Annotated in this window: 41 protein-coding genes and 1 riboswitch; of the genes, 32 read left to right on the top strand and 9 right to left on the bottom strand. The window is 60.6% G+C overall.

Annotation, left to right across the window (positions count from 1 at the left end):
- The 17 genes from B7L09_RS31995 to B7L09_RS14865 all read left to right on the top strand — a co-directional run.
- On the top strand, positions 1-285 hold a 285-nt coding region (locus B7L09_RS31995), incomplete at its 5' end, for a hypothetical protein (protein WP_176457709.1).
- Positions 282-3,221 carry a bifunctional [glutamate--ammonia ligase]-adenylyl-L-tyrosine phosphorylase/[glutamate--ammonia-ligase] adenylyltransferase gene (glnE, locus tag B7L09_RS14940; RefSeq protein ID WP_094469465.1) on the top strand — a complete coding sequence of 980 codons (2,940 nt, stop codon included), beginning with the start codon at positions 282-284 and terminating at the stop codon, positions 3,219-3,221. The genes B7L09_RS31995 and glnE, both read left to right, overlap by 4 nt.
- 307 nt (positions 3,222-3,528) lie before the next feature.
- Positions 3,529-4,563: a lipopolysaccharide heptosyltransferase II gene (waaF, locus tag B7L09_RS14935; protein WP_094469464.1), complete on the top strand. Its 1,035-nt coding sequence runs from the start codon at positions 3,529-3,531 to the stop codon at positions 4,561-4,563.
- Position 4,564: 1 nt separating this feature from the next.
- Positions 4,565-5,626, top strand: coding sequence for a lipopolysaccharide heptosyltransferase I (gene waaC, locus B7L09_RS14930; protein WP_094469463.1), 1,062 nt, complete (start codon positions 4,565-4,567; stop codon positions 5,624-5,626).
- Positions 5,626-6,747, top strand: coding sequence for a glycosyltransferase family 4 protein (locus B7L09_RS14925; RefSeq protein WP_094469462.1), 1,122 nt, complete (start codon positions 5,626-5,628; stop codon positions 6,745-6,747). Before waaC ends, B7L09_RS14925 begins: the two co-directional genes overlap by 1 nt.
- Positions 6,747-7,553 (top strand): lipopolysaccharide core heptose(I) kinase RfaP, encoded by an 807-nt coding sequence (gene rfaP, locus B7L09_RS14920; protein WP_094469461.1) that lies wholly within the window; start codon positions 6,747-6,749, stop codon positions 7,551-7,553. Before B7L09_RS14925 ends, rfaP begins: the two co-directional genes overlap by 1 nt.
- On the top strand, positions 7,553-8,287 hold the full coding sequence (locus B7L09_RS14915; RefSeq protein WP_094469460.1) for a lipopolysaccharide kinase InaA family protein: 735 nt from the start codon (positions 7,553-7,555) through the stop codon (positions 8,285-8,287). Before rfaP ends, B7L09_RS14915 begins: the two co-directional genes overlap by 1 nt.
- Entirely contained in the window at positions 8,284-9,036 is a 753-nt protein-coding gene (locus B7L09_RS14910; RefSeq protein WP_094469459.1) for a lipopolysaccharide kinase InaA family protein, read from the top strand. The genes B7L09_RS14915 and B7L09_RS14910 overlap by 4 nt, the downstream gene beginning before the upstream one ends.
- On the top strand, positions 9,036-10,487 hold the full coding sequence (locus B7L09_RS14905; protein ID WP_094469458.1) for a lipopolysaccharide kinase InaA family protein: 1,452 nt from the start codon (positions 9,036-9,038) through the stop codon (positions 10,485-10,487). The genes B7L09_RS14910 and B7L09_RS14905 overlap by 1 nt, the downstream gene beginning before the upstream one ends.
- Before the next feature lie 238 nt (positions 10,488-10,725).
- Positions 10,726-11,061 (top strand): YceK/YidQ family lipoprotein, encoded by a 336-nt coding sequence (locus tag B7L09_RS14900; protein ID WP_094469466.1) that lies wholly within the window; start codon positions 10,726-10,728, stop codon positions 11,059-11,061.
- A gap of 314 nt (positions 11,062-11,375) precedes the next feature.
- Positions 11,376-13,133: a carbamoyltransferase family protein gene (locus tag B7L09_RS14895; protein ID WP_094469457.1), complete on the top strand. Its 1,758-nt coding sequence runs from the start codon at positions 11,376-11,378 to the stop codon at positions 13,131-13,133.
- Entirely contained in the window at positions 13,117-14,247 is a 1,131-nt protein-coding gene (locus tag B7L09_RS14890) for a glycosyltransferase (RefSeq protein ID WP_094469456.1), read from the top strand. Before B7L09_RS14895 ends, B7L09_RS14890 begins: the two co-directional genes overlap by 17 nt.
- Positions 14,247-15,143, top strand: coding sequence for an antimicrobial resistance protein Mig-14 (locus B7L09_RS14885; protein ID WP_094469455.1), 897 nt, complete (start codon positions 14,247-14,249; stop codon positions 15,141-15,143). Before B7L09_RS14890 ends, B7L09_RS14885 begins: the two co-directional genes overlap by 1 nt.
- A gap of 8 nt (positions 15,144-15,151) precedes the next feature.
- Positions 15,152-16,555 carry a PIG-L family deacetylase gene (locus tag B7L09_RS14880; RefSeq protein ID WP_094469454.1) on the top strand — a complete coding sequence of 468 codons (1,404 nt, stop codon included), beginning with the start codon at positions 15,152-15,154 and terminating at the stop codon, positions 16,553-16,555.
- An 83-nt stretch (positions 16,556-16,638) separates the two neighbouring features.
- Positions 16,639-17,523, top strand: coding sequence for a DUF6625 family protein (locus tag B7L09_RS14875; RefSeq protein WP_094469453.1), 885 nt, complete (start codon positions 16,639-16,641; stop codon positions 17,521-17,523).
- Positions 17,520-18,674, top strand: a complete 1,155-nt coding sequence (locus B7L09_RS14870; RefSeq protein WP_064450370.1) for a glycosyltransferase family 4 protein — start codon at positions 17,520-17,522, stop codon at positions 18,672-18,674. Before B7L09_RS14875 ends, B7L09_RS14870 begins: the two co-directional genes overlap by 4 nt.
- Positions 18,671-19,555, top strand: a complete 885-nt coding sequence (locus B7L09_RS14865; RefSeq protein WP_064450371.1) for a glycosyltransferase — start codon at positions 18,671-18,673, stop codon at positions 19,553-19,555. The genes B7L09_RS14870 and B7L09_RS14865 overlap by 4 nt, the downstream gene beginning before the upstream one ends.
- Before the next feature lie 101 nt (positions 19,556-19,656).
- On the opposite strand, the gene B7L09_RS14860 is transcribed toward B7L09_RS14865, so the two are convergent.
- Together B7L09_RS14860 and B7L09_RS14855 are read right to left on the bottom strand one after the other, a co-directional pair.
- Positions 19,657-20,874, bottom strand: coding sequence for an acyltransferase family protein (locus B7L09_RS14860; protein WP_042932961.1), 1,218 nt, complete (start codon positions 20,872-20,874; stop codon positions 19,657-19,659).
- Positions 20,874-22,730: a bifunctional O-antigen ligase/aminoglycoside phosphotransferase family protein gene (locus B7L09_RS14855; protein WP_094469452.1), complete on the bottom strand. Its 1,857-nt coding sequence runs from the start codon at positions 22,728-22,730 to the stop codon at positions 20,874-20,876. The genes B7L09_RS14860 and B7L09_RS14855 overlap by 1 nt, the downstream gene beginning before the upstream one ends.
- A gap of 159 nt (positions 22,731-22,889) precedes the next feature.
- Here B7L09_RS14855 and msbA point away from each other — a divergent pair, with 159 nt between their 5' ends.
- On the top strand, positions 22,890-24,752 hold the full coding sequence (msbA, locus tag B7L09_RS14850; protein ID WP_094469451.1) for a lipid A export permease/ATP-binding protein MsbA: 1,863 nt from the start codon (positions 22,890-22,892) through the stop codon (positions 24,750-24,752).
- Positions 24,753-24,865: 113 nt separating this feature from the next.
- The gene (gene hldE, locus B7L09_RS14845; protein WP_094469450.1) at positions 24,866-26,287 is read left to right on the top strand and encodes a bifunctional D-glycero-beta-D-manno-heptose-7-phosphate kinase/D-glycero-beta-D-manno-heptose 1-phosphate adenylyltransferase HldE; all 1,422 of its coding nucleotides are present in this window, start codon (positions 24,866-24,868) and stop codon (positions 26,285-26,287) included.
- A gap of 159 nt (positions 26,288-26,446) precedes the next feature.
- Here hldE and B7L09_RS14840 read toward each other — a convergent pair whose 3' ends face one another.
- The 4 genes from B7L09_RS14840 to B7L09_RS14825 all read right to left on the bottom strand — a co-directional run bounded on the left by B7L09_RS14840 (position 26,447) and on the right by B7L09_RS14825 (position 29,996).
- Positions 26,447-27,412, bottom strand: coding sequence for a metal ABC transporter ATPase (locus B7L09_RS14840; protein WP_094469449.1), 966 nt, complete (start codon positions 27,410-27,412; stop codon positions 26,447-26,449).
- A gap of 32 nt (positions 27,413-27,444) precedes the next feature.
- Positions 27,445-28,257: an aldo/keto reductase gene (locus B7L09_RS14835; protein WP_094469448.1), complete on the bottom strand. Its 813-nt coding sequence runs from the start codon at positions 28,255-28,257 to the stop codon at positions 27,445-27,447.
- Positions 28,254-29,429, bottom strand: coding sequence for an NAD(P)/FAD-dependent oxidoreductase (locus B7L09_RS14830; protein ID WP_094469447.1), 1,176 nt, complete (start codon positions 29,427-29,429; stop codon positions 28,254-28,256). Before B7L09_RS14830 ends, B7L09_RS14835 begins: the two co-directional genes overlap by 4 nt.
- Positions 29,430-29,663: 234 nt before the next feature.
- Positions 29,664-29,996, bottom strand: a complete 333-nt coding sequence (locus B7L09_RS14825) for a DMT family transporter (RefSeq protein ID WP_094469446.1) — start codon at positions 29,994-29,996, stop codon at positions 29,664-29,666.
- A gap of 103 nt (positions 29,997-30,099) precedes the next feature.
- On the opposite strand from B7L09_RS14825, the gene B7L09_RS14820 reads away from it, so the two are divergent.
- Both B7L09_RS14820 and waaA read left to right on the top strand, forming a co-directional pair.
- Positions 30,100-30,990, top strand: coding sequence for a LysR family transcriptional regulator (locus B7L09_RS14820; protein WP_094469445.1), 891 nt, complete (start codon positions 30,100-30,102; stop codon positions 30,988-30,990).
- A gap of 23 nt (positions 30,991-31,013) precedes the next feature.
- Positions 31,014-32,294 (top strand): lipid IV(A) 3-deoxy-D-manno-octulosonic acid transferase, encoded by a 1,281-nt coding sequence (gene waaA / locus B7L09_RS14815; protein WP_094469444.1) that lies wholly within the window; start codon positions 31,014-31,016, stop codon positions 32,292-32,294.
- Positions 32,295-32,441: 147 nt separating this feature from the next.
- On the opposite strand, the gene B7L09_RS14810 is transcribed toward waaA, so the two are convergent.
- The gene (locus B7L09_RS14810; RefSeq protein ID WP_094469443.1) at positions 32,442-33,881 is read right to left on the bottom strand and encodes a TolC family outer membrane protein; all 1,440 of its coding nucleotides are present in this window, start codon (positions 33,879-33,881) and stop codon (positions 32,442-32,444) included.
- 192 nt (positions 33,882-34,073) lie between these two features.
- Positions 34,074-34,179, top strand: a riboswitch (TPP riboswitch).
- Positions 34,180-34,347: 168 nt separating this feature from the next.
- On the opposite strand from B7L09_RS14810, the gene thiC reads away from it, so the two are divergent.
- Both thiC and cytX read left to right on the top strand, forming a co-directional pair.
- Positions 34,348-36,237, top strand: coding sequence for a phosphomethylpyrimidine synthase ThiC (gene thiC / locus B7L09_RS14805; RefSeq protein ID WP_094469442.1), 1,890 nt, complete (start codon positions 34,348-34,350; stop codon positions 36,235-36,237).
- A gap of 99 nt (positions 36,238-36,336) precedes the next feature.
- Complete coding sequence (cytX, locus tag B7L09_RS14800) at positions 36,337-37,629, top strand: putative hydroxymethylpyrimidine transporter CytX (protein ID WP_094469441.1); 1,293 nt, start codon at positions 36,337-36,339, stop codon at positions 37,627-37,629.
- Here the strand turns inward: cytX and B7L09_RS14795 are convergent.
- Positions 37,598-38,344, bottom strand: coding sequence for an RsiV family protein (locus tag B7L09_RS14795; protein WP_094469440.1), 747 nt, complete (start codon positions 38,342-38,344; stop codon positions 37,598-37,600). The genes cytX and B7L09_RS14795 overlap by 32 nt on opposite strands.
- A 215-nt stretch (positions 38,345-38,559) precedes the next feature.
- On the opposite strand from B7L09_RS14795, the gene B7L09_RS14790 reads away from it, so the two are divergent.
- The 9 genes from B7L09_RS14790 to B7L09_RS14740 all read left to right on the top strand — a co-directional run bounded on the left by B7L09_RS14790 (position 38,560) and on the right by B7L09_RS14740 (position 48,738).
- Complete coding sequence (locus B7L09_RS14790) at positions 38,560-39,177, top strand: NUDIX domain-containing protein (protein WP_094469439.1); 618 nt, start codon at positions 38,560-38,562, stop codon at positions 39,175-39,177.
- Positions 39,168-39,620 carry a DUF1249 domain-containing protein gene (locus B7L09_RS14785; protein WP_094469438.1) on the top strand — a complete coding sequence of 151 codons (453 nt, stop codon included), beginning with the start codon at positions 39,168-39,170 and terminating at the stop codon, positions 39,618-39,620. Before B7L09_RS14790 ends, B7L09_RS14785 begins: the two co-directional genes overlap by 10 nt.
- Before the next feature lie 98 nt (positions 39,621-39,718).
- Positions 39,719-40,534, top strand: coding sequence for a 3',5'-cyclic-AMP phosphodiesterase (gene cpdA / locus B7L09_RS14775; RefSeq protein WP_094469436.1), 816 nt, complete (start codon positions 39,719-39,721; stop codon positions 40,532-40,534).
- 963 nt (positions 40,535-41,497) lie between these two features.
- A complete protein-coding gene (locus B7L09_RS14765) occupies positions 41,498-42,106 on the top strand; it encodes a YqiA/YcfP family alpha/beta fold hydrolase (protein WP_094469434.1) in 609 nt (202 codons plus the stop codon).
- A gap of 52 nt (positions 42,107-42,158) precedes the next feature.
- The gene (gene parE / locus B7L09_RS14760; RefSeq protein ID WP_094469433.1) at positions 42,159-44,063 is read left to right on the top strand and encodes a DNA topoisomerase IV subunit B; all 1,905 of its coding nucleotides are present in this window, start codon (positions 42,159-42,161) and stop codon (positions 44,061-44,063) included.
- On the top strand, positions 44,063-45,052 hold the full coding sequence (locus tag B7L09_RS14755; RefSeq protein WP_094469432.1) for an esterase-like activity of phytase family protein: 990 nt from the start codon (positions 44,063-44,065) through the stop codon (positions 45,050-45,052). Before parE ends, B7L09_RS14755 begins: the two co-directional genes overlap by 1 nt.
- A complete protein-coding gene (locus B7L09_RS14750; RefSeq protein ID WP_094469431.1) occupies positions 45,049-45,570 on the top strand; it encodes a retropepsin-like aspartic protease family protein in 522 nt (173 codons plus the stop codon). The genes B7L09_RS14755 and B7L09_RS14750 overlap by 4 nt, the downstream gene beginning before the upstream one ends.
- 10 nt (positions 45,571-45,580) lie before the next feature.
- On the top strand, positions 45,581-47,848 hold the full coding sequence (parC, locus tag B7L09_RS14745) for a DNA topoisomerase IV subunit A (protein WP_094469430.1): 2,268 nt from the start codon (positions 45,581-45,583) through the stop codon (positions 47,846-47,848).
- A gap of 176 nt (positions 47,849-48,024) precedes the next feature.
- Complete coding sequence (locus tag B7L09_RS14740; RefSeq protein ID WP_094469429.1) at positions 48,025-48,738, top strand: PqiC family protein; 714 nt, start codon at positions 48,025-48,027, stop codon at positions 48,736-48,738.
- 254 nt (positions 48,739-48,992) lie between these two features.
- Here B7L09_RS14740 and B7L09_RS14735 read toward each other — a convergent pair whose 3' ends face one another.
- Positions 48,993-50,525, bottom strand: a complete 1,533-nt coding sequence (locus tag B7L09_RS14735; RefSeq protein ID WP_094469428.1) for an AhpA/YtjB family protein — start codon at positions 50,523-50,525, stop codon at positions 48,993-48,995.
- Between the last annotated feature and the right edge of the window lie 122 nt (positions 50,526-50,647).

Here is a 50,647-nt window from a genome sequence, read left to right as displayed (position 1 = left end):
CGGCGTCCTGTAGTTTTACTACAAATCGTCGGCCATTTCAGCCTTTCGAATGTATATACGAGTAGTAAAACTACAGATGAGCGGCTTGTGGCCTCCGGCTGCGTTGTGAGAATAATCGTTAAGGTTGGTCTTTTGCCAACCGAAAAAGGTGAAAGCTTGATGCTGCCTGCCAAAAATAAAGAAATTTCAGCTATTTCTAACCTTTGTTCGACAGTCGATCAGGTAGTGCGAATTGAAAATTCACTACATGCAGCCTTCTACACGCCGATCAAGGATAGACCATGAGCCTCCCTCCGCTTGCCGAACTGCCCGGCATTCTCCTGCCGTTTGTCACCCGCGCTGAGCAGTCGTTCCGTACCGCCGTTGCCGAGTTGGAAGACGACCATGGCCTGTCTGCCTGGACCGCTGAGCGCTGGGCGCAATTCGCCCGCGTCACCGCCGCCAGCGACTTCGTGACCGAACAAAGTGTCCGTGACCCCTTGATGTTGTTGGCGCTGGTGCAGTCTGGCGAACTGGACCGCAGCTTCGCACCCGGTGAGTTGTGCGGGCAGATTGCGGCGGCCGTGAATGCGGCCGACACCGATGATGAACTCGGTCGCGCCTTGCGCCGTCAGCGCACCCGTCAGCAAGTGCGGATCATCTGGCGCGACCTGACTCGCCAGGCCGACCTGGTCCAGACCTGCCGCGACCTCTCGGACATGGCCGATGCGAGCATCGATCAGGCCTATCAGTGGTTGTACTCGCGGCATTGCCAGCAGTTCGGCGTGCCTACCGGCCGGCGCAGCGGCGAAGCTCAGCACATGGTCATCCTCGGCATGGGCAAGCTCGGTGCGGTGGAGCTGAACCTGTCNTCCGATATCGACCTGATCTTCGCCTACCCCGAGGGCGGCGAAACCGTCGGCGTGAAACGCTCGCTGGATAATCAGGAATTCTTCATTCGTCTTGGTCAAAAATTGATCAAGGCCCTCGACCCGATGACCGTCGACGGTTTTGTATTCCGTGTCGACATGCGCCTGCGGCCATACGGCTCGGCCGGCGCCCTGGTGNTCAGCTTCAACGCGCTGGAGCAGTATTACCAGGACCAGGGGCGCGACTGGGAACGCTACGCGATGATCAAGTCGCGGGTGGTGGCCGGCGATCAAGTGGCCGGCGCGCAACTGCAAGAGATGCTGCGCCCGTTCGTTTATCGGCGTTACCTGGATTTTTCCGCCATTGAAGCGCTGCGCACCATGAAGCAGTTGATCCAGCAGGAAGTGCGGCGCAAAGGCATGGCCGACAACATCAAGCTGGGCTCGGGCGGCATCCGCGAGGTGGAGTTTATCGCGCAGGCGTTCCAACTGATCCACGGCGGTCGCGACCTGAGCCTGCAGCAACGCCCTCTATTAAAAGTACTGAGCACCCTGGAAGGTCAGGGCTACCTGCCGCCGGCCGTGATCAGCGAGCTGCGCGAAGGCTACGAATTTCTGCGGTACACCGAGCACGCGATCCAGGCGATTGCCGACCGCCAGACCCAGATGCTACCGGACGGTGCGCAGGATCAGGCGCGCATTGCCTTTATGTTGGGCTTCGCTGACTGGGAGGCTTTCCATGCTCAGCTTATGCATTGGCGCGGCCGCGTGGCCTGGCACTTTGGTCAGGTGATCGCCGATCCCGATGAAGAGGAAGGCACCGAAAGCGAAGTGGTGGTCGGCGGTGAATGGCTGCCGCTGTGGGAAGAAGCTCAGGATGAAGAGGCCGCCTGCCGTCAGTTGGAAGAGGGCGGTTTTGCCGATGCCACCAAGGCCTTGAAGGCGTTGGCCGGTTTGCGCAGCAGTCCGCAGTTGCGGGCGATGCAGCGCTTGGGGCGCGAGCGCCTCGATGCGTTTATTCCGCGGTTGCTGGCTCAGGCGGTCGAGCATGCCAATCCGGATCTGGTGCTTGAGCGCGTACTGCCGCTGGTTGAAGCGGTGGCCCGTCGCTCGGCGTATCTGGTGTTGCTGACCGAGAACCCCGGCGCGCTGCGACGTTTGCTGACCTTGTGCGCGGCAAGCCCGTGGATCGCTGAGCAGATCACCCGCTTCCCGCTGTTGCTCGACGAATTGCTCAATGAAGGGCGATTGTTCAAACCGCCCCTGGCGCCGGAACTGGCCGCCGAATTGCGTGAGCGTCTGACCCGGATTCCCGAGGATGACCTTGAGCAGCAAATGGAAGCCCTGCGCCACTTCAAACTGGCCCACCGCCTGCGTGTCGCGGCTTCGGAAATCGCCGGCAGCCTGCCGCTGATGAAAGTCAGCGATTACCTGACCTGGCTCGCCGAGGCCATCCTCGAACAAGTGCTGGCCCTGGCCTGGCGCCAGACCGTGGCGCGCCACGGCTCGCCGCAGCGGGTGGACGGCAGCCTATGCGATCCTGGGTTTATCATTGTCGGTTACGGCAAAGTCGGCGGGATCGAATTGGGGCATGGTTCGGACCTGGACCTGGTGTTTATCCACGACGGTGACCCGCAGGCGGAAACCGACGGTGCCAAGCCGATTGACGGCGCGCAGTTTTTTACGCGTTTAGGCCAGCGGATCATTCACTTGCTCACGGCTCAGACCAACTCCGGCCAACTGTATGAAGTCGATATGCGCCTGCGACCTTCCGGCGCCTCTGGGTTGCTGGTGAGTTCGGTCGGGGCGTTTGCCCGCTATCAGGAAAACGAAGCCTGGACCTGGGAACATCAGGCCCTGATGCGNGCTCGGGTGCTGGTGGGCAGCCAGGATGTCGGCCTGGCGTTCGAGAAGGTTCGCGCGGCGATATTGGGCAAACCACGGGACCTGGCGACCTTGCGTCAGGAGGTCAGCGAAATGCGCGCCAAGATGCGCGATAACCTGGGCACCCGGACCACGGCGGCCGGTACCGGCGCCAATGCCTTCGAGCCCACGGCGGCGTTCGACCTCAAGCAGGACGCCGGAGGTATCGTCGATATTGAATTTATGGTGCAATACGCCGCTTTGGCGTGGTCCGNAACACACCCGCCATTGCTTCGCTGGACGGATAACATCCGCATTCTGGAAGAGCTGGAACACGAAGGGCTGATGCCCGCCGAAGACGCCAGCCTGCTGCGCGAGGCTTACAAAGCCTACCGCTCCGCCGCGCACCGGCAGGCCTTGCAGAAGGACGCCGGGGTGATACCGGGCGACCAGTTTGTCGATGAACGCCGGCAGGTATTGCGGATCTGGCGTGAGCTGGGGTTAAGCTGAAACGCGCGAGTTGAAGCAACAAGATTCAAATGTGGGAGCGAGCCTGCTCGCGAAGGCGGGGTGTCAGTCGCCATCGATGCTAGATGTGACGGCCCCTTCGCGAGCTAGCTCGCTCCCACAGGAGATCTGCTTTGTATCGCAGATCGATGTACACCAAATCCCAATGTGGGAGCGAGCCTGCTCGCGATAGCGGAGTGACAGTCGACAGCAATGTTGAAGGTGATGACCCATCGCAAGCCGACAGGCTCTCGCAGTGATTCTCGAGGCGGGGAGGCGTATGCCTCCCCGGTTCGTTTNTGGAAACTACATGAATATTCTGATCGTTGGGCCCAGTTGGGTCGGTGACATGGTGATGGCGCAGACACTGTTCCAGTGTCTCAAGCAACGCCACCCGCAATGCGAAATCGACGTCCTGGCCCCCGAATGGAGCCGGCCGATCCTGGAGCGCATGCCCGAAGTCCGTCAGGCCTTGAGCTTTCCGCTCGGCCACGGCGCNNTCGAACTGGCGACGCGCCGGCGCATCGGCAAATCCATGCTCGGCCAGTACGACCAAGCGATCCTGCTGCCCAACTCGCTGAAATCGGCGCTGGTGCCGTACTTTGCCGGCATCCCTAAACGTACCGGCTGGCGCGGCGAGTTTCGCTACGTGTTGCTTAATGACGTGCGCACGCTGGATAAAGAACGTTTTCCGCTGATGATCGAGCGCTTCATGGCGCTGGCTTATGAGCGCGGTGCCGANTTGCCGACACCTTACCCGCGCCCGAGCCTGCAGATCGACCCGGTTACACGCGACGCGGCACTGGCCAAGTTCGGCTTGATCCTCGACCGTCCGGTGTTGGCGCTGTGCCCCGGCGCCGAGTTCGGCGAATCCAAGCGCTGGCCGTCCGAGCACTACGCCAAGGTCGCCGAAATGAAGATTCGTGAAGGCTGGCAGGTGTGGTTGTTCGGTTCGAAAAACGATCACTCGGTGGGTGAAGACATCCGCCAACGCCTGATTCCCGGTCTGCGCGAAGAAGCCGTGAACCTTAGTGGCGACACCTCGTTGGCCGAGGCCATCGACCTGTTGTCCTGCGCCGACGCGGTGGTGTCCAACGACTCGGGCCTGATGCACGTNGCTGCCGCGTTGAACCGCCCGCTGGTGGCGGTCTACGGCTCGACGTCGCCGGGCTTCACGCCACCCTTGGCCGAGCACGTCGAGATCGTGCGCCTGGGCCTCGAATGCAGCCCGTGCTTCGATCGCACCTGCCGCTTCGGTCATTACAACTGCCTGCGCCAGCTCATGCCGCAAGCGGTGAACGAAGCCTTGCAGCGGTTGCAGGGCNCTGTGGTCGAGGTCCGTTAGTTTGCGCGTACTGGTAATCAAGACCTCATCCCTGGGCGACGTGATCCACGCCTTGCCGGCACTGACCGACGCGGCGCGGGCAATCCCTGGCATTCGCTTTGATTGGGTGGTGGAAGAAGGCTTTGCCGAGATCCCTACCTGGCACCCGGCGGTGGACAAGGTGATCCCGGTGGCGATCCGTCGCTGGCGCAAGAACCTCTGGCAAACCCTCAAGAGTGGCGAGTGGAAGCGCTTCAAGCAAAGCGTTCGCGCTACCCCATACGATCTGGTGATCGACGCCCAGGGCCTGCTGAAAAGCGCCTGGTTGACGCGCTATGTCAAAGCGCCGGTCGCCGGGCTCGACAAGGACTCGGCGCGCGAGCCAATCGCCGCACGTTTCTATTCCAGACGCCTGGCCGTGGGCCGTGGACAACACGCGGTAGAGCGGGTGCGTCAATTGTTTGCCCTGGCTCTGGGCTACGACCTGCCCAAAGGCCTGGGCGATTACGGGCTGAACGTCGAGCGCCTGGTGGAACTGCCGCGNAAAAAACCGTTTGTGCTGCTGCTGCACGGCACCACTTGGGACACCAAGCACTGGCCCGAAGCCTATTGGCGCGAGCTGGCCGAACGCGTTGGTTATCTGGGCGTTGCCGTGAAGCTGCCGTGGGGCAATCCAGTTGAAAAAGCCCGGGCCGAGCGCATTGCCGCAGGGTTCCGGCATGTCGAAGTCTTGCCCAAGCTGAACCTGGCCGGTGTCGGCAAAGTGTTGGCCGGCGCTCAAGCCTGCGTGGCCGTGGACACCGGCCTCGGTCACTTGGCCGCGGCGCTCGACGTACCGACCCTGTCGCTGTTCGGCCCGACCAACCCGGGCCTGACCGGCGCCTACGGCAAGGCGCAGATTCACATCGCCAGCGACTTCCCCTGCGCACCGTGCCTGCAAAAGAAATGCACCTATCAACCGACGGCCGAAGATGCCCGTCGGTTCGACATCAAGCGTGAGTCGCCCCTGTGCTTCACGCGCTTGAACCCTGAGCGTGTGGCAAGCCGACTGAGCACGTTGTTACTGGCTGAGGAGCTGCACTGATGCAACTGGCTTTTGTTCTGTACAAATATTTCCCCTTCGGTGGCCTGCAGCGCGACTTCATGCGTATCGCCCTGGAGTGCCAGCAGCGCGGCCACCAGATTCGTGTCTACACGCTGATCTGGGAAGGCGACATTCCGCCGGGTTTCGAAGTGCTGGTGGCGCCGGTCAAGGCGTTCTTCAANCATCGCCGTAACGAAAANCTCAGCGAGTGGATGGAAGCNGATCTGGCCAAGCGCCCGGTGGATCGCCTGATCGGTTTCAACAAAATGCCTGGCCTGGACGTTTACTACGCCGCCGATGGCTGTTTTGAAGACAAGGCGCAGAACCTGCGCAACTCGCTATACCGTCGCTGGGGCCGCTACCGGCACTTCGCCGAGTACGAGCGCGCGGTGTTCGCCAAGGACGCCAAGACCGAAGTGCTGATGATCTCCGAAGTGCAGCAGCCGCTGTTCATCAAGCATTACGACACCCCGCTGGAGCGCTTCCATTTGCTGCCGCCGGGCATCTCCCAGGACCGTCGCGCGCCAGCCAATGCCGCCGAAATCCGAGCTGATTTCCGTCGCGAATTCAACCTCAAGGACGATGAGCTGCTGCTGGTGCAGATCGGCTCCGGGTTCAAGACCAAGGGCGTTGATCGCAGCCTCAAGGCGCTGGCCGCGTTGCCCGCTGATCTGAAGAAACGCACGCGCCTGTTTGTAATTGGCCAGGACGACCCCAAAGTATTCCAACTGCAGAGCGCCACATTAGGGCTGGGCGACAACGTGCAGTTCCTCAAGGGCCGCAGCGATATTCCGCGTTTCCTGCTGGGTGCCGACCTGTTGATCCACCCGGCGTACAACGAAAACACCGGCACTGTGTTGCTCGAAGCCCTGGTGGCCGGGTTGCCGGTGCTGGTCTCGGCCGTGTGTGGGTATGCCCATTACATCGCCGAGGCCGATGCCGGCCTGGTGTTGGACGAACCGTTCGACCAGGCGCAATTGACGCAGTACCTGACCGGCATGTTGAACGACGCTCAAGCACGGGCGGCCTGGAGCCGCAACGGTCTGGCCTTCGCTGAGACGGCCGACCTCTACAGCATGCCGCAGCACGCGGCGGATGTGATTCTGGCGGAGCACGCTTAATGAAGTTGATGCTGGCTGAACCGTTCAAGAGCCTTTGGGCCGGACGCGATGCGTTCACCGAAGTCGAAGGCTTGCAGGGCGAGGTTTACCGTGAGCTGGAAGCGCGCCGGACCTTGCGCACTGAAGTGAACGGCAATGGCTTTTTCGTGAAGATCCACCGTGGCATCGGCTGGGGCGAGATCGTCAAGAACCTGGTCACCGCCAAGCTGCCGGTGCTGGGCGCGGGCCAGGAGTGGCAGGCCATCGAGCGCCTGCAGGAAGTCGGCGTGCCGACCATGACGGCGGTTGCGTATGGCGAGAAGGGCAGCAACCCGGCGGATCAGCATTCGTTTATCGTCACCGAAGAGCTGGCGCCCACCGTCAGCCTCGAAGACTTCAGCATCGACTGGATCAAGNANCCACCCGAGCCGCGCCTCAAGCGCGCGCTGATCGCTGAAGTNGCGCGCATGACCGGCATGATGCATCGCGCCGGGGTCAACCACCGCGACTGCTACATCTGCCACTTCCTGCTGCACACCGATAAACCGGTGACGCCTGACGACTTCAAACTCTCGGTGATCGACCTGCACCGTGCCCAGACCCGCCCGGCGATCACCCAGCGCTGGCGCAACAAGGATCTGGCGGCGCTGTACTTTTCAGCCTTGGACATCGGTCTGACCCAGCGCGACAAGCTGCGATTCCTCAAGGACTATTTTCAGCAGCCGCTGCGCCAGGTTCTGGCTGAAGAAGCGTCGCTGCTTGCCTGGCTTGAAGGCAAGGCCAACAAACTCTACGACCGTAAACAGCGATACGGGGATGCGCTCTGATGCCGGGTTGGAAACTGGAACCTGAATACAGCGACCTGGCGGAAGATTTTGGCAGCCTGGAAGCGGTGTTCGCGCTTCAAGGCGAACGCTTGACCCGCGACCTGTTGTCCGAAGTCATCCGCGTCAATCGCAACGGCGTCAATTATTACGTCAAGCGTTACGTAGGTGCCGGTAAAGGCCTGCGCCGCTACCTGGGCAAGCCGCGGGTGAAGTCCGAATGGCAGAACCTCAAGCGCTTCGCCAGGTGGGGNATTCCTACCGCCGACGTGGTTGCCTGGGGACTGGAGCGGCGCGGCGCGGCGTATGCCCGTGGCGCGATGATCACCCGTGAACTGCCCAACACCGAAGACTTGTCGGCCCTCGCCGACCGCCACGATCCCAAGTTGGCGGACCGCGCCTGGGTCGACACGGTCAGTCGTCAGTTGGCCGGTTATACCCGGACCATGCACGACAACCGTTTCACCCATAACGATTTGAAGTGGCGCAACCTGTTGGTCGACGATCATCAGACCCTGTACCTGATCGATTGCCCCAACGGTGATTTCTGGCGCGGGTTCTGGCTCAAGTACCGTATTACCAAAGACCTGGCCTGCCTGGACAAAGTCGCCAAGTATCACTTGTCGGCTACCCAGCGCCTGCGCTTTTACCTGCAATACCGCCAACGTGACCGGCTGAATGCCGACGACAAAAAACGCATCCGGCACGTGGTGAGATTTTTCGAGGGACGCGAATGACTGATTTTCTGGCCGCTGAAGACCGTGCGCTACTTGAGCGTCATGGCCTCGGCACGTTCGACGCACTGTGGGCCAAGCAGCTCGACGCGGTGGATGAACCCAATACCGTCGGTGGCGGCTGGAGCAGCGTGTTTCGCCTGGAGCTTGAAGGTCAGGGCTACTACCTCAAGCGCCAGAGCAATTACCTGACGCGTACCCTTCATGCGCCGTTTGGCGAACCGAGTTTTGCCCGCGAGTTTCGCAACATCAGTCGTTATCAGAAGCTGGGTATTCCAGCGCTGAAAGCGGCATTTTTTGGTGAGCGCAAAGTCGACGGGGAAGTACGGGCGATTCTGTTGACGCGCGCGCTGGACGGTTGGGATGACCTGGATTCGCTGTTGCAGCGCTGGTCGGACCTGAGCGAAGCGCAACACACGGCCATTATGAAATCCTGTGGCGAACTGGCGCGGCACCTGCACGGCGTGCGTCAGCTTCATGGTTGCTTCTACCCCAAGCACATTTTTCTGCAGGCCACAGGCACAGGGTATGCCGCGCAGTTGATCGACCTGGAGAAAACCCGCCCGTTGCTGTTCGGCAGGCGCGACCGGGTCAAGGACCTGGAACCGTTGCTGCGCCGTGCGCCAGAATGGACTGAAGCGCAGTTGCGCCAGTTGCTGGCAGTTTATGTGGATCAGCCACCGGACAGTTCGCTGGTGGACAGTTGGGTTTCGCGCCTGGCCGCGCGACGCAGTCACAAGGAGGCGCGCTGATGCGCTTGTCCGAACTGAAAGGCGCCGGCCGCAGTCCGAGGCTGCCGATGAGCATTTCACTGGCCGATGCCGCCGGATCTGCCGAGTTGCAGTTGCTGAGCCTGTTGCGCGTGTTGCCGGGGCAGCGTTATGTCGGCGCTGGCGTGTGGCGCGGCCGGCCGGTGCTGGCCAAGCTGTTGGTCGGCAGCAAGGCGGCGCGGCATTTTCAGCGTGAACTGGACGGCGTGCGCTTGCTCGCCGATCAAGGGCTGACCACGCCGCAGCTGCTGGCCGACGGCNTGNANGAAGGCGAGGGCGGCTGGCTGCTGTTCGATTTCCTTGAGGGCGCCGAGAGCCTGGGGGATACCTGGAAAAAAGTCGAACACCTGCCGGTGCTGGCGGATATGCAAGGGGCCGTGCTGGCCGAGGCGTTGGGCGCTATCGGCCAAATGCATCGCAAGGGGCTCTGGCAGGAAGACCTGCACCTGGACAACCTCCTGCGTCAGCGTGGCCGGTTGTACCTGATCGATGGCGGCGGCGTCTGCGCTGAAACCCCGGGCCAGCCGCTGTCACGGCAGAAAGTCCTGGAAAACCTCGGCGTGTTTTTCGCCCAGTTGCCCAAGTCGCTGGAACCGTTCACCGAAGAACTGCTGGTGTATTACCTGTTGAGTAACGGCGAACACGCGCTGCCGATGGAAGCATTGCAGAAGCAGATCGACAAGGTTCGCAGCTGGCGCTTGAAGGACTACCTGATCAAGGTGGGCCGCGAGTGTTCGTTGTTCAGCGTCCAGCGCGGGGCTTTTGGCTTGCGGGCTATTCGTCGCGAGGAAGAGCCTGCGATGCTGCCGGTGCTGGAACAGGCCGATGCCTTGCTTGACCAGGGCCACCTGTACAAAACCGGTGGTGCGGCGAGTGTAGGAAAAGTCGAGGTTGATGGTCGGCCGCTGGTGATCAAGCGCTACAACATCAAGGGATTCGCCCATTGGCTCAAACGCTTCTGGCGCCCGAGCCGTGCCTGGCACTCGTGGCGCGAAGGCAATCGCCTCGCGTTCCTCGGCATCGCCACGCCCAAACCGCTGGCGTTGCTGGAGAAGCGCTTTTTCTGGCTGCGCAGCCGGGCTTATCTGGTCACCGAATACTTGCCGGGGCCGGACATCATCGAGCGCTTCGCCCCGTATGTTGAGAACGGTGATGCGCCCGAGGCTGAATTGCTGGCACTGGATCATTTGTTTGCCGAGTTGATCCGCGAGCGAATCAGTCATGGGGATTTCAAGGGTCATAACCTGTTCTGGCAACAGGATCGCTGGGCGCTGATCGATCTGGATTCGATGTGTCAGCATGGCTCGGTGGGGAGCTTTGCCCCAGCATATGCACGGGACCGGGCGCGGTTCATGCGTAACTGGCCCGAGAGCAGCGCGCTGTATCAGGTCATCGACCAGCGTCTGCCCAAAGGCATTTCTGGCGTCGCCTGAATCGCCATCGCGAGCAAGCTCGCTCCCACAAGGGTGTTAGCAAGCTCGCTCCCACAAGGGTGTTATGCACGACGCAGATCCGATTTGGGAGCGAGCTTGCTCGCGATGGGGCCATACCTGCCCATCGAGATCTAGGGGACAAGTTCTTGTGAACTATCCTACATGATCCCCAGACCCCATGAACTGTGCCCTGAAGAGCCGCGATGCTAGTTTGCCTGACGTTCACGGAGGGCAAATCTTGACCATAAAAACGGCTGTTGCAATCGGTACTTTCTCACTGGCTTTATCGGGTTGCGGGACCGCACTGACGGTGCTGCAAGATGACGAAGACGCCGCTCGCGGCCTGCGAAAACAAAAAACCTACTGCCAGTCCATCCCCCGCATGTACAGTGGTCTGGCCTACGACTTCTGCATCTTGAATGCCCCGCCAGATCCCACCGGCTTCCTCGTCCCCTTCGTATTGCTGGACCTGACCCTGTCAGGGGTCATGGACACCGTTTCCTTGCCCTATACGATTTACCGCCAGGCCACCGACGGCAACCTCGGTATTTACTGGTGGGCAGGCCGCGGATAAGCGGGATGCCACGCTTTCGTCCAGGAGGGGTAATAAGCGCTGGGTCATTCCCGTCATGTTTACGCTATAAGCCCCGATGAACTCACCGAGGCTATAGCGCCGACCGGGATCTCCCAGTCCATTTGAGCAGGTGGGCAGGCCGCGGATAAGCGGGATGCCACGCTTTCGTCCAGGAGGGGTAATAAGCGCTGGGTCATTCCCGTCATGTTTACGCTATAATCCCGCCCTTTAGCTGTCTCTCGCCCCTTGCGAGGGGCACATTAATTTTTGAGGCGCANCCCGCCTGTATGCAGACTAAAAGAGGCTAGACCCCTGTGGCATTGACGATTCTTGGCCTGTCCGGCGCCCTTAGCCATGATCCTTCCGCAGCGTTGTATATCGACGGCAAGCTGATCGCGGCCGCCGAAGAAGAGCGCTTCGTACGCGACAAACATGCAAAGAACCGCATGCCTTACGAATCGGCGAAGTTCTGCCTGGAACAAGCCGGCATCAAGCCTTCCGACGTTGACGTGGTGGCGATTCCCTTCGCGCCGATCAGCCTGTTCGGCGAGGCGCGCTGGCACTATGCCAAGCGTTACTGGTACGCCCCGGACCGCGCGCTCGACGCGATCCTGATGGGCAACCGTCGCTACAAGCGCTATCGCAACAAGATCGTCTGGTGCCTGGAGCAACTGGGCTTCGATCCGAAAAAAATCAAGATCGAGCCGGTTGAACACCACCTGGCCCATGCTTCCAGCGCCTACCACTGCTCGGGCTTCCAGGAAAAAACCGCGATCCTGGGCATCGACGGCAAGGGTGAGTACGCCACCACGTTCTTCGGCTACGGCGAAAACGGCAAGATCCACAAGATCAAGGAATTCTACGACCCGGACTCCCTGGGTGGCCTGTATGGCGCGATTACCGAGTTCCTCGGTTTCGAGATGCTCGACGGCGAGTTCAAGGTCATGGGCATGGCGCCATATGGCGATGCCAGCAAGTATGATTTCTCGCGCCTGGCCTCGTTTGAAAACGGCGAGCTGGTGATCAACACCGACTACGCCAACGTCATCGGTCTGCGCCGTTATAAAGAGAAGGGCAAGGGTTTCTACTTCTCGCCAAAACTGATCGAGTGGCTGGGTCCCAAGCGCGAAGGCGACATCGCCGACGAGCCTTACATCCACTACGCGGCCAGCATGCAAGCGCTGTTCGAAAAGCTGGCCCTGCAGATGATCGACTACTACCTGGGCGACGTGCTCAAGGAAACCGGCAAGCTGGCCTACGCCGGCGGTTGTGCATTGAACGTCAAGCTCAACCAGAAAATCATNGCTCGTGACGACGTCAAAGAGCTGTTCGTGCAGCCGGCGTCCGGCGATGCCGGCACCGCGGTTGGCGCGGCGGCCTATGTGTCCCACGCCCGTGGTGTACCGGTAGAGAAGATGGAACACGTCTATCTCGGCCCGTCCTACAGCAACGAAGACGTGATCGCTGCGTGCGCCAAACACGAAAGCAAGCCGGTGTGGCGCAAGATCGAAAACATGCCCAAGCGCATCGCCAAGATCATGGTCGACGGTAACCCGGTGGCCTGGTTCCAGGGCCGCATGGAGTTTGGCCCGCGTGCATTGGGCGGTCGTTCGATCATCGGTTGCCCGAGCGCCACCGGCGTGGCTGACCGCATCAACCACCAGATCAAGTTCCGCGAGCGCTGGAGGCCTTTCTGCCCGTCGATGCTCGACACCGTGGCCCCGCAGATGATCAAGGTCGATCACCCGGCGCCGTTCATGACCTTCACGTTTGAAGTGTCGGAAGAGTGGAAAACCCGCGTACCGGAAGTGGTCCATGAAGATGGCACCTCCCGCGCCCAGGTGCTCAAGCGCGAATACAACCCGCGCTACTACGACATGATGAAAGAGCTGGAAGTGCTGACCGGTAACGGCGTGTCGCTGAACACCTCGCTCAACCGCCGTGGCGAAGCGATGATCTGCTCGCCGACCGACGCGCTGAACATGTTCTTCGGCTCCGACCTGCAATACCTGATCATGGAAGACATCCTGGTCGTCAAAGACGGCGTGGACCCTTATGACTCGGTCGGCTGAGCGCCACGTCCTGCAGTTCTGCCACGGCTATGACGGGCCGTTTCTGGACTGCGCGCGGCAGTACGCCAGTTTGTTCGCAGGCACCGGCTANCGAGTGACCACGGTGTTTTTGACCGGGGCTGCCGATGCTGAAGTTGCCGCGGGCTGCGCTTCCGATGAAGTGTTGTTCATGGAGTTCAGCTCCAAGGCCATTCGTGGCCTGAAGCTGGGCGCCATCCGTGAGTTGCGCAAGATCGCCGCCTCGCGCAATTTCAGTTTCTGCATTGCCCACCGCTTCAAGCCGATCTACATCGCCTTGCTCGGCACCTCGCTGCCGGTGATTGGCGTGCATCACGCGTTTGGCGATTACAAACGCGGCACCCGCAAACTCTTCGCGCATATTTTCAGCAAGCGCCTGAGCCTGCTCGGTGTGTCCGATGCGGTGCGTGACGACATGCGCCGTTGCCTGCCGAAATGGCCGGCCGGGCGGATTCAGACGCTCTATAACCGTGTCGATGTGCTGGCGTTGCAGACCAGCCAGGTATCGGTCCGTGAGGCCCGGGAAACCCTCGGTCTGTCGGCGGATGCCTGGATTGTCGGCAACGTCGGGCGGCTGCACCCAGACAAAGACCAGGCCACGCTGCTGCACGGATTTGCCGAGGCATTGCCGGGCTTGCCGGGCAACAGCCAACTGGTGATCCTCGGTAGTGGTCGCCTGGAAGAGGACCTCAAGGCCCTGGCCCGGGAACTGGGTATCGGCGACCGCGTGCTGTTCCTCGGCCAGGTGCCGGACGCCCGTCGNTACTTCCGAGCCTTCGATGTGTTTGCCTTGAGCTCTGATCACGAACCCTTCGGCATGGTGCTGCTTGAAGCCATGGCTGCCGGCGTGCCGTTGCTTGCCACTGCGTGTGGCGGGGCGAAGGAAGTGGTCGAGGGCGTCGGTATTCTGTTCCCGCTGGGCGATGCCGAACACTTGGCCCAAGGGCTGCAACATCTGGCTGCGATGGACGACCAGCAGCGTCACCAGTGCGCCGAGCTGATGCTCGATCGCCTACGTGAGCGTTTCTCCGACCGCGCGGTACGCGATGCTTTCTGGCATTTGCCGCATGTCACCGAACTGGCACCGAGGGGCTGATGCTCAACCGATTTCAAGGCTGGCGTGAACGGGGCTGGGCGGTGGTCGACGCCTCGACTTATGCACAAGCCTGGCAACGTTTTGGCGGCAGCGTCGCGACCCATCCTCTGGTAGTTGAACGCCTGGCACAGTTGGCCGACATCCCGGTGCGTTACCTGGCCTGGGAGCAAAACGGTGAAGTGAAAGCCGCCATCCCGACCTGGGGCCGCGACCTGGCACTGTCTAAAGACGTACTCAAGCGCCGTGGTAAAAAAGGCCTGTTCGACCTCGGTAATGCCGAGTTGATCCTGCCGGCCGCCGTTGATGCGCACGCGCCGCTGCGCCACCGCGGACGTTATTTGTCGGCGCTCAGTGAAGGCCGTTTCACCGACATCAAGTTGCAGGCCGAGCAACTGGCCATGGCGCGTACCCCGGAAGAGTTGTCGAAGAAGTTTCGTTATAACCAACGCCGCGAGTTGCGCCTGCTGGAAGAGGCGGGCGGTGTGGTGCGGCCGGTGCAGGTGTTCTCCAGCGCAGAGCTGTCGGCGATCTACTGCGACCTGTTTCAGCGCCGCTGGGGCTTTCCCGCCACAGGCGCCGAACGCATGGCACAGGTGATCGAGCTGCTGCGTGAGTGGCTGATCGGTTCGGTGATTTTCCTCAACGATGCGCCGATCGCCATTCAGTTGGTCTACCGCGTCGAAGCGCCGCAGTGGATCAGTGTCGAGTACATCAATGGCGGCGTGGACCCCGAAACCCGCGCCTTCAGCCCGGGCAGTGTATTGAGTTTCCTCAACACCCAAAGTGCCTGGGAACATGCGCGGGCCCTGGATAAACCCTTGCGGTTTTCCTTCGGTCGCGCCGACCGAGAATACAAGGACCGCTGGTGCAATCCCGTGCCGGTCTTCACCGTGTGAGTGAGCCCATGAGCCGCAAACAGCAACTGCTCAAGCGCCATCGGCGCAACAAACGGATCGGCCTGTTGATCGCGCTGGTGCTGTTGATTGCCATCGGCGTGCTGGTGGCATGGTGGTTGCCGCTGGTGCTTGCGGTGCTGGGCTGGATTGCCCACGAGGCATGGTTCGCCGACCATTTGTTTTATTCGCCGAAAGACGATTACCACTACAGCTTCCCGCCCTACACCCCACAGCCCAAGGTGCATCTGGACGGTGAGCGTCTGCGCCTGGACGAAGGTGTGATGCTGGTCAACGACGCAACGCTGGTGTTGGCGTTGCGGGTAAAAAGCACGTGGCTGGGGCGCTTTATCGACCCGATGGTCGAGTTGCTGGGTGGCGACAACCCGGACCGACAAACCTTTGAGCGCGGTGTGAATGGCCTGCGTTACCTGAACCTCAGTGGTCAGGCGCAAGTGCTGTCGCGGGGCGAGTTGCGCCTGCACGGACGCTTCTGCCGCTTGCTCGGTGAGCCGGTGCTGTGGGCGCTGGAGCAACCGGATTACCGCCGCCAGCGGGTGATGGTGATCGCGCCTCACGCCGACGACGCTGAATTGGCCGCCTATGGTTTGTACAGTCAGGCCGATGAAGCCTGGATCGTCACCCTCACGGCCGGCGAGATTGAAGCCGAGCACTATCAGCAAATGGGCTTGGGCAAGCCTGAGGCGGCACGGCTCAAGGGCCGTTTGCGCGCCTGGGACAGCATCGCTGTGCCGCGTTGGGCCGGGGTGCCGCAAGAACACTCCGTGCAGCTGGGTTATTTCTGCCTGCAACTGGCGGCGATGCAAGCCGCGCCAGCGCAGCCGATGGGTTCCCGTGAAGCCGAGTTGAGCGACACCCGCGTCTATCGCCAGTTGAATCCGTTTGCCCTGCCGGGCGACATCGATGGCGCACCGACCTGGAACAACCTGCTGGCCGATCTGCGTGAGCTGTTGTTGCGCGCACGCCCAGAAGTGATCGTGCTGCCGCACCCGACGCTCGATCCGCACCCCGATCATCTCAGCGCCCAGCAAGCGGTTCTCGAAGCCTTGAAAGGCCTTGAATGGCAGCCGACCACGTTGCTCGGCTACGCCAATCATCTGCACGATAACGATCGCTGGCCGATGGGCGACTCGGGAACCGGTACGGCGCTTCCCCCGGCTTTCGATTCGACCAGCCTGCTGGTTCCCTATTGCCTTGTGCTTTCTGCGGCGCAGCAGCGTGACAAGGCCATGGCGTTGGGAATGATGCACGACTTGCAGCCCCGGGCACCTTTCAAGCGGCGTTTGCGCCGCGTGTTGCAGCGTCTGTTGGCGGGGCGCTCCGGCTCACCCTACGGTGAAAACGAATTTTTTCGCAAGGCTGTGCGTCGCCATGAACTGTTCTGGCGTTTGTAAGTAAGTGACTCTNCTGGACAGCAGAAATGAAGCACTTCGCTGTCTAGCATGGCCGCGTCTTAAACCACTGCAGTGATTCTTCTGTGATCAACCCACGCCCGCGCATTGTTTTTCTGATTCCGTATTTCGGCCAATGGCCGTTCTGGATGCCGTTTTTCCTGGAAAGTTGTCGTCGCAATGCCGATATCGACTGGTTGCTGTTCAGCGATTGCGGCACGCCCGATAACCTGCCACCCAACGTCACCGTCGAGTTCATGACGTTCAGCGAATACTGCGGGTTGGTGTCAAAACGGCTGGGCATCAACTTTGCGCCCCAGGCGCCGTACAAGCTGTGTGATATCAAGCCAGCGCTGGGGCACATTCATGCTGACCGCCTCAATGGCTACGATTTCTGGGCGTTTGGCGACCTCGACCTGATCTATGGCAACCTGCGCGAATACTTCACTGCTGATCGGTTGGCCGGCTATGACCTGTTCTCGACCCATGAGCGGCGGGTGGCCGGCCATTTGTGCCTGATGCGCAATACCGCCAGAAAGCGCCAAGTGTTCATGCAGATCAAGGATTGGGAAGCGCGCTTCACTGATCAGGAGCATCATGCCCTGGATGAAGGCGCGTTCAGCAGGATTTTCCTGTGGCGCAAGAATTTTCCGAAGCCGCTGTTCGAGCTGGTAGGCAAGCTCAACCCGTGGCGTCGGCGCAGTGAATTCACCGAGGCGTTCAGTACGCCGGGTGGTGCGATCAAATGGCACGACGGCAGTGATCGCTTCCCGCATCAATGGTTCTGGAATAATGGTCGCCTGACCAACGACAGGGATGGCGGTCGGGAATTTCCGTATTTCCATTTTGTCTGCTGGAAGCGTAATCAGTGGCCGTTGCTGCCGGCGCCAGACGCCGCGTACATCGAGACGCTGGCCGCTGAAAAAACCTGGGTTGTTGATGCCACAGGTTTCCATCGAGGAGAGTTATGAGTCGGCGTCTCAAGGTCCTGCAATTGCAGCCTGACTACAATGTTAAATCCCATGATTTTGCCGACCTGGCCGAACAGATCGTCAAGGCATTGCCTGCGGACCGCTATGAAGTCACCGCCGCCTTTTTGCGTGGCCGGCCTGGGCCTGCGGACCCGGTCAGTCGCGCCGCCACGTCCGTTTACTTTGAGTTTTCCGACAAGTCGCTCAAGGGCTTGAGACTTCGCGCCATGTGGCGGCTGTATCAGTTTTGCCGCAAGGAAAAGTTTGACGTCGTGGTGTGCAACCGCTTCAAGCCGGTCAACATGATGTTGCAGCTGAACCGTTGGTTGAAGATCCCGTTGTGCATCGGCATCTCCCACGGCTTTGGCGAGTACGACCGCCTTTACCGACGCAAGCAGGCCCAGCGCTGGATCGACGAGCACTGGCGTTTTGTCGGCGTGTCGCCAGCGGTCAAGCAGTACCTGCTGGACTGCAAGTGCGGGTTTACCGACCGCAATACCTACGCCATTACCAATGCCATCGACATCGAGCAGGCCGAAGGCTTGCAGCATTCGCGTGAACGCGCGCGCGAGTTGCTGGGCATCGACCCTTCGGTTCGGTTGATCGGCGCCTTGGGGCGACTGGTGCCGGTGAAGGGCCACACCTATTTGTTGCAGGCATTTGCGGCGCTTAAAGACCGATACCCTTCGGCGCAGCTCGCCATCATTGGTGCCGGGCGCGAAGAGTCCAACCTGGCCGCGCAAATCAACAGCCTTGGTCTGGCGGGTCGTGTGCATTTGCTGGGCTTCAAGGAAAATGCCCTGCAATACGTACGCGCCTTTGATATCTGGGCGATGCCTTCGCTGGCAGAAGGCTTGGGCCTGGCATTGCTGGAAGGCATGAGCGGTCGCCTGCCAGTGATCGCCTCAAGCGTACCGGCCATGCTGCCGCTGATTGAAGGCGCGGGTGGCCTGGCCGTGGAGCCGGCCAACGTGCCCGAGCTGACCCAGGCGCTGGACACCTACCTGGCGCTGTCCGATGAAGCGCTCGCGCAGAAAGGCGAGCAGGCTTATCAGTACCTTCAGGCGCAGCACGACATTGAGGTGTTCCGCCAGGAATACCTGGAACTGATTGATTCAGGATTGGCTCAAGCACGCAGGAACAATGTATGAACCAGAGTCAGCCCTTGGTCACGGTGATCATCGCGTCTTACAACCATGCGCCCTACATTGAGGAAAGCATCCTCAGTGTCCTGAACCAGACGTATCCCAACATCGAGCTGTTGGTGATTGACGATGGGTCGACAGACGACAGTGTCGAGCGCATTCGTCGATTGCAGGAACACCATGCCTTCGACTTTCGTGTCCAGCAGAATCAAGGGCTGACCAATACGCTCAATGGCGCGATTGCCCGCTCTCAAGGCCCGCTGATTGTGCCGTTCGGCTCCGACGACATCATGTTGCCGGAGCGCATAGCGACCCAGGTGGCCTATATGGATGGCAAGCCTGAGGTGGGTATCTGTGCCGGTAATATCGAGCTGATCGACTCCAACGGCGAGCTGTTTCCCGAGAAGCGCCAGCGCCGGGATGTGCCTTTTCGGCGCCTGGACTTCGACGATATGTTTCTGGAGCGCAAACCCTACCCGCCAGCGCCCACGCTGATGATCCGGCGCGAGGCGCTGGAAAAGGTCGGTGGGTTCGACCCGCAGATTCGCCTGGAAGACTTGTTGATCGAGCTGAAGATTACCCGCGCCGGGTACTTCATCGACGGTTTGAACGTGGTGATGGCGCGCTACCGCAAGCACGCTACCAACTCGTACAAGAATCATCGATTCATGATCGACAACATCCTGCGTTCCTACGCGCTGTTCAGTGACCACCCGCAATATGACGAGGTGCGTTACAAGTTCCTAAGCTCCATGTTCCTCAAGACGTCCAATCGCAATCGTGCATTGGCGCGAGAGCTGTTGGCGCAGATCCCGTTTGGTGCCTGGAACAAGAAAACCTGGCGCGGCCTTGGCCGACTGTACTTTTCCCCGCTGGAAAAAGACTGATACCGCGTGAGTGCGCCCCGTTTCAGGGGCGCACCGGGCTCGCCTTCAGGTGGCAGGGCGAGCGAGTGTGAGGACCTGCTCGCGGATGGGGGCTGATCGCTTCAGCGAGCGACCTTCTCCGTTAGGCTCTTTTCGGCCTTTTTGCCTTGGCGCAGCCACTGCAAGAGTTTGCGGCCGGCCGACATGCCTGGCTTTTCTATGTACAAGAACGTCAGGCTACTGATGACAATCAGCAGGCACGTGCATACGGCCAGCAGCGACAGATAGGTCCAGGTGTCACGAGCGTCCAGGTCCATCACGAGCGGCAGGCGTTGCACCATCACCCAAAGCACGAACCCGTGCAGCAAATAGGTGCTGTAGCTGATTTCCCCGAGCCAGCGGATGCTGCGCGGCTTGAGAGCGCCGAACAGTGTGTTTCCAGAGGCCACGATGACAAAAAACAGGGAAAGCAGCAGCAGTGGCAGCAGGTTGAACGCGCGGTTGAATGCCGTAAAGGCAATCGCCAGCGCCAGCAACGCGATAATCCCCGCCTGTCGCGTCTGACCCCAGGCCATCAAGTGTGGGCGGCGTATCCAGTACGCCGCACCAATGCCGCCCAGGAAACTCGCCAGAAAGTGCTTCTTCAGTGAGTGCTCCCACCCGACCAATTGGTACAGCGCGTAAATGCCGATCAGGCACAGCACCACTTGCAGCCAGCTGCCGCGATAAATGAAGACCATGCCGGCCAATGGCAGCGCCAGATAGAAAAACACCTCGTAGCCCAGGGTCCAGGTGACGTTGGAGATCAGCATGCCGGTTTGGTGGTACTGGTTGACGTCCGGCCGGTCGAACGTCAGCCAGGCCAGTATCTGCCCGGCCAGTCGGATGCCGGGGTCCTTGAGTTCCCAGTTCTGCAGATAGAACACCGTGACAAATACAATCAGCATCAACGGCAGGTACAACGGGTAGAGGCGAAACACCCGAGAGACTGCGAAGGCCAGCCAGTCGTGTTGACGTCCCTGAGTGAGCAATCGGTTCCAGAACAGAAAACCGGTGATCATGAAAAACAGCGCGACGCTTCCCTGGCCCAGCTGCGAGTAGAAGTTGCTTGGCGGAAATTCGATAACGCCGGTGCGCAGGAAGATCCAGGTGATGACCGAATGGTGCACGAACACACCAAACGCCAGATAGCCGCGTAGTCCGTCAATGCTGGCATAGCGGCTTTCGCCGGAATGCTCCAGGTGACGGGTGATTTTCGGAACGGCGCGCAACAACAGGGCGGCGGTCACGATGGCCAGCAGGTAGGCTACCAGCGCAATGAACGGATTGGTTTCAGTCATCATTGAGTCCGAGCCGGGGAACTCCCGGCCAGCACTTGCCTGTGCAGGTTATCGACAGCGGATTTCGACGCCATCATGGCGTATCCCTGGAGCAGTGCTTCGAAATGGTCTTCAAACAGCCAGCGCTTATCCACCGTGTAGCGCTGCATATGGCGCAGATTACGCTGACGCAGGGACAGGCTCAGCGACGAAGGATAGATGCGCATGTCTGCCACGTCAATCAGGCCGAACTCACCGTCTTCCAAGAGCAGCACATTGCCCAAATGCAGGGAGCGGAAGTACACACCGCGCTCGTGCAACTGAGCCATAAACCGGCCGAACCGTTCAATCAGCGATTCACGCAGGCTGCTGTCCAGGCTTTGCAGGGCCTGACGCAGCGTCAGGCCGGGCAGCGGCCGATAGTGCACGGCGCTGCTGCCATCCTGCAGGTAATACAGATCAAGGATGGCCGGTGATGCAATGCCTAGCCGTCGCAGTTGTTCGCTGTTGCTGACAAAGCGTTCCGAATAGGGGTTGAACATGCCGGAGGTGTACCAGCGGCGGGCCCGGAACAGCTTGAGGAAGCTACCATCCTGCAGGCGCAGGACTTTCGGCCCAAGACCATCTTCCTCGATGACATCAGCGCCGCTGCGCAGTGCTTCAAACGCCTGCTGCTTGGGCGTTTGCACCGGAATGCGCAGCAGGCTGCCACGACGTTTGGCGATGCTCAGGCCGGCGATCAGGGCCAGGGGGATCCACAGCAGGAACCAGTGCTCCTTGGGCCGCGACAGGATGCCACCGCCTTCGGTCAGGCCGGCGCCGATGCCGTAGGCCAGCAGGGCGGAAGTCATTAGGAACAGCGGCTGTGCCCGCTCTTTAAAGCCTTTGTACAGGCCCCAGCCAAGCATGAAGATCCACGGGATAAAGCCGATGATGCCGACGTAATAGAGCACGCCGAGCGCAAAGCTGTGGGGTTCCATCAGCTCGACACCGCCCACGGGGTCGATGGCCAGGTCCGCGTTATAGCCATGACCGATCCACGGGTGATCAGCAATTTTGTTCAGGGCCAACTGCCAGATTTCAAAGCGATAGGAGTCGCCGCGTTCGATGATCATCTGCGAGAACAGTACGGTCACCGTTGCCCCACTGATGAGCAGCGCGCCGAGCAAGACCACGGACCTGCGACCCCAACAAATGAAACTCAGCCACAGTGACGCCAACGTCAGTGCAACCAGAGGCGTTCTTGACCCCGTTTCAAGCACCGCAGCGAACATGATGGCCATCGCCGGGATGCTCAGCCAGAGCACTTTCCGGCACTTGCAGGTCATGCTCAAACTCAGCCAGTACGCGCAAAAAAAGCCGAAGATGTGAGAACTGAGCAAAGGATTGTCGAACGCGCCGCCACCTATCAGCCGCAGCCCGGGCTCGTAGACTCGAGCAAAGAGGCATAAGTAGTAAGCCGTGCCGATCAGGGCGACCATCGAGGCGCTGAACAACAGCGGCTGAACGATTTCACTGCGATAACGCACCAGCAAGTAACAGCCTGCAAACAACAACAATGTATGCAGTGGCGGCTTGAACTGACCGATGCTTTTGTTTTCAGGGCCCCAGCACAAACTCACCAGCGCCCAGGCTGCGAACACCAGCACTGCGACGAAGATCGGTTCGCGCAGCAATTCCTTGAATTCACGGGGCCGCAAGCAAAGGGCAATCAGCGCTGGAATGCTGAACAGGCCATAAAAAAGCTTGTGATGCAGACTTCGTCCCGGCAGGAAAAACAGCGCGCACAAAAGCAAAAAGTAGCCGACCGGAAGAATCCAGAGGCAAATGAAATCGAAGACTCGATTGGATACGCTATTGAGGCGCTTGGAGTGCATACAGAAAAGCCATTCCAGAATTGAGAAAGCCGACCATCTTAAAGTAGTCGCTATGTAATGTCGTCGGTTGGATCCAACCGGGCCGTGGGTTATACCGGGTGCAAGTACAACAGAGAAGCTGTGCTAAAGTCAGCCTCCTTTTTCAAAACGCCGCGTGATATGACCGACTCCAGTCCGAGCGCAAGCCCTTCGAGCTTGAAAATATACTTCCGCCTGCTCATGTACGTTAAGCCCTATGCCGGCTTGTTCGCGCTGAGTATCGTTGGATTTCTGATTTTCGCGTCGACCCAGCCCATGCTGGGGTACATCCTCAAGTACTTCGTCGACGGCCTATCCAACCCGGAAGCGGTGCTGTTCCCCAACGTACCGTTCCTGCGCGACCTGCAATTGCTGCAAGCCGTGCCTTTATTGATCATTCTGATCGCGGCCTGGCAGGGCCTGGGTTCGTTCCTGGGCAACTACTATCTTGCGAAGGTTTCGCTGGGTCTGGTGCATGACTTGCGTGTCGAGCTATTCAATAACCTGCTGACGCTGCCCAACCGCTACTTCGATAACCACAACTCCGGGCATCTGATTTCCCGCATCACCTTTAACGTGACCATGGTCACGGGTGCGGCGACCGATGCCATCAAGGTGGTGATTCGCGAAGGCATGACGGTGATCTTCCTGTTTGCCTCACTGCTGTTCATGAACTGGCGCTTGACGCTGGTGATGATCGCCATCCTGCCGCTGATTGCGGTGATGGTCAGCACGGCCAGCAAGAAATTCCGCAAGCAGAGCAAGAAGATCCAGGTGGCCATGGGCGACGTGACCCACGTGGCTTCCGAAACCATCCAGGGCTACCGCGTGGTGCGCAGCTTCGGCGGCGAAGTCTACGAAGAGAAGCGCTTCTTCAAGGCCAGCCAGGGCAACACCGACAAGCAGCTGCGCATGACCCGCACCGGGGCGATCTACACGCCGTTGCTGCAACTGGTGATCTACACCGCCATGGCCGTGCTGATGTTCCTGGTGCTTTACCTTCGCGGCGATGCGTCTGCTGGCGACATGGTTGCCTACATCACCTTGGCCGGCCTGTTACCCAAGCCCATCCGTCAACTCTCGGAAGTCAGCTCGACCATCCAGAAAGGCGTGGCGGGTGCTGAAAGCATTTTCGAACAGTTGGACGAAGAGAAGGAAGTCGACCGCGGCACCGTCGAACGCGACAAGGTCAGCGGCCGCCTGGACGTACGTAACCTGAACTTCACCTACCCCGGCACCGAACGTGANGTCCTGAAAAATATCAGTTTCACCGCAGCGCCGGGGCAGATGATCGCGNTGGTGGGNCGCTCCGGCAGCGGCAAGTCGACCCTGGCCAGCCTGATCCCGCGGTTCTACCACCATGAAAGCGGCGAAATCCTGCTCGACGGTGTAGAGATCGAAGATTACAAACTGCTCAACCTGCGCAAGCACATTGCCCAGGTGACCCAGCATGTCACCCTGTTCAGCGACACCGTGACCAACAACATCGCCTACGGCGACCTGGCCGGTGCGCCACGGGCAGACGTTGAAGCGGCGGCGGCGGATGCCTATGCCAAGGACTTCATCGACCAGTTGCCCAAAGGCTTCGATACCCAGGTGGGCGAAAACGGNGTGCTGCTTTCCGGTGGTCAGCGCCAGCGTCTGGCAATCGCCCGGGCGTTGCTGAAAAACGCACCACTGCTGATTCTCGACGAAGCGACGTCGGCATTGGATACGGAGTCCGAGCGGCACATTCAAGCCGCGTTGGATAAAGTCATGAAAGGCCGCACTACCTTGGTGATCGCGCACCGTCTGTCGACGATCGAGAAGGCTGACATGATCCTGGTCATGGATCACGGCGAAATCGTCGAGCGTGGCACCCATGCTCAGCTGCTGGCGCAAGGAGGCTATTACTCGCGCTTGCACGCCATGGGCCTGGACACGCCGGCTGAAAACATCGCCTCGAGATTGACACGCAGACGCTGTCGATTGCGGATACCTGCCATCGGTTATCGGGTTTATTGATCAATAAATGAGTAAAAACCCCTGTTGAATCATCCCATTGCAGCCGCCACACAAGCCCACGCCAACCCTGTGGTAATATCGCGGCCCTGTTCATTTTGTATGTGGGTTGCTCCATGAAGTTGTCCATGCCGCGATTCGATCAAGCCCCTGTCTTGGTGGTCGGCGATGTCATGCTCGACCGTTACTGGCATGGCGGTACCTCACGGATTTCCCCTGAGGCACCGGTACCGGTAGTCAAGGTCGAGCAAATCGAAGACCGTCCAGGTGGCGCTGCCAACGTTGCCCTCAATATTGCCGCCCTCGGCGCACCGGCCTCCCTGGTGGGTGTAACCGGCGACGACGAAGCCGCCGACAGCCTGGCTAACAGCCTGCGCGGTGCAGGCGTGCGCGCGCTGTTCCAGCGCATTGCCCATCAGCCGACCATCGTCAAGCTGCGGGTCATGAGCCGTCACCAGCAATTGCTGCGTATCGATTTCGAAGAACCCTTCGCCACCGACGCCCTGGCCCTGAGCGGTCAGGTTGACGCGTTGCTCGAAGGCATCAAGGTGCTGGTCCTGTCCGACTACGGCAAAGGCGCCCTGAAGAATCATCAAGTGCTTATCCAGGCCGCCAAGGCCCGCAACATCCCGGTGCTGGCCGATCCCAAGGGCAAGGACTTTTCGATTTATCGGGGCGCCAGCCTGATCACGCCAAACCTCAGCGAGTTCGAAGCCATCGTCGGCGGTTGCGCCGATGAGCACGAACTGGTGACCAAGGGCGCCGCGCTGATGGCCGACCTCGACCTAGGTGCGTTGCTGGTGACACGTGGCGAGCACGGCATGACCTTGCTGCGCCCGGATCATCCGGCGCTGCACCTGCCGGCGCGCGCGCGCGAAGTGTTCGACGTGACCGGTGCCGGCGACACGGTGATTTCCACGCTGGCGGCTGCGATTGCCGCGGGCGAAGAACTGCCCCACGCGGTGGCCCTGGCCAATCTGGCGGCGGGCATCGTGGTCGGCAAACTCGGTACAGCGGCGATCAGCGCCCCGGAACTGCGTCGTGCCATCCAGCGCGAAGAAGGTTCCGAGCGCGGTGTGCTGGGCCTTGAGCAGTTGCTGCTGGCGGTCGACGATGCGCGTGCGCATAAAGAGAGAATCGTTTTCACCAACGGCTGCTTCGACATCCTGCACGCCGGCCACGTGACCTACCTCGAGCAGGCACGCGCCCAAGGCGATCGTCTGATCGTTGCGGTCAACGACGATGCCTCTGTCAGCCGCCTGAAAGGGCCGGGTCGTCCGATCAACAGCGTCGACCGTCGCATGGCCGTACTGGCCGGTNTGGGTGCTGTGGACTGGGTGATCAGCTTCTCTGAAGGCACCCCGGAAAACCTGTTGGCCCAAGTCAAGCCGGACGTGTTGGTCAAGGGCGGAGATTACGGGATCGACCAGGTGGTCGGCGCCGACATCGTCACCGCTTACGGCGGAACCGTGAAAGTGCTGGGGCTGGTGGCAAACAGCTCGACCACCGCAATAGTCGAAAAAATCCGCAATAACTGAAAACGACGCGGTCACTGTGGCGAGGGAGCAAGCTCCCTCGCCACACAAGCACTCTTGTTCCTATCGCACTGCCTTACNGAAAAAATCCGCAATAACTGAAAACGACGCGGTCACTGTGGCGAGGGAGCAAGCTCCCTCGCCACACAAGCACTCTTGTTCCTATCGCACTGCCTTACGTGGCACGATTTTCTTCAGCAATTGCTTCGCTTTCCCACGCAACCGCGCTAAACCGGAATCCTTCCCCGGCGGGCTCAACCCCTGCTGACGTACCCAATCCTTCCAGCGAATCCGCTCATCGCGCACCAGCCAGCCTTCCTGCTGGGCAAAACTCTCTGCCAGGTACAGCCCGCGCGTACTCGCCGGGTACAGCTGATCCTTTTTCAAGGTATACAGCTCAGCCATCGGCTGGCCGTCCTGCAGTGGCATCAAATACAAATCGGGGCGCTTGCGATCGAGCCGGGCCACCAGTTGATCGCCCTCCAGTCGCTCATCCACATGGAACAGGCTAAGGGACTTGGCTTCCTTCGGCACTTCCAGGCGCAGGTCATAAATCAATTGCAGCGACGCTGTGGGCAGGTGCACGTAAGCCCGTGGGCGTTCGATCAATTGCGTGGTCGCGCAACGCACTGGCCGCGCCGAGCCGGACAACGGCGTCAGGCGAAAAGGCAACGCCTCGCGATAATGCAGCGCAGAGGAGTAGGGTGCCGGCAGCCAGGTGTCATTGAAGCGCCCGCCCAACCAGCCCTCGGGGGTTTCCAGCAGGCACTCTTCGGCAATTTCCTGAATGGCCGTATGCAGCGGCAGGTTCAACTCGTGGGCCGGCACGTAACCGGAGATCAACTTGAGCACCACATCGCCGCGGTCTTGCCGGCGCTGACGTACCAACACCCAGTAATCGCGATTCTGCCAATGCAGGGTCAGGCGCACCGAGACCCCAAGGTTGGCCAGTTCCAGCGCGAAGCGCTCAGTGTCGGGCACCGTCACCGGACGGCGACGTTGCAGGGTCTGGGAGAAATTGAGCGGCATCCCGACGCTCTGATAGCTCAAGCCTTCGGGAGTCGCTTCGACGTACAACGGCAGGGTCTTGAAGTTGCTCGGGTTCTTTCTTATGAGCGTGCGCGGCATGTCGGCTCCTGCTTAAGGCCGCGTGCGCGGCATCAGTTTCTACGTAGGACCTGGGCAACGGTCGCGACGTTGTGGGCGAGGTGCAGCGGATTGATGGTCCCGACAATAGCACTGGCAACACCCGGATGTTCAAACAACAACTCGAAGCTGGCGCGCACCGGGTCCACGCCCGGACTCAGGCAGACGTGACCGCTGGCGAGGGCTTTTTTGACCAGAATGGCTTTGCCGTGAGCAGCAGCATAGTCAATGACTGGCTTCTCGTTCTGTTCGTTCAGATTGTAGGTGACCATGGCGCAATCACCCTGTTCCAGAGCCTTCACACCGCCTTCGACAGTTTTTCCGGAAAAACCGAAGCCGCGAATCTTGCCTTCGGCCTTGAGCGCGGCGAGGGTCGCGTAGACCTCGCTGTCATTGAGAATCGCCAGGTCGTTGCCGTCGGAGTGCACCAGCACCAGATCGATAACATCCGTTTCCAGGCGTTGCAGGCTGCGCTCTACTGAACGTCGAGTGTGGGCGGCGCTGAAGTCNTGACGGGACACGCCATCGGCAAATTCTTCGCCGACCTTGCTGACAATCACCCAATCCTTGCGCTGGCCGCGTAACAGCGGGCCGAGGCGCTCTTCGCTGCGGCCATAAGCCGGGGCGGTGTCGATCAGATTGATGCCCATGTCGCGCGCGAGTTTGAGCAGCATGCGTGCTTCGTCATCACCGGGAATCTGGAAGCCGTTGGGGTATTTCACCCCCTGGTCGCGGCCCAGCTTGACGGTGCCCAGGCCCAGTGGCGACACCAGCAGGCCGGTGTTGCCCAGTGGGCGATGCAGGTCGTGCAGGGTTGGCAGGCTCATGGCAACAGTTGCTCCCAGGCTGGAATGCAAATCGGTGGTTTTGGCAGGTCGGGCAACGGCGCCGGGTGGCTTGGCTGGATGCCGTCACGCTGCAAAGACGTGATGACCCGGTCGGCGAAGTCCGGTGCCAGCGCCAGTTTGGTCGGCCAACCAACCAGCAGCCGGCCTTCTTCGGCAAGGAAGGCATTGTCCGGACGCGTCAGCCCCGATTGCAGCGGTTCGGCGCGATCCACACGCAAGGTGGCCCATTGCGCGGTGCTCAGGTCGATCCATGGCAGCAACTGGCCGAGTTCTTTCTGAGCGGTGGCGATTTGCTCGGCGGGTTCGCGGGCGACCCCTTCGGCTTCAGCAATGTCGCCGCCCATGTACCAGACCCATTGGCCATCGGCAGCCGGGTGAGTGGTGACGGTGATGCGCGGTTTGGTGCCGCCGCCCAGGCAGTGCGCATACAACGGCTTCAGGCCCGGGCCTTTGGCGATAATCATATGCAGCGGGCGCGTTTGCATGGCGGGTTGGCTCAGCCCCAGGGCTTCGAGCAACGCCGCTGTGCCGGCACCGGCGCTGAGCACGATGCGCTGGGCGCGGATTTCGCGCTCGTCGACCTTCAGGCCTACCAGACCGCCAGCTTCCAGTAACGGTTCGATCTTCTGGCCGGCGAGCAGGCCGTCACCGGCCAGATCGGCCAGGCGCTGAATCAGGCTCGGCACGTCGATCACCAGTTCCGCCAATCGGTAAACCTTGCCCTTGAAGCGCTTGTCTTGCAGGGCCGGCGGCAGNTCGTCGCCTTTGACCTGATCGACACGGCCACGCACGGCCTTGCTGGCGAAGAAGCTGGTGAGGTTGCCGGCAAGTGTGCCGGGGGACCACAGGTAATGGGCTTCGGACAGCAAGCGTACGCCGGACAAGTCCAGCTCGCCGTTACCGGCCAAGGCTTCGCGCCAGCGGCGCGGCATGTCGGCAATTGCTTCGGATGCGCCGGTGAGGGCGCCGTGCAGGGCGTACTTCGCACCGCCGTGGATGATCCCCTGGGACTTCACGCTTTGCCCGCCACCCAGTGTGGCGCTTTCCACCAGCACCGTGGAAAACCCCTGGCGGCGCAGGCGCGCGTTAAGCCAGAGGCCGGCAACTCCGGCGCCGACAATCAGAACGTCGGTGGAAATAACGGATGGCATCGGCGACCTCAGTGTTCAAGACGAGGGCGCAGTATACAGACTCGAAGAAGAGGGGATTTGTTGGGGATCAATGTCTATTAGGCAATGGAGATTACGGTGGCGAGGGAGCTTGCGCCCGCTGGGTGGCGAAGCCGCCCCAAAACCTGAATCCGAGGTCTGTCTGACACTCGGGTTTACGACCGCTTCGCAGTCGAGCGGTAGCAAGCTCCCTCGCCACAGGCTTGTTGTATTCAGTCAGTGCCCGGCGGTTTTGGAGAAAAGCTGGATGACGACGACGCCCAGCACAATCAGGCCCATCCCGAGCATCGCCGGGACATCAAGCTTTTGCCCGTAGATAAACAGCGCCGCGATGCTGACCATCACGATGCCCATGCCGGCCCAGACCGCATACGCCACGCCCACCGGTACAGTGCGCACCACCAGGGTCAGCATCCAGAACGCAATGCCGTAACCGACAATCACCAGAATCAGCGGCAGCGGGGTGCTGAAGCCTTTGACGGCTTTCATTGAAACGGTCGCGATCACTTCGGCGCAGATGGCAATGGCCAGGTAGTAGTAAGCGGTCATAGGTGCATCCTCGTGTGAAGTGTTGCTGTCTGAGTTCGGCATTCTAGAGATTCTCCAGATGCGGTAAAGTCATTACCTATCTGTTCTGAAGATGGGTTGCCTCATGAACATGCAATGGAATCTGGAGCAGCTGCGCTTGTTTGTCAGCGTAGCGGAGCAGCGTTCGTTTTCTGCCGTAGCGCGGGATCAGCGCAAGGCGCAGTCGGCGGTCAGCAGTTCGATTGCGCTGCTGGAGGAAGACCTCGGCGTCAGCCTGTTCGACCGCAGCAGCGGCCGTCAGCCGAAACTCACCGAGGCCGGCAATGCCTTGCTGGAAGAGGCGCGGGAAGTCTTGCGTCAGTGCGAACGCCTGAACGGCCGGGCGCTGGCGATGATGCGCGGTCAGGAAGCGCGTTTGCGGGTGGCTCAGGATGAGGCGATGCCCTATCAGCCGATCATCGAAAGCTTTGCAGCTCTGGCGGACAAATTCCCCAGCCTTGAAGTGCAACTGACCAGCGCCGCTCAAGGTGATGTGGCGCGCAAACTGGTCGAGCGTCGGGCCGACCTGGGGCTGCTGTTTTATCACGACCAGATCCCCGAAGCGCTTGAGCGTCGCGTGCTCGGCAGCGTTGAGATGCTCACCGTGTGCGGCGTCGGCCACCCATTGGCGAAACAGGCGCAGGTTGATTGTCAGCAACTGGCACGGCACCGCCAGTTGCTGATGTCCACGCAGTCCAGCGTCTATCCCGGCAGTGAACCCGCCAGCCCGCAGGTCTGGCGGGCCGACAGCTTTTACGTGATGGCCGAATGGCTGGTGCGCGGCCTCGGCTGGGCCTGGCTGCCGCGGCACGTGGTGCAGTACCCGGCGTATCAGGACCTGATGGTCGAACTGGACAGCGAATGGACCCCGCCGGCGCTGGTTGTGGAACTGGTCTGGCGCCGCGACGAACCCCTCGGCCCGGCGGCTCGCTGGCTGGCAGAACGTTTTGCCGTGCACTTGCAGGCGATTGACTGAAAAAGCCGATAAACTCCGCCGCCATGAATAGAACTCTCTACAGCTGTCTGTTTTACCTGGGGCTGCCATTGGTGGCGATTCGGCTGTGGCTGCGTTCGCGCAAGGCGCCGGCGTATGCCAAACGCATTGGCGAACGCTTCTCCCTCGGCCTGCCGACGATGAAGCCGGGGGGCATCTGGGTGCACGCAGTATCCGTGGGCGAGAGCATTGCCGCAGCGCCGATGATTCGCGCCCTGCTGCAACGTCATCCACAGCTGCCAATTACCGTGACCTGCATGACCCCGACCGGTTCGGAGCGCATCCATGCCCTGTTTGCCAACGAGCCGCGCATCCAGCACTGCTATTTGCCTTACGACTTGCCGTGCGCGGCGGCACGGTTTCTTGATCGGGTCCAGCCGAAACTGGCGGTCATCATGGAAACCGAACTCTGGCCGAACCACATCCATCAGTGCGCCAAACGCGGGATTCCGGTGGCGTTGGCCAATGCGCGATTGTCCGAACGCTCCGCCAAGGGCTATGGCCGCTTCCGAAAACTCACCCAGCCGATGCTGGTGGAGATGAGCCTGTTCGCGGTGCAGACCGAAGCCGAGGCTCAGCGCTTCCGTAACCTGGGTGCGCGTGCGGACACCGTCGAAGTGACCGGCTCGATCAAGTTTGACCTGACCATCGATCCGCAATTGCTTCTGCGCGCCACCGAATTGCGCGCGCAATGGCAGGCGCAGGAACGCCCGGTGTGGATCGCCGCGAGTACTCACGAAGGTGAAGACGAAGTGGTGCTGGCGGCCCATCGTCAGTTGTTGGCCCATCATCCCGATACGTTGCTGATTCTGGTGCCGCGTCATCCAGAGCGTTTCAACCCGGTGTTCGAGTTGTGCCAGCAGCAGGGTTTCGCCACGGTGCGTCGTTCTTCCGGCGAGCCGGTCACGGCGAATACGTCGGTGTTGCTGGGCGACACCATGGGTGAGTTGTTGTTTCTCTATGCCCTGGCCGACAGTGCGTTTGTCGGCGGCAGCCTGGTGGCGACCGGTGGGCATAATCCGCTGGAGCCGGCCGCGCTGGCCAAACCGGTGCTGAGCGGCCCGCACCTGTTCAACTTCCTCGAAATCGCCGCGCAATTGCGCAGCGCCGGGGCGTTGCAGGAGGTGGAGGATGCAGAAGGCCTGGCGCTGGCGGTGCAGCGGCTGTTCGAATTGCCGCGCGATGCGCAGCGAATGGCGGAGGCGGGGTTGAGGGTGATGCGTACCAATCAAGGTGCGTTGCAGCGGTTGCTGGATGGGCTTGGTCGATTGATCGACAAATCTTGAATCCGCCATAGATCCATTGTGGCNACGTTCGACTGCGTAGCAGACGTAAAATCAACCAATGCGGTCTGTCTGGCAGACCGCTTGCTCAGGATTTGGGGTCGCTTCGCTGCCCAGCGGAAGCAAGCTCCCTCGCCACAGAGCTGGTTTTTACTGCGTTGGATTTGCCTTCAACTGCGCCGCCGCAGCCTTGGCCAGGTCCGGTGGCAGGAAGTCCTTGTCCGGGTTGTAGTCAGCCTTGAGGTAACGCGTCAGGTCCTGCAAGTCACCTGGGCTGAGCGTGCCCGCGGCCTGCTTCAAGCGCAGGTTGTCGAGGATGTAGTCGTAGCGGCTGTTGTTGTAGTTGCGCACCGACGCGTAGAGCTGGCGCTGTGAATCCAGTACATCGACGATGTTGCGCGTGCCCACCTGATAGCCGATTTCCGTGGCTTCCACCGCGCTCTGGTTAGAGATAATCGACTGGCGACGCGCCTGCACCTGCTCGACGTCGGTGTTCACCGCCCGGTGCAGGTTGCGGGTGCTTTCCACGATTTGCCGGCGCAGGGATTCACGTTGCTGCTCGGACTGGTCCAGTTGCGCATACGATTGGCGCACCTGGGAATTGATCAGACCGCCACTGTAGATCGGGATGTTCAGTTGCAATCCCACGGACGTTTGGTCGACGTTGCCTTTATAAGCCGGGCCGGAGATGGTCGGGTTGCTGAACCCCAGGGCGTCGTTGTCACCTTTCTGGTACTTCGCCACGGCATCCAGGGTCGGCGCATGACCGGCCTTGCGCTGCTTGAGGGTTTCTTCGGCGGCACTGACGGCGTAGTTGCTGGCCAGCAGGTTGAGGTTCTGGCGACCGGCGGTTTCAACCCAGGCCTTGGCGTCATTCGGCGCCGGTGGCAGCACCGGCAGTGTGTGCACGACGCCCTGGATCGCGTTGTACTGACGGTTGGTCAGGGTGATCAACGCTTCGAAGGCGTCGTCCACCTGGCGCTGGGCGACGATGCGGTTGGCGCGGGCGGTGTCGTAACTGGCCTGGGATTGCAGCACGTCGGTCTTGTCCGACAGGCCCACATCAAAGCGCTCGTTGGACTGGTCGAGCTGGCGTTTGAATGCCGCTTCCTCGGCCTTGGTCGAGGCCAGGTTGTCCTGGGTGCGCAGCACGTTGAAGTAGTTTTCAGCGGTCTGCAGAATGAGGTTCTGTTCGGTGGCCGAGAGTTGCAGCGCGGCCTGCTCGTTGACGTCTTTGGCAGCCTGGAACTGGAACCAGCGATCAGCTCGGAACAGTGGCTGCGCCAGAGTAGCCTGATACGAATGCGCATTGCGGTTGATCGTGGTCGCAGGCTGATCGATCGAGGTGCGCACGTTGTTCAGTTCGGCGCCGCCCGACAGGTTTGGCAGCAGCCCGGCGCGGGCCTGGGGCACGACTTCTTTCTGGGCGCCATATTGAGCGCGGGCGGCGGCCAGGTCGGCGTTGTTGTCCACCGCTTCCTGGTAGACGCTGACCAAATCGGTTTTCGCGGACAAGGGCGCTTCAGCTGCCCAGACCATTCCATTGGTCGCACAAGACACGGCAAGAGCCAGTGAAAGTTTGCGCAGCATTTGACGATCCCTAGAAAATTACGCTGATAATTTGAGCGCCAAGGCTACGGCGCGGCCCATACAGCGTCAAGGCGCGGCACGGCGTAGCGAGTGTAGTTGTGCGCAACGATGGCAACAATCCTGTAATTGCGCCATTCATCATGGTGTTTACCGCGGTGTTGGCGTTCTTTGCCAGTTGTGTCTAGACTGGCCGGGTTCTTGTCGGGGTGCCTTGCTATGAGGCTGAGATCGAATAATTTCGGATCCCGTTGAACCTGATCAGGTTAGCGCCTGCGTAGGGAACAAGATTTCTCGTCACCCGGCGAGTCCTCTTGTGCTTCGTCCGGGATGTTGTTCGACAATCGAACACCCCTCGAGCACTGAGCACAGCACCAACGGCTTCGTTATGGCTGATTGGTCGCGTCCATTCGTTACAGGTTCGCTCCGACAAAATTCCACTGCCTGGATGCTGTCTGGAGAGCCCGTGATGACGATAAAACTAAAAAACACTACGAACCTGAGTGACTCGGCCCAAGTCGATCAACAATCGGTTCAGCCGTTTACCCGCTCGCAAAAAATCTATGTCCAGGGTTCTCGCCCGGACATCCTCGTGCCGATGCGCGAAATCAGCCTCGACGTGACCCCGACCGACTTCGGCGGCGAGATCAACGCGCCTGTCGTTGTGTACGACACCTCGGGCCCGTATACCGACCCCAACGTCATCATCGACGTGCGCAAAGGCCTGGGCGATGTACGTTCGCCGTGGATCGAAGTACGTGGCGACACCGAGCGCCTGTCCGGCTTGAGCTCGCACTTCGGCCAGGAACGCCTCGCCGACGCCGAACTGACCAAGCTGCGTTTTGCCCACGTCAACAACCCGCGCCGCGCCAAGGCCGGNGCCAACGTCACGCAGATGCACTACGCGCGCAAAGGCATCATCACCGCCGAGATGGAATACGTCGCCATCCGCGAAAACATGAAGCTTGAAGAAGCCCGCGCCAGTGGCCTGCTCGACCAGCAACATGCCGGCCATAGTTTCGGCGCCAGCGTGCCAAAAATCATCACCCCCGAATTCGTCCGCGAAGAAATCGCCCGTGGCCGCGCGATTATCCCGGCCAACATCAACCACACCGAACTGGAACCGATGATCATCGGCCGTAACTTCCTGGTGAAGATCAACGGCAACATCGGCAACAGCGCCCTGGGTTCGTCCATTGAAGAAGAAGTGGCGAAACTGACCTGGGGCATCCGCTGGGGCTCGGACACCGTGATGGACTTGTCCACCGGCAAGCACATCCACGAAACCCGCGAATGGATCATCCGCAACTCGCCGGTGCCGATCGGTACCGTGCCGATCTACCAGGCCCTGGAAAAAGTCGGCGGCGCCGCCGAAGACCTGACCTGGGAGCTGTTCCGCGACACGTTGATCGAACAGGCCGAGCAGGGCGTCGACTACTTCACCATCCATGCCGGTGTATTGCTGCGTTACGTACCGCTGACCGCCAAACGCGTCACCGGCATCGTGTCGCGCGGCGGTTCGATCATGGCCAAGTGGTGCCTGGCGCACCACAAAGAGAACTTCACCTACACGCATTTCGACGAAATCTGCGAAATCATGAAGGCCTATGACGTCAGCTTCTCCCTTGGCGACGGCCTGCGCCCGGGGTCGATTGCCGACGCCAACGACGCTGCGCAATTCGGCGAGCTGGAAACCCTCGGCGAGCTGACCAAAATTGCCTGGAAGCACGACGTGCAAACCATGATCGAAGGCCCGGGCCACGTGCCGATGCAGTTGATCAAGGAGAACATGGACAAGCAGTTGGAATGCTGCGACGAGGCGCCGTTCTACACCCTCGGCCCGCTGACTACCGACATTGCACCGGGCTACGACCACATTACCTCGGGCATTGGTGCGGCGATGATCGGCTGGTTTGGTTGCGCCATGCTNTGCTACGTCACGCCCAAGGAACACCTGGGCTTGCCGAACAAGGATGACGTGAAGACCGGGATCATCACCTACAAGATCGCCGCCCACGCTGCGGACTTGGCCAAGGGGCATCCCGGCGCGCAGATTCGCGACAACGCCTTGAGCAAGGCGCGCTTCGANTTCCGTTGGGAAGACCAGTTCAACCTCGGCCTGGACCCGGACACCGCACGTTCCTACCACGATGAAACCCTGCCGAAGGACTCGGCCAAGGTCGCGCATTTTTGCTCGATGTGCGGGCCGAAGTTCTGCTCGATGAAAATCACCCAGGAAGTGCGTGAGTACGCGGCCAACCAGCGCATTGAAGCGGTGGATGTGGATGTGGCCAAGGGCTTGGCCGAGCAGGCNGAGCGGTTCAAGCAGGAAGGCAGTCAGCTGTACAAGAAGGTTTGATCTGACCTGAAAAGGTGGGGCTTGAAAGGGCCNGTGGGAGCGGGCTTGCTCGCGAAGGCAATCTGACAAACAACAAAGTGTCCCTCAGAGATAACACCCTTGAGCATTCAACCCAGCACCTATTCCCCTGACATCGCGGTGCCCGCTGACAAACGCGTCTTCGGCGCCCGCGACCTGTTCTCCCTGTGGTTCTCCCTCGGCATCGGCCTGATGGTTCTGCAAACCGGCGCCTTGCTCGCGCCGGGCCTGGGCTTGTCCGGCTCGTTGCTGGCGATTTTCCTCGGCACCCTGGTCGGCGTGCTGTTACTGGCCGCCGTCGGCGTGATTGGCAGCGACACCGGCCTGTCGGCCATGGCCGCGCTTAAACTCAGCCTCGGCGCCCGGGGCGCGAGCCTGCCGGCGTTGCTGAACCTGCTGCAACTGATCGGCTGGGGCTCGTTTGAAATCATCGTGATGCGCGATGCCGCCAGTTTGTTGGGCACGCGCGCGTTCAGCGAAGGCAGCTTGCTGGCGAACCCTTTGCTGTGGACGCTGTTTTTTGGTGGTTTGGCGACCTTGCTGGCCGTCAGCGGTCCGCTGACTTTTGTCCGTCAGATCCTGCGCAAGTGGGGTATCTGGCTGCTGCTCGCCGCCTGCCTGTGGCTGACCTGGAACCTGTTCGCCAAGGCCGACCTCGCCGCACTCTGGGCCAAGTCCGGTGACGGCTCGATGCCGTTCGCCGTGGGTTTTGATATCGCCATCGCCATGCCGCTGTCTTGGCTGCCGCTGATTGCCGATTACTCACGTTTCGGCAAGCGCGCCAAACATGTCTTCGGCGGTACGGCGCTGGGTTTCTTTATCGGCAATTTCTGGCTGATGAGCCTGGGCGTGGCCTACACCCTGGCGTTTGCGCCGAGTGGTGAGGTGAATGCGCTGTTGCTGGCCCTGGCCGGCGCAGGCTTGGGCATTCCGCTGTTGCTGATCCTGTTGGACGAGTCGGAAAACGCCTTTGCCGATATTCACTCGGCGGCGGTGTCCAGCGGGATTCTGTTGCGTTGGAAAGTCGAGCATCTGGCGCTGGCTATCGGCGTGATCTGCACGTTGATCGCCTGCTTCGCACCGTTGGCGCAGTATCAGAACTTCCTGTTGCTGATCGGCTCGGTGTTTGCGCCTTTGTTCGGCGTGGTGCTGGTGGATCACTTTATCCTGCGCAAACGCAGTGCTCAAGTGGCGTCAGCCGCATTGCGCTGGCCGGCGCTGCTCGCCTGGTTGGGCGGGGTGAGCACTTATCACTTGTTGGCGAATCTGTATCCGGACATCGGCGCAACCCTGCCGTCGTTGATTCTGGCAGGGCTGCTCCAGCTGGTGCTGGGCCGGGCCTTCAGTTACGGCCGGGAAACAGCTCGGGCTTGAGAATGCCGTTCAGGCGTGGGTAGGGGATCTTCAGTTCGACGTGGCCCAGCGCGTAAGGCGCGATGGTGCTGGTTTCGTACTTGAGGATCACCCCGCCGTAGGTCAGCGCCACGTTCTGGGTTTTCTGGAAATGCCATTCCTTCAGGAAATCCGGTTCCTGATCGAGCTTGGTGCTGATCAGCCAGCTGTTGTGCGCCACTTGCGCGGCTTTCCAGAACGCCTCTTCCTGCCCCGGTACCAACATGTCGGACAAGGTCAGCACTTTATGCTGCTGGCGCGAATAGTTGATGAAGCTGCGGCCCGGCGTGCCATGCGCGCCGCCAGTGTCCAGGTAGCTGGAAAACTCGACGATCACCAAGCCGTCATGCTGCTCACGTACTTTGGCTTGCAGGTAGCTGCTGTAGCGCGGGCCGGCGGTGCGCAAAAACTCATCGCGATAGGCCGTCAGCGTCGGTGCCGCAGGGGCATCGGGCGAAGTGCGGGTCATCTGCAGCAGGCGCTTTTCGACAATACCGTCAAGTTGAGGCTCGGCCGGGAAGCGCAGCGTATCGATGTTCACCAGCGGGCAGTCAGGTGTCGTGCAACCCGGTTTCAGCGTTTCGGTGGCGTCGCGGGTGGTTTCCAGCGGCGCCCGGTAGTTGGGTTGGAACAAGCTCTGGCAGGCGCCCAGGGTCAGGGCGATTGCGGCCACGGAAACGATTTTAAAAAGCGACATGGGCGTCCTTCATAAAACAGGGAAAGGCAAAAAGTTATCCGCTTCGACTCTCAACGAAGCAGTCAGTTCGCCACTAAGCTAATTAGAGTTGGTTTCGCCCTCACCGTCTATCTCGCTGATGGGAAAGGGGCTGCATCAAACGGCGCGAGCGCGTTAGGATGGCGCGAAGTTGAGGTTGGAGCCTCTTCATGGATTTGCAGTAAACGAGGATTGTCATGACTGATTTTGCCAACGCCATTCCGACCGCCGTTGATATCGTTCGGCGCGAAAAGTGCTACGAGGGCTTTTACAAGCTCGATCGTGTGCACTTGCGCCATGAGTTGTTTGCCGGTGGCATGAGTCGCGAGATCAATCGTGAAGTGTTTGTTCGCCATGATGCGGTGTGCGTGTTGCCCTACGATCCGCAGCGCGATGAAGTGGTCCTGATCGAGCAGTTTCGTGTCGGCGCCATGGGCCGTACCGACAACCCGTGGCTGGTGGAAATGGTCGCCGGCCTGATCGACAAGGATGAAGAACCGGANGAAGTTGCTCACCGCGAGGCGCAGGAGGAAGCTGGGCTTGTGTTCGGGGCGCTCTGGCCGATGACCAAATACTTTCCATCGCCGGGCGGCAGCAACGAATTTGTGCACTTGTACCTGGGGCGTTGCGACAGCACCGGAGTCGGTGGCGTCCATGGACTGGAAGAAGAGGCAGAAGATATCCGCGTCACCNTCTGGGCGTTCGAAGATGCCCTGCAGGCCGTCCGCGACGGACGAATTGCCAACGCGGCCAGCATCATTGCCTTGCAATGGTTAGCTTTGAACCGCGCTGAAGTGAGGGGGCTATGGTCGTAAACAAGCTGCGCGATCGTTACAGGGTGGACCTCGTGGGGCTGCAGGCCTCTTGCGAGGCCAACTACGCGCGCCTTATGCGCTTGCTCCCCGACATGCGCCACGCCCCCGAAGCGCGGCGCATTGCCGTGACCCACGGCGACCAGATGCTCGGCGTACTGACCCTCGAGGTGATCGTCAACTGCCCGTACACCACTACCCTGCGTGTGCGCCAGGAACACAGCCTGCCGTGGCTGCCGGTGCCGCAGCTGGAAGTGCAGGTGTATCACGATGCGCGAATGGCCGAAGTGATCAGCGCCGAACATGCACGCCGCTTTCGCAGCATCTATCCTTACCCGAATGTGTTCATGCACCAGCCCGATGAAAAGGCCCAGTTGAATATGTTCCTGGGTGAATGGCTGAGCCATTGTCTGGCGTGTGGGCATGAGTACGCTGTCGTTCGATAGATGTGAACTGTGTCAGGTTCGCAGGTTTCCCCTTTTGATCGTCCCCCAGCATAATTGCGGCACTCATCCAATCCCGTGATTCAGCCTGGGAGAACGCCTTGCCGAGCGTATCCACTTTGACCACCGCCGATCCGGCGTTGCTGGTGCAACTGTCCGACAGTCATCTGTTTGCCGAAGTGGACGGGACGTTGCTGGGCATGAATACCCGGGACAGCCTGCAAAAGGTCATTGAGCTGGTGCGTGTTCAGCAGCCGCAGATTGATCTGATCGTTGCCAGTGGTGATCTGTCTCAGGACGGGACGCTGGAGTCGTATCAGTTGTTTCGCGACCTGACTCGGCCGATTGATGCGCCGGCGCGCTGGATTCCCGGCAACCACGANGAGCCGCGGATCATGGCTGAGGCGGCGGTGCAGAGTGCGCTGCTGGAGCCGGTGGTGGATGTCGGTAACTGGCGGGTGACTTTGCTGGATTCGGCGGTGCCGGGGTCGGTGCCGGGGTATTTGCAGGATGAGCAGTTGCAGTTGCTGGCGCGTTCGTTGAGTGAGGCGCCGGAGCGGCANCATCTGGTGTGCTTTCACCATCATCCGGTGCCTATCGGCTGTGCCTGGATGGAACCTATTGGCTTGCGCAATCCAGAGGCTTTGTTTGCTGTGCTGGATCGCTTTCCGCAGGTGCGTGCTGTTTTGTGGGGGCATGTGCATCAGGAGGTTGATCAGGAGCGCAATGGGGTGCGGTTGATTGCTTCGCCTTCGACGTGCATTCAGTTTGAGCCTGGGAGTGATGATTTCAAGGTCGGGGAGCAGGCGCCGGGGTATCGGTGGTTGCGGTTGTTGCCGGATGGGCGGATTGAAACTGGCGTTGAGCGGGTCACCGGGTTCGACTTTCGGGTTGATTACGGCTCCAACGGCTACTGACACTTGGCGGCCTACGGGCCGACCATGTTGTGGTTCANTCTCTTTCAGGTGTACATATCCATTCCTGCGGTAACGGCAGCTGGCGGTTTCGCCCTTACGGCGAGTCCCTTTTGTCAAACGCCACAAAAGGAACCAAAAGGTCTCGCCCCAAGCGTCCGGCCCCTCGCTAAGGCTCGGCGTTCCTTCGCTCCGGTATCCATCCGGGGACACTGCCCTCCGGTCTGCTTCGCGACGACCTACATGCAGCGTGTTCGACTGCGTCGAACGGCGCTNCGCNCCACCCCCCAGATGAACGCCTCCACTCAGCCTCCCGACGGGGCGGGCAGATCAGAATCAAAAGCCAGATCAAGAGCTGCAGGCGAGCTAACGCTCGGCCTATTGAGTGGTGAAAAGCGAAGCGTGTACGCCGATCGATTTGTAGGAGCGAGCCTGATCGCGATGGCGGCCTGACAGCCGACCAGTTTCTTGCAGGTACAAATCATTCCACTGTGGGAGCGAGCCTGCTCGTGATGGCGGCCTGACAGCCGACCAATATCTTTCAGATGGACTGCAAACCTTTTTGAGACTCAACCTATCTTCCCCGGCAGTACTCACCCACCAAACCCGACCCAAAAAAAAGCCACCTCGCNCTGTAGGAGTGAGCCTGCCCGCGAAGACGGCCTGACACCCGACCAATCTCTTTTGCAAGTACCCACATTCCACTGTAGGAGCGAGCCTGCTCGCGAAGGCGGCCTGACAGCCGAATTTTTTCAGATAGACCGCGTTATCGTTCATCGTCGGAACGCCGCCCGGAGCAAGCTCGCTCCCACAGTGGGCCGCGTCCGGCTGGACAATTCGGTCACCTGTGGGAGCGAGCTTGCTCGCGATAGCGTCAGTTCAGGCGCCTGTAATCCCGAGGATATCCCCGATCCCCCCGACTCCCTGTAAACTCCGCCTTCTTTACCCGACGCACAGGGAGTTCAAATGTCTGGTTCGATCCTTTATATCCACGGTTTCAACAGCGCGCCTTCGTCAAAAAAGGCCACGCAGTTGATGCAAGTGATGGACCGGCTGGGTTTGAGCGATCAGTTGCGCGTCCCGGCCCTGCATCACCACCCGCGTGAGGCCATCGGTCAGCTGAACAAGGCGATTGAANAGCTGGGTCGGCCGCTGCTGGTCGGCAGCTCACTCGGCGGCTACTATGCAACCCATCTTGCCGAACGCCATGGCCTTAAGGCGCTGCTGGTCAACCCGGCGGTCAGCCCTCACCGGATGTTCGACGGTTACCTGGGCACCCAGAAGAACCTTTATACCGATGAAACCTGGGAATTGACCCACGATCACGTCACGGCACTGGCCGAGCTGGAAGTCCCGGCGCCCCAGGATGCCGCGCGTTATCAGGTGTGGTTGCAGACCGGCGATGAAACACTGGACTATCGCCTCGCCCAACAGTATTACCGAGCCTGTGCCTTGCGCATCCAGGCCGGTGGCGACCATGGTTTCCAGGGTTTNGCCGCGCAACTGCCGGCAATGCTGAGTTTTGCCGGTATCGGCGCAGATTTGTATCAGGCGATCGATTTCACTGCACTGTGAGTCGTCGCCTCTTTTTCACAGAACACTTTTTACAGGCGGACGACGAGACCCCATGGCCACTCCCAGCGCTAGCTCTTATAACGCCGACGCCATCGAAGTCCTCTCGGGCCTCGACCCGGTGCGCAAACGCCCCGGCATGTACACCGACACCAGTCGGCCGAACCACCTTGCCCAGGAAGTCATCGACAACAGCGTCGACGAAGCCTTGGCCGGGCACGCCAAGTCGGTACACGTCATCCTCCATGCCGACCATTCCCTGGAAGTGTCTGACGATGGTCGCGGCATGCCGGTGGATATTCACCCGGAAGAGGGTGTGTCGGGCGTCGAGCTGATCCTCACCAAGCTGCACGCCGGCGGCAAGTTCTCCAACAAGAACTACCAGTTCTCCGGTGGCTTGCACGGTGTGGGTATTTCGGTGGTCAACGCCCTGTCCACACTGGTGCGGGTCAAGGTCAAGCGCGACGGCAACGAGTACCAGATGACCTTCGCCGATGGTTACAAGAAAACCGAGCTGGAAGTGATCGGCACCGTCGGCAAGCGCAACACCGGCACCAGCGTGTACTTCGCGCCGGACCCTAAATACTTCGATTCGCCAAAATTCTCCATCAGCCGCCTTAAACACGTGCTCAAGGCCAAGGCGGTTCTGTGCCCGGGCCTGCTGGTCAGCTTTGAAGACAAAGGCACCGGCGAAAAGGTCGAGTGGCACTACGAAGACGGCCTGCGCTCCTACCTGGAAGACTCCGTCAGCGACTTCGAACGCCTGCCCAACGAGCCGTTCTGCGGCAGCCTGGCCGGTAATAAAGAAGCGGTCGACTGGGCGCTGCTGTGGTTGCCCGAAGGCGGCGACAGCGTGCAGGAAAGCTACGTCAACCTGATCCCCACCGCTCAGGGCGGCACCCACGTCAATGGTTTGCGCCAGGGTTTGCTCGATGCCATGCGCGAATTCTGCGAATACCGCAGCCTGTTGCCGCGCGGCGTGAAGCTGGCGCCGGAAGACGTGTGGGAGCGCATCGCGTTCGTACTGTCGATGAAAATGCAGGAGCCGCAATTCTCCGGCCAGACCAAAGAACGGCTGTCGTCCCGTGAGGCGGCTGCGTTTGTTTCCGGTGTGGTCAAGGACGCCTTCAGCCTGTGGCTCAATGAACACCCGGAACTGGGCCTGGCCCTGGCGGAGTTGGCGATCAACAACGCCGGCCGTCGCCTCAAAGCCAGCAAAAAGGTCGAGCGCAAGCGCATTACGGCTGGCCCGGCACTGCCGGGCAAACTGGCCGATTGCGCCGGGCAAGACCCGATGCGTTCCGAGCTGTTCCTGGTGGAAGGTGACTCCGCCGGCGGTTCCGCCAAGCAAGCGCGGGACAAGGAATTCCAGGCGATCCTGCCGTTACGCGGCAAGATCCTCAACACCTGGGAAGTCGACGGCAGCGAAGTCCTGGCCAGCCAGGAAGTGCACAACATTGCCGTGGCCATCGGCGTCGACCCGGGCGCGGCAGACATCAGCCAGCTGCGCTACGGCAAGATCTGCATCCTCGCCGACGCCGACTCTGACGGCCTGCACATCGCCACGTTGCTGTGCGCGCTGTTCGTCCAGCACTTCCGCCCACTGGTGGATGCCGGTCACGTCTATGTCGCGATGCCGCCGCTGTACCGCATCGACTTGGGCAAAGAGATTTTCTACGCCCTCGACGAAGCCGAGCGCGATGGCATCCTCGACCGTCTGGTCGCCGAGAAAAAGCGCGGCAAACCACAGGTCACACGATTCAAAGGTCTGGGTGAGATGAACCCGCCGCAGCTGCGCGAAACCACCATGGACCCGAACACTCGGCGCCTTGTGCAGTTGACCCTGGAAGACTTCGCCGGCACGTCGGAAATGATGGACATGTTGCTGGCGAAGAAGCGCGCCGGTGACCGTAAATCCTGGCTGGAATCCAAAGGCAACCTCGCCGAGGTTCTTGGCTGATGCGGGTTGGCTTTGCCCTGGCGTGTGCGTTACTTCTGACCTCCGTTTCGGCGTTTGCCGAACCGGCACCGGAGTTGCGCCTGTTGTCCGAGCATCCCGTCGACGGTATGCGCGGCGGCAATCTGTCGGGGCTGGCCCAGTGCGGCAAAGACTTGTGGACGGTCTCCGATCGCGACGATGACCAGATCTACCGTCTCGATACCCGCGACACGGTCTGGCAGGCCGAAACCGTGGCCATCGGCGTGCCTCCAGTGCCGGACAGCGGTTTGCCCTGGGGGTTGCGTTCGCGGGCCTGGGTCGCGGCGTTTGTTCGGGGCGGGGACCTGGATTTTGAAGGCATTACCTGCGACAGCGCCGGTAATCGCTACATCGTCAGCGAGTCCCATGCAGCGATCCTGCAAGTACCGCCCGTTGGGCCGTCGTCCTGGCTCAAGATCTCGCCGATGCTGGTTCGCGAAGCCCGGGCCAGCGGCATGCTGTTGCAGTTCAATGCGCTGTTCGAGGGCCTGGCGATCAATCCGGCGGGCGATCAATTGTGGCTCGCCGCCGAGCGTCAAAGCCGTGGCTTGTTGCTGATCAAGCGCAAACAGACGGTGTGGGATTGCGACGGTGGTTGCGTACTGCTGAGCGAAGCGGGGAAAGAAATGCAGCCGGCACAGTTTCCACGAGCCAAAGCCGTGACTCGGGACTTTGCCGATGTATCGCTGTTCAACGGCAAGCTGTTTACCCTTGAACGCAACGCTTACCAGATCTGCCGCCGCGATCCGGTGACGGCTAAGGTCGAGCGCTGCTGGTCGTTTGCCGATGAAGCCTTGCAGGAACACCGCCGCTATCAAAATCCGTTTGGTCTGACTGAAGCGTTGATTGTCGACGCCGAGGGGGCCTGGGTTGGCACCGACAACAACAACGATGTTCGCGCCGATGGCGAGGTTCGCCCGGTCGTCTGGCGCTTCGCCGCGCCTGAAGGTGGTTGGAGTGCCAAGCCGTGAGCCAGCAAACGCCGGGAAAGCGCGCCGGCCGGGTGTTCATGGTGCTGGCCTGGTGCGCGGCGCTGTTTCTGGCGACGCGGTTTTTCGGCCAGTGGGAGGATCGGCAGCAAAATCCCAATGTGGTCGTCACCTCGGAGCAGGGCGAAGGTTTTATTGAAGTGAAGCTGGCCAGCAACACCCAGGGACACTTCGTCGCCAGCGGCCAGATCAATGGTCAGCCGGTGGATTTCATGCTCGATACCGGGGCAACCGATGTGGCAATCCCGGCGCAAATGGCCGAAGGGCTGAAACTGGAACAAGGCTTCGGGGTGACCCTGAGCACCGCCAACGGTCGTACCGAGGGTTATCGAACCCGCGTCGACCGGCTGCAACTGGGCGACATTGTGCTGCGTGATGTGCGCGCCATCGTCGTGCCAGGCCTGGATGGCAAGCAAGTGCTGCTCGGTATGAGTGCGCTGAACAAACTTGAATTTACCCAGCGCGGTGGCACCATGCTGCTGCGCCAGACAACGAAATGATGAGGCCCGCATGAGTGACATCCTCGCAGACAGCTTAGATGGCGTAGAACGCCGATCGCTGGCTGACTTCACCGAAAATGCCTACCTCAACTACTCCATGTACGTGATCATGGACCGTGCCTTGCCGCATATCGGCGACGGCCTGAAGCCGGTACAACGGCGCATTATCTACGCCATGAGTGAGTTGGGCCTGGACGCTGATTCCAAGCACAAGAAGTCGGCGCGTACCGTCGGTGACGTGCTCGGTAAGTTCCACCCCCACGGCGACTCTGCGTGCTATGAAGCCATGGTGCTGATGGCCCAGCCGTTCAGCTACCGCTACACCTTGGTGGACGGGCAAGGTAACTGGGGTGCGCCGGATGATCCCAAGTCTTTCGCTGCCATGCGTTATACCGAGGCGCGCCTGTCGCGTTATTCGGAAGTGCTGCTCAGCGAGTTGGGGCAGGGCACCGCTAACTGGGGGCCGAACTTCGACGGCACCCTGGACGAACCCCTGGTGTTGCCGGCGCGTTTGCCGAATATCCTGCTCAATGGCACCACCGGCATTGCGGTGGGCATGGCCACCGACGTGCCGCCGCACAACCTGCGNGAAGTGGCCACCGCCTGCGTGCGCTTGCTGGACGAGCCCAAAGCCACGGTCGAGCAACTCTGCGAGCATATCCAGGGCCCGGATTACCCGACCGAAGCGGAAATCATCACACCGCGCGCCGACCTGCTGAAGATGTACGAGACCGGCAAGGGCTCGGTGCGCATGCGCGCGGTTTATCACATCGAAGATGGCGACATTATCGTCACCGCGCTGCCGCATCAGGTGTCCGGTGCCAAGGTGCTGGAACAGATCGCTGCGCTGATGCAGGCCAAACCGTCGAAATTGCCGCAGATCGCAGACCTGCGCGATGAATCCGACCACGAGAACCCATGCCGGATCGTGATCATTCCGGGCGCGCGGAAAAACTTTGACCACGATGCACTGATGCAACACCTGTTCGCCAGCACCGAGCTGGAGTCCAGCTACCGGGTCAACGTCAACATCATCGGCCTGGACGGCAAGCCGCAGCTGAAAAACCTGCGCNCCCTGCTGGTGGAGTGGCTGGAGTTCCGCGTTCAAACCGTNCGTCGNCGCCTTCAGTTCCGCCTCGACAAGGTTGAGCGTCGCTTGCACCTGTTGGACGGTTTGCTGATTGCCTACCTCAACCTGGATGAAGTGATCCACATCATCCGTACTGCAGAGCACCCGAAAGCCGAGCTGATCGCGCGTTTCGAGCTGAGCGAGATCCAGGCCGACTACATCCTCGATACCCGCTTGCGCCAATTGGCGCGACTGGAAGAAATGAAGCTGCGTGCCGAGCAGGATGAATTGCTCAAGGAACAAGCCAAGCTGCAAGCCCTGCTGAGCAGCGAAGCCAAGTTGAAAAAGCTGGTGCGTACCGAACTGATCAAGGACGCCGAAACCTACGGCGACGACCGTCGTTCGCCCATCGTCGAGCGCACCGAAGCCAAGGCCCTGACCGAGCACGATCTGCTGCCGAACGAGAAAGTGACTGTCGTGCTGTCGGAAAAAGGCTGGGTGCGTTCTGCCAAAGGCCACGAGATCGACGCCACCGGGCTTTCCTACAAGGCCGGGGATGGTTTCAAGNCGTTGGCGCCGGGNCGTTCCAACCAGTTTGCGGTGTTTATCGACTCTACCGGGCGCAGTTATTCGGTGGCCGCCCACACGCTGCCATCGGCCCGTGGCCAGGGCGAGCCGTTGACCGGCCGTCTGACGCCGCCGCCAGGGGCGAGTTTCGAGTGCGTGCTGATGCCGGAAGACGATTCGCTGTACGTGATCGCCTCCGACGCCGGATACGGCTTCGTGGTCAAGGGCGAAGACCTGCAGGCCAAGAACAAGGCGGGCAAGGCATTGTTGAGCTTGCCCAACAATTCGAAGGTCATTCTTCCGCGCCCGGTGACGGATCGCGAGAACAATTGGCTAGCGTCGGTGACCACCGAAGGTCGCCTGCTGATCTTCAAGATCAGTGATCTGCCACAATTAGGTAAGGGCAAAGGCAACAAGATCATCGGGATCAACGGTGAGCGTGTGGCCAGCCGCGAAGAATATGTCACGGACATCGCCGTACTGCCGGATGGCGCCACGTTGGTGTTGCAGGCCGGAAAACGTACGTTGTCGCTGAAAGCGGACGACCTCGAACACTACAAAGGTGAGCGTGGGCGTCGTGGTAACAAACTGCCACGTGGCTTCCAGCGGGTCGATGCGCTGCTCGTCGAAAACCTCAATTAAGCCGATTAGAGCCCTCGATCTACGATTTAACGCGTAGATCGACGCTTTGGCGCTGGAGTCAGGGCGCATATTCACGGATGATATGGCCTTTCCAGCGCCGGCGTGGCCGAGCGTGTTTAATATTTATTGAGTATTTTCACTGTGGTTAGCCTTGTGGCAACCACCTGGATGGGACGATGACTGCTCCACGCCTTCCTTTAATTTTGATGCTCGCTGGCCTTTTGGGGCTGGCGGGCTGCAGCACACACCAGCCTGTGTCGCTGTACCAGCTGGACAGCGGAAGTCCGGCTCAGCCCGCTCAAACGGCGGGCATGGCGGTTCTGCTGGGCCCGGTAACGGTTGCGGATTACCTGCAACGCGAAACCCTGTTGCAGCGACAGCCCGATGGTAGCCTGCAAGCGTCTCCTGACGGTCGTTGGGCGGGAAGCCTGTCTTCCGACATCGATCAGCTGCTGCTGCGTCAGGTAGCGGGTCATCTGGACAGCCAACGCGTGGTGCTGGCGCCTGCGACATTGGGCTTCACACCGGACGTTCAGGTGTTGCTGACGATTACGCGGCTCGACTCGGGGGCCTCGCAGCCGGCGATCCTGGATGCGCAGTGGCGTTTGATCGACCGTCGTGGGCAAGTGCGCGATAACCGCATCATTCACCTGCAGGAACAGCACGCAGGCGGCACAGCGGCTCAGGTTCAGGCTCAGGGCGTATTGCTGCAGCGTCTGGCCGAGCAGTTGTCGGTGGCGCTCAAGCCACTGGCTAACCAGCCACCCATTGCCGAAGCACCAAAAAAGCCTGCTCCGAAGCCCGTGGCTCCCGCAGCAGAGCAAGAGAAACAGCCGAAGATCCCGATGGCTTCGCCGATCCGCACCGATATGGAAGTGTTCAGGTTCTAAGCCTGGATTGATTCAACACAAAGCCCGCCGCGATGCGGGCTTTGTTGTTTCTGGAGGTTGGAGATCTCCGCTGCCTGTTCTGGCCTCATCGCGAGCAAGCTCGCTCCCACAAGGACCCTCTGGTGTTCACAAAGAATATGTCCACTAAGGAACCCTGTGGGAGCGAGCTTGCTCGCGATGAGGCCAGAACAGGCAACAAAAAGCCCGCAGACAATCACTCATCTGCGGGCTTCTTTTATAGCGGGGGTTAGGATCTACGCCCGACGCTCATGCATCCGCGCCAGTTGCCGTTCCAGCATCGACGGGTACGGTTCCATCAACCGCTCCACACAGCTTGCGCCTTCAGGACTGGCAATCGGGCGGATACGTGCGCGCTGGCGGATCAGTGCATCTTCGCTGATCTTGCGCTCCACCAGCAGCAGGTTGCGGCTGTGTTGAGACAAGGCCAGTGCATCCTGGGCAATTTCGGTCAGCAGCAGGTCGATCTGGCTCATGCCGAACAGATCGTCACCCAGCGTCAGGCCCAGCTGCAATTGCAGGGTGATGCCGCTGTCCGCCACTTCGATCTGCAACTGATGGCCCAAGGCTCGCAGCAACTCACCGCAGCAGATCGCGTTCGTCAGGTAGTCNTCGCCGCTGTCTTCGCTGTGGAACAGCATCAGCGTACTGCCATCATTCAGGGTGTGCAGTTCGCTCTGATANAGCGAAGCCGCCTGATCGAGGCAATCGCGATAGCGTTTCAGCAGTTCTTCCAGGCGTGTGCGAGGCAGACGACGCAGTTGATCTTGAGCGCCCAGTTGCACGGCCAGTACGGCGCTGTGCTGTGGTACGTTCGAAATCACCGGTTTAGCGATCGGTTTAGGCGCAGCGTCGGCCGATTCATCACGCAAGTCAGCAAACGCATCGTCGTCATCGTCGTCTTCAACGGTGCTGACACTGCGCCGTGGCGCAGGCTTGAGGCCGGCCACAGGCTTGCTTTCGTCGAAACTCGGATCCCGCAGGTTGCGCACTTCGAAGGACGGCTCGTTATCGTCGGCGTCTTCGTAGTCGCTGTCGTCGTATTCCGGCTCAGGCACAGCTTCCGGTTCGGCCGGCTCCGGCGCGAAGTTGGCGTGCAGCTGACGGGCCAGGTCGCCGATCTCGTCCTGGCGCTCGGTGGCCGGGGTGTATTCGTCGATATTGCGCAGCCACACGCGCAGTTGCATCAGCGGCGTGGAGATGTGCCGACCCAGGCGCAGGCTCAAGGCCAGGGCCAATGCCAGCAGGATCGCGCTGAGAATGCCCATGCTTTGCAGGCTGATGGTCATCGGCTGCTGGAATTGCTGCATGTCGAGGCTGATACGCAGCTGGCCGGCGGTCACGTCCTGGAACGTGATCTTGCTCTGGTACATGCCCTCGGCTTCGCCCAGCAGGCTGTGCTTTGGACGCTGACCGGCTTCGGCGAGGATGCGGTTATCCACGCTGTAGATGGCAGCGTGAGCCACCAGCGGGTTCTTGGTCAGGTTATTGAGCAGCACGTTGAGGCTGAGGATGTCGTTGGACACCAGCAACTCAGTCGCCGATGTGGCGGTCTGGGTGGTCAAGCTTTCGCCCAGGGCGTCGGCTTGCTCGTGCATGGCCTGCTTGAACTGCAAACCCATCACGCAGGCGTAGATCACCAGGGCCAGAGCGACCAGGATCACGTTATGGCTGGCGATGCGTAATGCGATCGGTACACGGCGGTGGCGCAGTGCCCGGAAGATCAGCAGGAAGAAGTTATCGGTTTTTACTGGCGTGGGCCGGTTCACTTGCGCTCGGCTCTTTTGTCCGTGAAGTTGACGCGCAGTATAGCGACAGGCCTAGAACCGGCAAAGCGCTGCCTGTGCCCGATGGTCACTGAAAGTGGGTAGAATGCGGTTTTTTTCCACCT

The organism is Pseudomonas mandelii (assembly GCF_002251635.1).
In the GTDB taxonomy this organism is placed as follows: Bacteria; Pseudomonadota; Gammaproteobacteria; order Pseudomonadales; family Pseudomonadaceae; genus Aquipseudomonas; species Aquipseudomonas mandelii_B.
This window is presented reverse-complemented; position numbering and strand designations above follow the sequence as displayed.

Excerpts from the sequence above, each read along its gene's own strand:
- B7L09_RS14785 (WP_094469438.1), top strand. The coding sequence starts at position 39,168 with ATGGTCGTAAACAAGCTGCGCGATCGTTACAGGGTGGACCTCGTGGGG.
- B7L09_RS14840 (WP_094469449.1), bottom strand. The coding sequence starts at position 27,412 with ATGCCGCGCACGCTCATAAGAAAGAACCCGAGCAACTTCAAGACCCTG.
- B7L09_RS14740 (WP_094469429.1), top strand. The coding sequence starts at position 48,025 with ATGACTGCTCCACGCCTTCCTTTAATTTTGATGCTCGCTGGCCTTTTG.
- B7L09_RS14865 (WP_064450371.1), top strand. The coding sequence starts at position 18,671 with ATGAACCAGAGTCAGCCCTTGGTCACGGTGATCATCGCGTCTTACAAC.
- B7L09_RS14910 (WP_094469459.1), top strand. The coding sequence starts at position 8,284 with ATGACTGATTTTCTGGCCGCTGAAGACCGTGCGCTACTTGAGCGTCAT.
- B7L09_RS14825 (WP_094469446.1), bottom strand. The coding sequence starts at position 29,996 with ATGACCGCTTACTACTACCTGGCCATTGCCATCTGCGCCGAAGTGATC.
- B7L09_RS14755 (WP_094469432.1), top strand. The coding sequence starts at position 44,063 with ATGCGGGTTGGCTTTGCCCTGGCGTGTGCGTTACTTCTGACCTCCGTT.
- parE (WP_094469433.1), top strand. The coding sequence starts at position 42,159 with ATGGCCACTCCCAGCGCTAGCTCTTATAACGCCGACGCCATCGAAGTC.
- B7L09_RS14795 (WP_094469440.1), bottom strand. The coding sequence starts at position 38,344 with ATGTCGCTTTTTAAAATCGTTTCCGTGGCCGCAATCGCCCTGACCCTG.
- B7L09_RS14885 (WP_094469455.1), top strand. The coding sequence starts at position 14,247 with ATGCTCAACCGATTTCAAGGCTGGCGTGAACGGGGCTGGGCGGTGGTC.
- B7L09_RS14870 (WP_064450370.1), top strand. The coding sequence starts at position 17,520 with ATGAGTCGGCGTCTCAAGGTCCTGCAATTGCAGCCTGACTACAATGTT.
- B7L09_RS14860 (WP_042932961.1), bottom strand. The coding sequence starts at position 20,874 with ATGACTGAAACCAATCCGTTCATTGCGCTGGTAGCCTACCTGCTGGCC.
- B7L09_RS14880 (WP_094469454.1), top strand. The coding sequence starts at position 15,152 with ATGAGCCGCAAACAGCAACTGCTCAAGCGCCATCGGCGCAACAAACGG.
- waaA (WP_094469444.1), top strand. The coding sequence starts at position 31,014 with ATGAATAGAACTCTCTACAGCTGTCTGTTTTACCTGGGGCTGCCATTG.
- B7L09_RS14810 (WP_094469443.1), bottom strand. The coding sequence starts at position 33,881 with ATGCTGCGCAAACTTTCACTGGCTCTTGCCGTGTCTTGTGCGACCAAT.
- B7L09_RS14855 (WP_094469452.1), bottom strand. The coding sequence starts at position 22,730 with ATGCACTCCAAGCGCCTCAATAGCGTATCCAATCGAGTCTTCGATTTC.
- B7L09_RS14820 (WP_094469445.1), top strand. The coding sequence starts at position 30,100 with ATGAACATGCAATGGAATCTGGAGCAGCTGCGCTTGTTTGTCAGCGTA.